This is a genomic window from Saccharopolyspora sp. NPDC045941 (assembly GCF_056431445.1).
This window is the reverse complement of record NZ_JBWKKU010000025.1, coordinates 56,167-113,202: the sequence shown is the minus strand read 5'-3', so window position 1 is coordinate 113,202 and position 57,036 is coordinate 56,167. Positions and strand designations below refer to the sequence as shown.

The 57,036-nt window shown below is 71.5% G+C and carries 50 protein-coding genes, 2 pseudogenes and 2 riboswitches (2 of these 54 cut by a window edge); of the genes and pseudogenes, 23 read left to right on the top strand and 29 right to left on the bottom strand.

What is annotated here, in order from left to right; genetic code table 11:
- Together AC07FN_RS21630 and AC07FN_RS21625 are read left to right on the top strand one after the other, a co-directional pair.
- Positions 1–160, top strand: the final stretch of a protein-coding gene (locus AC07FN_RS21630) for a suppressor of fused domain protein (protein ID WP_452616920.1). 398 nt of this gene lie to the left of the window's left edge; 160 of the gene's 558 nt are visible here — the last part of the coding sequence; its start codon lies beyond the left edge, outside the window; its stop codon occupies positions 158–160.
- 88 nt (positions 161–248) lie between these two features.
- Complete coding sequence (locus tag AC07FN_RS21625; RefSeq protein WP_452616919.1) at positions 249–485, top strand: PspC domain-containing protein; 237 nt, start codon at positions 249–251, stop codon at positions 483–485.
- Positions 486–629: 144 nt separating this feature from the next.
- Here AC07FN_RS21625 and AC07FN_RS21620 read toward each other — a convergent pair whose 3' ends face one another.
- The 6 genes from AC07FN_RS21620 to AC07FN_RS21595 form a co-directional block, all read right to left on the bottom strand.
- Positions 630–2,630, bottom strand: a complete 2,001-nt coding sequence (locus AC07FN_RS21620) for a beta-N-acetylglucosaminidase domain-containing protein (RefSeq protein ID WP_478397205.1) — start codon at positions 2,628–2,630, stop codon at positions 630–632.
- 158 nt (positions 2,631–2,788) lie between these two features.
- Positions 2,789–3,448 (bottom strand): copper homeostasis protein CutC, encoded by a 660-nt coding sequence (locus AC07FN_RS21615; RefSeq protein WP_478397204.1) that lies wholly within the window; start codon positions 3,446–3,448, stop codon positions 2,789–2,791.
- A 157-nt stretch (positions 3,449–3,605) separates the two neighbouring features.
- On the bottom strand, positions 3,606–5,234 hold the full coding sequence (gene groL, locus AC07FN_RS21610) for a chaperonin GroEL (RefSeq protein WP_093268687.1): 1,629 nt from the start codon (positions 5,232–5,234) through the stop codon (positions 3,606–3,608).
- A gap of 221 nt (positions 5,235–5,455) precedes the next feature.
- On the bottom strand, positions 5,456–6,682 hold the full coding sequence (locus AC07FN_RS21605; protein WP_478397203.1) for a serine/threonine-protein kinase: 1,227 nt from the start codon (positions 6,680–6,682) through the stop codon (positions 5,456–5,458).
- Between the two features lie 265 nt (positions 6,683–6,947).
- The gene (locus AC07FN_RS21600; RefSeq protein WP_270952855.1) at positions 6,948–7,151 is read right to left on the bottom strand and encodes a cold-shock protein; all 204 of its coding nucleotides are present in this window, start codon (positions 7,149–7,151) and stop codon (positions 6,948–6,950) included.
- Between the two features lie 270 nt (positions 7,152–7,421).
- On the bottom strand, positions 7,422–8,105 hold the full coding sequence (locus AC07FN_RS21595) for a TIGR00266 family protein (RefSeq protein WP_358580603.1): 684 nt from the start codon (positions 8,103–8,105) through the stop codon (positions 7,422–7,424).
- A gap of 87 nt (positions 8,106–8,192) precedes the next feature.
- On the opposite strand from AC07FN_RS21595, the gene moeA reads away from it, so the two are divergent.
- The 5 genes from moeA to AC07FN_RS21570 all read left to right on the top strand — a co-directional run bounded on the left by moeA (position 8,193) and on the right by AC07FN_RS21570 (position 16,370).
- Positions 8,193–9,437, top strand: coding sequence for a molybdopterin molybdotransferase MoeA (gene moeA / locus AC07FN_RS21590; protein WP_478397202.1), 1,245 nt, complete (start codon positions 8,193–8,195; stop codon positions 9,435–9,437).
- 100 nt (positions 9,438–9,537) lie between these two features.
- Entirely contained in the window at positions 9,538–11,505 is a 1,968-nt protein-coding gene (locus AC07FN_RS21585; protein WP_478397201.1) for a M48 family metallopeptidase, read from the top strand.
- A gap of 501 nt (positions 11,506–12,006) precedes the next feature.
- Complete coding sequence (locus AC07FN_RS21580; protein WP_478397200.1) at positions 12,007–12,729, top strand: phosphatidylserine decarboxylase; 723 nt, start codon at positions 12,007–12,009, stop codon at positions 12,727–12,729.
- Entirely contained in the window at positions 12,726–13,667 is a 942-nt protein-coding gene (pssA, locus tag AC07FN_RS21575) for a CDP-diacylglycerol--serine O-phosphatidyltransferase (protein ID WP_358580612.1), read from the top strand. Before AC07FN_RS21580 ends, pssA begins: the two co-directional genes overlap by 4 nt.
- A gap of 504 nt (positions 13,668–14,171) precedes the next feature.
- On the top strand, positions 14,172–16,370 hold the full coding sequence (locus tag AC07FN_RS21570) for an AAA family ATPase (protein WP_478397199.1): 2,199 nt from the start codon (positions 14,172–14,174) through the stop codon (positions 16,368–16,370).
- Positions 16,371–16,431: 61 nt separating this feature from the next.
- Here the strand turns inward: AC07FN_RS21570 and AC07FN_RS21565 are convergent, their stop codons facing one another.
- Positions 16,432–17,073 carry a LytR C-terminal domain-containing protein gene (locus AC07FN_RS21565; RefSeq protein ID WP_478397198.1) on the bottom strand — a complete coding sequence of 214 codons (642 nt, stop codon included), beginning with the start codon at positions 17,071–17,073 and terminating at the stop codon, positions 16,432–16,434.
- Positions 17,073–17,522 carry a DUF3263 domain-containing protein gene (locus tag AC07FN_RS21560; protein WP_452616910.1) on the bottom strand — a complete coding sequence of 150 codons (450 nt, stop codon included), beginning with the start codon at positions 17,520–17,522 and terminating at the stop codon, positions 17,073–17,075. Before AC07FN_RS21560 ends, AC07FN_RS21565 begins: the two co-directional genes overlap by 1 nt.
- Before the next feature lie 164 nt (positions 17,523–17,686).
- Here AC07FN_RS21560 and AC07FN_RS21555 point away from each other — a divergent pair, with 164 nt between their 5' ends.
- Positions 17,687–18,268, top strand: a complete 582-nt coding sequence (locus tag AC07FN_RS21555) for a peptide deformylase (protein WP_478397197.1) — start codon at positions 17,687–17,689, stop codon at positions 18,266–18,268.
- Here AC07FN_RS21555 and AC07FN_RS21550 read toward each other — a convergent pair whose 3' ends face one another.
- Complete coding sequence (locus AC07FN_RS21550) at positions 18,269–18,877, bottom strand: Uma2 family endonuclease (RefSeq protein WP_478397196.1); 609 nt, start codon at positions 18,875–18,877, stop codon at positions 18,269–18,271.
- A gap of 128 nt (positions 18,878–19,005) precedes the next feature.
- A riboswitch (TPP riboswitch) is annotated at positions 19,006–19,127 on the top strand.
- On the opposite strand from AC07FN_RS21550, the gene thiC reads away from it, so the two are divergent.
- The 5 genes from thiC to AC07FN_RS21525 all read left to right on the top strand — a co-directional run bounded on the left by thiC (position 19,121) and on the right by AC07FN_RS21525 (position 25,111).
- Positions 19,121–20,764: a phosphomethylpyrimidine synthase ThiC gene (gene thiC / locus AC07FN_RS21545; RefSeq protein WP_478397195.1), complete on the top strand. Its 1,644-nt coding sequence runs from the start codon at positions 19,121–19,123 to the stop codon at positions 20,762–20,764. (Overlaps the previous riboswitch by 7 nt.)
- A 160-nt stretch (positions 20,765–20,924) precedes the next feature.
- Complete coding sequence (thiD, locus tag AC07FN_RS21540; RefSeq protein ID WP_478397194.1) at positions 20,925–21,791, top strand: bifunctional hydroxymethylpyrimidine kinase/phosphomethylpyrimidine kinase; 867 nt, start codon at positions 20,925–20,927, stop codon at positions 21,789–21,791.
- A 173-nt stretch (positions 21,792–21,964) separates the two neighbouring features.
- The gene (locus AC07FN_RS21535; protein WP_478397193.1) at positions 21,965–23,950 is read left to right on the top strand and encodes an FUSC family protein; all 1,986 of its coding nucleotides are present in this window, start codon (positions 21,965–21,967) and stop codon (positions 23,948–23,950) included.
- Positions 23,951–24,150: 200 nt separating this feature from the next.
- Positions 24,151–24,603 (top strand): hypothetical protein, encoded by a 453-nt coding sequence (locus tag AC07FN_RS21530; protein ID WP_478397192.1) that lies wholly within the window; start codon positions 24,151–24,153, stop codon positions 24,601–24,603.
- Positions 24,590–25,111, top strand: a complete 522-nt coding sequence (locus AC07FN_RS21525) for a DUF3995 domain-containing protein (RefSeq protein ID WP_478397191.1) — start codon at positions 24,590–24,592, stop codon at positions 25,109–25,111. Before AC07FN_RS21530 ends, AC07FN_RS21525 begins: the two co-directional genes overlap by 14 nt.
- 21 nt (positions 25,112–25,132) lie before the next feature.
- Here AC07FN_RS21525 and thiG read toward each other — a convergent pair whose 3' ends face one another.
- The 3 genes and pseudogenes from thiG to thiO form a co-directional block, all read right to left on the bottom strand.
- Positions 25,133–25,897, bottom strand: coding sequence for a thiazole synthase (gene thiG, locus AC07FN_RS21520; RefSeq protein ID WP_478397190.1), 765 nt, complete (start codon positions 25,895–25,897; stop codon positions 25,133–25,135).
- Between the two features lie 91 nt (positions 25,898–25,988).
- Positions 25,989–26,189 carry a sulfur carrier protein ThiS gene (thiS, locus tag AC07FN_RS21515; RefSeq protein ID WP_358566952.1) on the bottom strand — a complete coding sequence of 67 codons (201 nt, stop codon included), beginning with the start codon at positions 26,187–26,189 and terminating at the stop codon, positions 25,989–25,991.
- Positions 26,177–27,307 (bottom strand): annotated as a pseudogene (gene thiO / locus AC07FN_RS21510) (glycine oxidase ThiO); the annotation flags it as partial. The pseudogene thiO and the gene thiS, both read right to left, overlap by 13 nt.
- Positions 27,295–27,400, bottom strand: a riboswitch (TPP riboswitch). It overlaps the preceding pseudogene by 13 nt.
- A gap of 331 nt (positions 27,401–27,731) precedes the next feature.
- Here thiO and thiE point away from each other — a divergent pair.
- Positions 27,732–28,403 carry a thiamine phosphate synthase gene (thiE, locus tag AC07FN_RS21505; protein WP_478397189.1) on the top strand — a complete coding sequence of 224 codons (672 nt, stop codon included), beginning with the start codon at positions 27,732–27,734 and terminating at the stop codon, positions 28,401–28,403.
- 90 nt (positions 28,404–28,493) lie between these two features.
- Here the strand turns inward: thiE and AC07FN_RS21500 are convergent, their stop codons facing one another.
- The 4 genes from AC07FN_RS21500 to AC07FN_RS21485 all read right to left on the bottom strand — a co-directional run bounded on the left by AC07FN_RS21500 (position 28,494) and on the right by AC07FN_RS21485 (position 32,298).
- A complete protein-coding gene (locus tag AC07FN_RS21500) occupies positions 28,494–29,621 on the bottom strand; it encodes a S1 family peptidase (protein WP_478397188.1) in 1,128 nt (375 codons plus the stop codon).
- A 159-nt stretch (positions 29,622–29,780) separates the two neighbouring features.
- Entirely contained in the window at positions 29,781–30,713 is a 933-nt protein-coding gene (locus tag AC07FN_RS21495; protein ID WP_478397187.1) for a hypothetical protein, read from the bottom strand.
- Between the two features lie 360 nt (positions 30,714–31,073).
- Positions 31,074–31,829 (bottom strand): GntR family transcriptional regulator, encoded by a 756-nt coding sequence (locus AC07FN_RS21490; RefSeq protein WP_093268739.1) that lies wholly within the window; start codon positions 31,827–31,829, stop codon positions 31,074–31,076.
- A 157-nt stretch (positions 31,830–31,986) separates the two neighbouring features.
- Entirely contained in the window at positions 31,987–32,298 is a 312-nt protein-coding gene (locus tag AC07FN_RS21485; protein ID WP_478397216.1) for a hypothetical protein, read from the bottom strand.
- On the opposite strand from AC07FN_RS21485, the pseudogene AC07FN_RS21480 reads away from it, so the two are divergent.
- The 5 genes and pseudogenes from AC07FN_RS21480 to AC07FN_RS21460 form a co-directional block, all read left to right on the top strand.
- A pseudogene (locus tag AC07FN_RS21480) lies at positions 32,258–32,449 on the top strand (extracellular solute-binding protein); the annotation flags it as partial. The gene AC07FN_RS21485 and the pseudogene AC07FN_RS21480 overlap by 41 nt on opposite strands.
- Before the next feature lie 106 nt (positions 32,450–32,555).
- Complete coding sequence (locus AC07FN_RS21475) at positions 32,556–33,419, top strand: extracellular solute-binding protein (RefSeq protein ID WP_478397186.1); 864 nt, start codon at positions 32,556–32,558, stop codon at positions 33,417–33,419.
- A 2-nt stretch (positions 33,420–33,421) separates the two neighbouring features.
- Positions 33,422–34,387, top strand: coding sequence for a carbohydrate ABC transporter permease (locus AC07FN_RS21470; RefSeq protein ID WP_408013607.1), 966 nt, complete (start codon positions 33,422–33,424; stop codon positions 34,385–34,387).
- On the top strand, positions 34,384–35,205 hold the full coding sequence (locus AC07FN_RS21465; protein WP_132487115.1) for a carbohydrate ABC transporter permease: 822 nt from the start codon (positions 34,384–34,386) through the stop codon (positions 35,203–35,205). The genes AC07FN_RS21470 and AC07FN_RS21465 overlap by 4 nt, the downstream gene beginning before the upstream one ends.
- A gap of 31 nt (positions 35,206–35,236) precedes the next feature.
- Positions 35,237–36,286, top strand: coding sequence for an SIS domain-containing protein (locus AC07FN_RS21460; protein ID WP_478397185.1), 1,050 nt, complete (start codon positions 35,237–35,239; stop codon positions 36,284–36,286).
- Positions 36,287–36,505: 219 nt separating this feature from the next.
- Here AC07FN_RS21460 and AC07FN_RS21455 read toward each other — a convergent pair whose 3' ends face one another.
- Positions 36,506–37,348: an amidohydrolase family protein gene (locus AC07FN_RS21455; RefSeq protein ID WP_478397184.1), complete on the bottom strand. Its 843-nt coding sequence runs from the start codon at positions 37,346–37,348 to the stop codon at positions 36,506–36,508.
- Positions 37,349–37,565: 217 nt separating this feature from the next.
- Between AC07FN_RS21455 and AC07FN_RS21450 the strand changes: the two genes are divergently transcribed.
- Positions 37,566–38,546 carry an N-acetylglucosamine kinase gene (locus AC07FN_RS21450; RefSeq protein WP_478397183.1) on the top strand — a complete coding sequence of 327 codons (981 nt, stop codon included), beginning with the start codon at positions 37,566–37,568 and terminating at the stop codon, positions 38,544–38,546.
- 434 nt (positions 38,547–38,980) lie between these two features.
- Here the strand turns inward: AC07FN_RS21450 and dapA are convergent, their stop codons facing one another.
- The 4 genes from dapA to AC07FN_RS21430 all read right to left on the bottom strand — a co-directional run bounded on the left by dapA (position 38,981) and on the right by AC07FN_RS21430 (position 43,436).
- Positions 38,981–39,823, bottom strand: a complete 843-nt coding sequence (dapA, locus tag AC07FN_RS21445) for a 4-hydroxy-tetrahydrodipicolinate synthase (protein ID WP_478397182.1) — start codon at positions 39,821–39,823, stop codon at positions 38,981–38,983.
- Positions 39,824–39,852: 29 nt separating this feature from the next.
- The gene (locus AC07FN_RS21440) at positions 39,853–40,515 is read right to left on the bottom strand and encodes a DUF3159 domain-containing protein (RefSeq protein WP_478397181.1); all 663 of its coding nucleotides are present in this window, start codon (positions 40,513–40,515) and stop codon (positions 39,853–39,855) included.
- Positions 40,516–40,586: 71 nt separating this feature from the next.
- Positions 40,587–41,327, bottom strand: coding sequence for an ESX secretion-associated protein EspG (locus AC07FN_RS21435; protein WP_478397180.1), 741 nt, complete (start codon positions 41,325–41,327; stop codon positions 40,587–40,589).
- A gap of 114 nt (positions 41,328–41,441) precedes the next feature.
- The gene (locus tag AC07FN_RS21430) at positions 41,442–43,436 is read right to left on the bottom strand and encodes a hypothetical protein (RefSeq protein WP_478397179.1); all 1,995 of its coding nucleotides are present in this window, start codon (positions 43,434–43,436) and stop codon (positions 41,442–41,444) included.
- Between the two features lie 492 nt (positions 43,437–43,928).
- Here AC07FN_RS21430 and AC07FN_RS21425 point away from each other — a divergent pair, with 492 nt between their 5' ends.
- Complete coding sequence (locus tag AC07FN_RS21425; RefSeq protein ID WP_478397178.1) at positions 43,929–44,732, top strand: SGNH/GDSL hydrolase family protein; 804 nt, start codon at positions 43,929–43,931, stop codon at positions 44,730–44,732.
- 555 nt (positions 44,733–45,287) lie between these two features.
- Here AC07FN_RS21425 and AC07FN_RS21420 read toward each other — a convergent pair.
- Positions 45,288–48,122: an AfsR/SARP family transcriptional regulator gene (locus AC07FN_RS21420; RefSeq protein ID WP_478397177.1), complete on the bottom strand. Its 2,835-nt coding sequence runs from the start codon at positions 48,120–48,122 to the stop codon at positions 45,288–45,290.
- Between the two features lie 319 nt (positions 48,123–48,441).
- Here AC07FN_RS21420 and AC07FN_RS21415 point away from each other — a divergent pair, with 319 nt between their 5' ends.
- The gene (locus AC07FN_RS21415) at positions 48,442–49,476 is read left to right on the top strand and encodes an ADP-ribosylglycohydrolase family protein (protein WP_478397176.1); all 1,035 of its coding nucleotides are present in this window, start codon (positions 48,442–48,444) and stop codon (positions 49,474–49,476) included.
- Positions 49,477–49,569: 93 nt separating this feature from the next.
- Here AC07FN_RS21415 and AC07FN_RS21410 read toward each other — a convergent pair whose 3' ends face one another.
- From AC07FN_RS21410 to AC07FN_RS21390, 5 genes are all read right to left on the bottom strand, one after another.
- A complete protein-coding gene (locus AC07FN_RS21410; protein WP_478397175.1) occupies positions 49,570–50,079 on the bottom strand; it encodes an ion channel in 510 nt (169 codons plus the stop codon).
- Between the two features lie 203 nt (positions 50,080–50,282).
- Positions 50,283–51,161, bottom strand: coding sequence for a metal ABC transporter permease (locus AC07FN_RS21405; protein ID WP_478397174.1), 879 nt, complete (start codon positions 51,159–51,161; stop codon positions 50,283–50,285).
- Entirely contained in the window at positions 51,158–52,009 is an 852-nt protein-coding gene (locus tag AC07FN_RS21400; protein WP_358306917.1) for a metal ABC transporter ATP-binding protein, read from the bottom strand. The genes AC07FN_RS21405 and AC07FN_RS21400 overlap by 4 nt, the downstream gene beginning before the upstream one ends.
- Positions 52,010–52,012: 3 nt before the next feature.
- The gene (locus tag AC07FN_RS21395; protein WP_478397173.1) at positions 52,013–53,005 is read right to left on the bottom strand and encodes a metal ABC transporter solute-binding protein, Zn/Mn family; all 993 of its coding nucleotides are present in this window, start codon (positions 53,003–53,005) and stop codon (positions 52,013–52,015) included.
- Between the two features lie 229 nt (positions 53,006–53,234).
- Positions 53,235–54,329 (bottom strand): ABC transporter ATP-binding protein, encoded by a 1,095-nt coding sequence (locus AC07FN_RS21390; RefSeq protein WP_132487087.1) that lies wholly within the window; start codon positions 54,327–54,329, stop codon positions 53,235–53,237.
- Between the two features lie 184 nt (positions 54,330–54,513).
- Here AC07FN_RS21390 and AC07FN_RS21385 point away from each other — a divergent pair, with 184 nt between their 5' ends.
- Positions 54,514–55,614: a LacI family DNA-binding transcriptional regulator gene (locus AC07FN_RS21385; protein ID WP_132487085.1), complete on the top strand. Its 1,101-nt coding sequence runs from the start codon at positions 54,514–54,516 to the stop codon at positions 55,612–55,614.
- Here the strand turns inward: AC07FN_RS21385 and AC07FN_RS21380 are convergent, their stop codons facing one another.
- Both AC07FN_RS21380 and AC07FN_RS21375 read right to left on the bottom strand, forming a co-directional pair.
- On the bottom strand, positions 55,615–55,875 hold the full coding sequence (locus AC07FN_RS21380; RefSeq protein ID WP_478397172.1) for an SDR family oxidoreductase: 261 nt from the start codon (positions 55,873–55,875) through the stop codon (positions 55,615–55,617).
- Positions 55,876–56,037: 162 nt separating this feature from the next.
- On the bottom strand, positions 56,038–57,036 hold the 3' portion of the coding sequence (locus AC07FN_RS21375; RefSeq protein ID WP_478397171.1) for a polyamine aminopropyltransferase. The gene runs 804 nt beyond the window's last position; only the last 999 of its 1,803 coding nucleotides appear in the window; the start codon falls outside the window, past its right edge; the stop codon is at positions 56,038–56,040.

Genomic DNA, 57,036 nt, shown 5'->3' with positions numbered 1-57,036 from the left:
CGACGAGGCGGGCGAACCGGTCCTCCAGCTGATCACGCTGGTCCCGATCACCCGCGAGGAGGCCCAGCTGGTGGCCCGCTACGGCCGGGACGCGCTGTACGACTGCTGGGAGCGGGAGAACTCCAACCTGCTCGACATCCACCGCCCCTCGGCCGCCTGACGCCCCAGGGGTCGGTGGCCGGGGAATCCGGGTCGGGTCGGGGTCGTACCCCGAGGTCTCCGGCCCCTCCGGGGCCCAAGCTGGAGGCATGACCGAGAACTTCGCCACCACCGGCAGCACCCAGAGCACCACCGAGTCCCGGGTCCGGAAGTTCCGCCGCAGCCGGGAGGACGCCATGATCGCCGGGGTCTGCGCCGGCGCCGCCAAGGGGCTCAGCGTGGACGCCACGATCCTCCGCGTCCTGCTGGTCGCCGCCACGCTGCTCGGCTTCGGCGCCGGCATCGTCATCTACCTCGTCTGCTGGGTCCTCGTCCCGCAGGAGTGACGGCCAGTTTCAATGAGGTTTTTCCAACCTCGTTCTGCGTAGCGGTGCCGGTGGCGGAACCTCAGAGGCTACCTGGTCTGTGGGTGCCCTGCCTTATGTATGTCCAGGGGCCAGGGGAACGCAGTTTCAATTGAAACTGCACCGTCAGCGGATGCCGGGGGCCTGTTCGATGAACGTGTCGAGCACCCCGTCGGCGACCAGCACCTGACCTTGGGGCCGGACCTCGCCGGGCAGGGTGCGGATCTGCTTGGCCTGGTCGGCGAACTGCCGCGCCGCGGTGAAGTGCTCGAAGGTGCTCGCCTCGTCGCCGTTCGCCCGCGCCTGCAGACCGTCCACAGTGGCCACCAGTGCGTCGCCCCACAGCTCGGTGGCCGTCAGCCACGGCTTCGCGTCGGCGACGAAGTCCGCGGGCGCTCCCCGCCCGATCTGCTCCGGCGCACCCGCGATCGCCTGCGCGTAGCCGCGCAGCGCTTCCACCGCGCCCGCGCGGTCGCCGCGCTCCCAGCCGTCGCGGAACTCCTGGATCCGCCGCGCCAGCTCCGGCGCCGGCGGCAACCACGGCCGCCCGCTGGGCAGCGGCGCCATGTGCTCCAGGTCGAAGAACACCATCAGCGCGTCGACGGTCGCCTGGTCGGCGACCAGCCCCGGCTCGCCGGCCGCGCGCTTGCCCGCCAGGTACTCGGCCGCCGCCCGCCAGGCCCGCTGCGGATCGAAAGCCGCGTCGTTCCAAGCGAAATCGGCCACACCGAGCACCACGACCTTGCTCGCCGCCGCCAGGTTCATCGGGTTCGACACGTTGCCCACGAGCTGCCCGCTCAGCCCGCGCTCGCGCTTCTCGTACGGTCCGAGCAGCAGCCGCCCGACGGAGCCGTCGAAGTCGTTGACCGGGTAGTTGTCCCACAGGAAGAGCTTGCGGCCCCAGACCTTCTCGGCCTGCTGCGCGTCGGAAACGGTGATCTGGCGCGGAATCACGCCGTCGCCGGTCCACATCACCAGCACGCGCGGGTCCAGCGCCGTGCGGATCGCCGTCTTGTAGGCCGAATCCTCCACGTCGGAGTACTCGGTCGGCACGAACTGCAGCGGCGCCACGCCGGGATGGGTGTCGACGAACTCGCGCTGCACGCGGTTCAGCAGCTCCGCCTGCGCCTGCCCGGCCGCGCCCTCGGACGGCTTGCCGTACTTCGCCTGGTCGCCCGCGCAGTTCCAGCGGGTGTAGGAGATGTCGTCCAGCGGCACGGAGAAGTCGCGCACGCCCTCGCCGTACACCGTCTGCAGCTTCGCCAGCAGCGCGCGGACGTCCGCGTCGTCGCTGTAGCAGATCGAGGTGCCCGGGGAGAGCGCGAAGGTGAACTTCACGTGGTGCGCCGCCGCCTGCTGGATCAGCTGCTTCACCCGGGCCAGGTCGTCGGCCGGGTACGCCTCGCGCCACTTCTCCCGGTGGTACGGGTCGTCCTTGGGCGCGTAGATGTAGGTGTTCATCTTGACGTCGCCGTAGAAGGCCAGCTGGTCCATGCGCTCGGCGTGCGTCCAAGGTGGACCGTAGAAGCCTTCGACTGTGCCGCGCAGCGGCATCGCCGGGTAGTCCACGATGCCGACCCCGGCGAGGCGGCCCGGCGAGGCGATCTGCCGCAGCGTCTGCACGCCGTAGTAGGCGCCGGCCGCGTCGGAGGCGCCGATGAAGATGACCGGCGCGCCGCCGCCGCGACCGGCCAGCACGTAGCCCTCGGGCGGCAGCGGTGCGGGCGCGGCGAAGCCCAGCTCCTGCAGGCCCTTCACCACCGTCGGCGCGGTGCGCTCGCCGATGCGGATGCTCAGCGTGGCCCCCTCGGACGGCGGACCGGGTTCGCGAACCACGACGTCACTCGCCCCGGCCAGCCGCAGCACCTGGGCCGCGAGGTCGCGGGTGGGCTGGTCGACGAGCGGATCGACGATCACGTCGACCTTGCCCTGCACCGGGATGTCGTCGCCGAGCCGCTTCATCTCCTGCGGCTGCGGGGTGACCTGCGGCAGCCCGGTCGCGGGCAGCGACTGCGGCGGTGGCGCGGTCGGCGTCGGCTCCTGCGGCGTGGTGTTCGTGCAGGCCGCCAGCACCGCGCACATGAGCGCCGCGACCACGGCGGACCGCCGGACGTTTCGACCGAGCATGACTCCTACCTCACCTGGACTGCCACCGGTCCACAGGACATCACACGCCGCTTCCGGCCGCCGCCGCACCCGGGAGGGCCGTGATCATCCGCACTGCAAGCAACGAACAATATCAACGGGGGCTCGTCGTGCGCGGCCGATCGCGGTGGCGGTGACGCTCAGGATAGGAGCTCGCGCCAGCTCCGGACCCGCTCCACCTGCACCGATCCGCCCTCGCGGGCGCCGGTGCCGATGTGGAAGGCGCGGGCCCCGGCGGCCCGCAGGCCGGCGACGTGCTCCTGGCGCAGGCCGCCGCCGACGAGCAGCGCCACGCCGTCGACGTCCTGCCGTTCGGCGCGTTCTCGCAGGTGGGAAAGGCCCTCGTCGACGCCGCCGGGGTCGCCTGCGGTGAGCACGGTGTCCGGGCCGAGCGACACCGCTTGGTCCCAGGCGAGCCGGTAGTCGGCGGCGTGATCGACCGCGCGGTGGAAGGTCCACGGGCAGCCGTCGAGCTCGGCGACCACCTCGCGAGTGGCGCCCACGTCCACCTGCTCGTACGGGTCGAGGAACCCGAGCACGAACTCCCGCGCCCCGGCCTCGCGCAGCTCGCCCACCCGCCGCCGCAGCGCCTCGGCATCGGCGGCGAAGTCGGGTTGGTCGCGCACCATGACCCGCACCGGCAGATCGGTGGCCGCGAGCACGCTGCGCACGGTCGACTGCTCCGGCGTGAGCCCGTCGGCGGCCAGGTCCCGCACCAGCTCCAGCCGGTCGGCACCACCGGCCTGGGCGGCCTCGGCCTCGGCGGCGTCCAGCACGATCACTTCCAGCAGCGCTCCCACACCCGCACCGTAACCGGACGGCGGGAGCCCAGCGAGGCCCGCCCGGAGTCACCGCCCGAGTGCTCGTGCTGCGCCGGCGGCGGTTCACCGACCCGGGAACGACCGAAGGGCCGCCCCCGAGCGGGGACGGCCCTTCGAAAAGCGACAGCAGCGTGGATCAGAAGTCCATGCCGCCCATGCCACCGGTCGGGTCCGGAGCGCCGGCCTTCTCCTTCTCCGGCTTGTCCGCGACCACGGCTTCGGTGGTCAGGAACAGCGCGGCGATGGAGGCGGCGTTCTGCAGCGCCGAACGGGTGACCTTGGCCGGGTCGAGGACGCCGGCCTGGACCAGGTCCTCGTACTCGCCGGTCGCGGCGTTGAGGCCGTGGCCGGACGTGAGGCCCTTCACCTTCTCCGCGACGACGCCGCCCTCGAGGCCGGCGTTGATGGCGATCTGCTTCAGCGGCGCCTCGACAGCGATCTTCACGCTGTTGGCACCGGTCGCCTCGTCACCGGTCAGGTTGAGACCGTCGAAGGCAGCCTGCGCGGCCTGCAGCAGCGCGACGCCGCCACCGGCGACGATGCCCTCCTCGACCGCGGCCTTGGCGTTGCGGACCGCGTCCTCGATGCGGTGCTTGCGCTCCTTGAGCTCGACCTCGGTCGCCGCACCGGCCTTGATGACGGCCACGCCGCCGGCCAGCTTGGCCAGCCGCTCCTGCAGCTTCTCGCGGTCGTAGTCGGAGTCCGAGCGCTCGATCTCGGCGCGGATCTCGTTGACCCGACCGGCGATCTGCTCGTCGTCGCCGGCACCTTCGACGATGGTGGTCTCGTCCTTGGTGACCACGATCTTGCGGGCGCGGCCCAGCAGGTTCAGGTCAGCGTTCTCCAGCTTGAGGCCGACCTCTTCGCTGATGACCTGACCGCCGGTCAGGATCGCCATGTCCTGCAGCATCGCCTTGCGGCGGTCGCCGAAGCCGGGGGCCTTGACGGCGACCGACTTGAAGGTGCCGCGGATCTTGTTGACGACCAGCGTGGCCAGGGCCTCGCCCTCGACGTCCTCGGAGATGATCAGCAGCGGCTTGTTGGCCTGCATGACCTTCTCGAGCAGCGGGAGCATGTCCTTGACGTTCGAGACCTTGGAGCTCAGCAGCAGGATGTACGGGTCCTCCAGGACCGCCTCCATCCGCTCCGAGTCGGTGACGAAGTAGGGCGAGATGTAGCCCTTGTCGAAGCGCATGCCCTCGGTGAGCTCCAGCTCCAGGCCGAAGGTGTTGCTCTCCTCGACGGTGATGACGCCTTCCTTGCCGACCTTGTCCATCGCCTCGGCGATGAGCTCGCCGATCTGACGGTCGCCGGCCGAGATCGCGGCCGTGGCGGCGATCTGGTCCTTGGTCTCGATCTCCTTGGCGTTCTTGAGCAGCTGCTCGGCGATCGCCTCGGTGGCCTTCTCGATGCCGCGCTTCAGGGCGATCGGGTTGGCGCCGGCCGCGACGTTGCGCAGGCCCTCGCGCACCAGCGCCTGGGCCAGGACGGTGGCGGTGGTGGTGCCGTCACCCGCGACGTCGTCGGTCTTCTTGGCGACCTCCTTGACCAGCTCGGCCCCGATCTTCTCCCACGGGTCTTCGAGCTCGATCTCCTTGGCGATGGAGACACCATCATTGGTGATCGTCGGCGCGCCCCACTTCTTCTCGAGCACGACGTTGCGGCCCTTCGGCCCGAGCGTCACCTTGACGGCGTCAGCGAGGGTGTTCATGCCGCGCTCAAGACCGCGGCGGGCGTCCTCGTCGAACGCGATCATCTTGGCCATTGCGGTGTGGTCCTCCACCTGTCTGGACGCCGCGGTGGTGGGTGCACCCCACGGCAGGACTCGTGCTCGGCCAGGCTCGGTGCCCGCGACGGACGACCGTGCGGCGGCGCCGTCGGGTGGCACCGCCGGAGACGGCCTCACCGTCCCGACCTGGCACTCAACCTTGCTGAGTGCCAATACCGTGTTTAGCACTCTCACCAGTCGAGTGCAAGCGAGGCGCGTCAGCGGGTGGGCACCGACGTGGGCAGATGGCTGTTGTTGTACGAGGAAGTTTCCGTCGCCGTCGGGTCGGTGTCGCCGCCGCCGGAACCACCGAGCGAGTTGGCCATCACAACGAAGATGACCACGATCACCACCAGCGCGACGCCGGCCAGCACCGGCACGATCCACTTCGCCGAGCTGCCGGACTTGGTCGCGAACGCCGCCGAGCCGGCCGGGATCGGCGGCCGCAGCCGCACGGGGTCGTTGCCGGGCGGCGGCAGCGGGCGCGGCGGCTGCTGCTGGTAGGGCGGGTATCCGGGCGGCGCGGGCGGCGCGTACTGGACCGGCATCGGCCCGGACATCGGAGCCACGGGCGGGGCCACCTGGCGGGGCGGCGGCGGGGTCTCGCCGCCGGCCGCCGGGCCGAGCGCGGCGCGAGCCGCCGCGATCAGCTCCTTGCAGTTCGTGAAGCGCTGGTCGGCCTTCTTCGCCATGCCGCGGCGCAGCACCTCGTCGATGCTGCCGGGTAGCACCACCAGCGACGTCGCCGGCGGCGGCTCCGCGCCCAGGTGGCCCTGGATGACCTCCTGGACCTGCCCCTGGAACGGCGGCCGCCCGGTCAGGCAGGCGAACAGCATGCAGGTCAGCGCGTACTGGTCGGTGCGGCCGTCCACCGGCTCGCCGCGCAAGTGCTCGGGCGCCGCGTAGGTCGGCGAGCCCAGGAAGTCGCCGCTGGCGGTGCGGTGCCCGGTCGCGCCGCGCCGGGTGAGGCCGAAGTCGGCGAGGTAGACGTGCTCGTTCACGGACTCGCGCGAGGTCACCAGCACGTTGGCCGGCTTCAGGTCGAGGTGCACCAGGCCGCGCTCGTGCAGCATGTCCAGCGCCTCGGAGACCTGGGAGAGCAGCTCCAGGGCTCGCTTGGGCGAGATCGGCCCGTCCTTGATCAGGCTGGCCAGGTCTGACCCGTCGACCAGCCGCATCGCGATGTAGAGCATGCCGTCGACCTCGCCGAAGTCGTACAGCGGCACGATGTTGGCGTGGTCGATGGCCGAGGTGTTGCGGGCCTCGTCGACGAACCGCTCGCGGAACTCCGCGTCACCGGTGATGTGCTCGCCCATGATCTTGAGCGCGACCTTGCGCCCGAGCCGGGTATCGGTGGCGCGGTACATCACGCTCATCCCGCCGCGGCCGAGCACTCCGTCGATCTTGTAGTGGCCGAGGCGCTGCCCGGTGAGGTCTGCCGACACGCGGAGCAGCCTAACGTTCCGGGATCACGCACGTCCCCGGGTTCGGCAACACCGTGATGACATCGATTCCGCATGCGCCGCGGCCCGGCTCCCGCGGACGGGAACCGGGCCGCGCTGACGTTCTCGACGCCGTGACATGCAATGTTTTTCGCGAAGCGGCGGCAGCCACTTGCGGAGTGGGACTCGGCTCGCATCGCCGAGGGTTCTCGGGTGTCTTCTCACGAGAGACCCAGCGCCGCCGAGCAAGCCGGGTTCAGCTGCTTCTTCAGACCTTGCGGACACCGTCTGCTTGAGTGCGGCCGTCGCGTCCCGCTTTCACTTCGAATTCGACCCGATCCCCTTCGGAAAGGGTTCGGAAACCAGACATGTTGATCGCGGAGTAATGGACGAAAACATCAGATCCACCGTCTGCCGCGATGAATCCGTAGCCCTTCTCCGAGTTGAACCATTTGACCGTGCCGACCGCCACGGCGTCCTCCTCTAAAAAGTGATGCACGGCACCGAAAGCGCCGCTGGAGCAACGGCAACGCTACCCCAGAAAGCAGGTCTCGTCGCGGGTTCGGCAATGCAACTTTTCCGTTAAACGCTGGGCCGAACGGGTGTCGTCGATGGCCACGTTCAGTTATCGGAGTGGAGTTGACTCGGGAATTCGTCCGAATGCATGAGCCCATTTGCGCTCTCGGCGAAATCCGCGCCACCAGTTTGAAGCGACGGCTATGCGCACCCGCGCAACTCGCGCTCAGGAACGAGCGCCGAGCCCATTTGCCTGCAACCAGGTGACGAGCCCTCGCGGATTTCGGGTTTGGGTCAGCACCTGGCCGGGACCGGCGAAATCGAACACCAGGCCCTCACCGCTCTTGAGCGACTGGGCGACGCCCTGGTTCATCTGCCGCAGCCGGCTCTGCACCGTGTCGGCGTAGGCCACCACGTGCCCGGTGTCGATCGTGACGTATTCGCCGGGCTGCAGGGTCACCACGTCCAGCGCGCCGTAGCAGGAGACCACCACCGGGCCCTGGCCGCCGACGTGGGTCATGAAACCGCCCTCGCCGCCGAAGAGGTTCTGGAAGCCGCCCCACTGCGTCTCGACCTGCACGGTGCTCGCGGACGCGAGCCAGCAGCCCTTCGTCACGCACCAGCCGACCCGGCCGTCGAGCTCCAGCACGTTCAGGTCGCCCGGCAGGTTCGGCGCCACGTCCACCCAGCCGCCCTGCTGCGGGGCCGTGTAGGTGGACACGAAGAAGGACTCGCCGCCGAGCGCGGCGCGGGCCAGCGACTTCAGGAAGCCGCCCTGGGCGCGCGCCTCGACGGTCACGCCGAAGCTGGTGGCGAGCATCGCACCGGACTCGACCTGCACCGGCTCGCCCGGGGCGAGCATCAGCCGGGCCACCCCGAACGACGGCGTGTGACGGGTGCGAACCTGCACGGCTACCTCCTAGACGAGCCCGGGGACGAGTCTGCCACGTTGATCGGTGCGACTATTCGCACGCCGGTGGGGACAACGGGGGTGTCGATGACCGATGATCTGGGCGTGTCGCACGGAACCGGAACACCCGCTCTGACCGCGGTCGCAGATCACCAGTCGAAGATCGCCGCCCTGCTCGCCCCGACGTCGGTGCTGGTCAAGCCGCTGGCGGACTGCCTCGGGCTGGCCCTCGCCGCGGACCTGACCGCGCCGATCTCGCTGCCGCCGTTCGACAACTCCGCGATGGACGGCTACGCCGTCCGCTCCGTCGACCTGGCCGGCGCGACGCCGGAGCAGCCGGTGCTGCTGCCGGTGCACGAGGACATCCCGGCCGGCCGGGTGGACGTGCCGCCGCTGCAGCCGGGCACCGCGCACCGCATCATGACCGGCGCCCAGATGCCGCCAGGCGCGGACGCGGTGATCCCGGTGGAACGCACCGACGGCGGCACCGAGCAGGTGCGGATGTTCGCCGCCGTGCAGCCGGGTGCGCACGTGCGGCGCGCGGGCGAGGACGTCACGGCGGGCGCCACCGTGCTGACGACGGGCACCGCGCTGGCGCCGTCGCAGCTGGGCGTCGCGGCCGCCATCGGGGCCGCGGAACTGCCCGTGCACCGGCCGGTCCGGGTGCTGGTCCTGTCCACCGGGTCGGAGCTGGTCGCGCCCGGCACCGCACTGCAGCCCGGGCAGATCTACGAGTCCAACGGCCTGATGCTGGCCGCCGCGGTGCGCGAAGCCGGCGGCGAGGCGACGCTGCTGCGGTTCGTGCCGGACGACGTCGAGGCCTTCCACGCCGCGCTCGCCCCGCACCTGGCCGACACGGATCTGCTGATCACCTCCGGCGGCGTCAGCGCCGGGGCCTACGAGGTCGTCAAGGACGCGCTCACCGGCACCGGCGTCGAGTTCACCAAGGTCGCGATGCAGCCCGGGATGCCGCAGGGCTGCGGCCGGTACCGGGACGGCGTCGCCGTGGTGACGCTGCCGGGCAACCCGGTCAGCGCGATGGTGTCGTTCGAGGTGTTCGTGCGGCCCGCGCTGCGCGCCGCGGCCGGGCACCAGGCCACCCACCGCCCGGTGCGGCAGGCGACGCTGGCCGAGCCGCTGTCCGCGCCCGCGGGCAAGCGCCAGTACCGCCGGGGCCGGTTCGACCCGGCCACCGGCAGCGTGACGCTGCAGGGCGCGCCCGGCTCGCACCTGCTGGCGGGCCTGGCCAAGGCGAACTGCCTGCTGGAGATCCCCGAGGACGTGACCGAACTCGCTGCAGGGTCCACAGTGGACGTCATGCTGCTCGACTAGCACCGCCCCGGGGGCTCGGAAGATCATCTGGTTGACGGATGGCACCGGCGTCCCCAAGACTGCACCACCATTACCGACCACCCCTCCGGAGTTCTGCACCGTGCGTGGCCCCTGGCGCGCCGCCCTGGCGCTGGCGTTGCACATCGGCTTCTTCCTCGCGCCGATCGCGCTGGTCCTCGGGCTGCTCGCGATCTCGGCGTTCACCTTCCGATACGACCAGTCCAGCGGGGTGAAGGCCGCGCTCGCGGCGGTCGCCGTCGGCGCGCTCTTCGCGATCGGGCTGCGCGCCGTGCTGCGGAGCCGGGTGCGGCCGCGCGGCGTGCGGCTGGACCGAGCGGAGCAGCCGCAGGTCTGGCGGATGGTGGAGTCGATCTCCGCCGACGCGGCCGCACCGCTGCCCGACGAAATCCGCGTCACCTCCGACCCGGCCGCGAACATCCGCGAGGACACCGCGCTGCTGGGCCTGCGCATCCGAACCCGCTACCTGGAGCTCGGGTTACCGCTGCTGGCCGCGCTCAACGTCAGCGAGCTGCGGGCCGTGGTGGCGCACGAACTCGGCAGGCTGACCGGGCGCAACAAGCTGACGGTCACCGCCTACCGGGCGTCGGCGAGCGTCGAGCGCACCGTCGACGGGCTCACCGGCGGCCCGGTCAAGTGGCTGTTCACCGGCTACGCCCGGCTGTTCACCGCGATCGCGGCCACCACCGGCCACGACCTGGAGCTCGCCGCCGACGCCATCGCGGTCCGGGAGGCGGGCACCCGAGCGGCGGCCACCGCGCTGCGGAAGCGGATCGCCATCGAGCTCGGCTGGCAGGAGTACGCCGACGAGTACCTCAGCATGGCCAAGGCCGTCGGCCACACGCCGGACGTGCTGCTGGGCTTCCGCAACTTCATGGAGCACCCGACCCGCAAACCGGAGCTCGCCGAGCGGGTCAAGAAGGCCATCGCCGAGGGCAAGGACGGCAGCCGCACCCACCTGCCCGCGCGCCGGCGCATCGAAGCGATGAAGCGGGTCAAGGTCACCGGCCGCGACATCGACGACCGGCCCGCGTTCGCGTTGCTGCGCAACCCGCGCAAAAGCGTGCCTGACCTCGAAGACCGCCTGATGGTCGACGGCCTCAAGCGCCGGCTGGGCTGGCCGGAGCTGGCCCGGCTGGCCGGCGCCGCGCACGTCGCCGAGCGAGCCGCGCTGCTGAGTTCCGCGGCGGCGCAGAGCGGGCTGCCGGTGGAGCCGACGATCGCGGGCATCCTGCCCGCCATCCACCGCGGCCAGGGCCACGACCTGGTCAACCCGGTGCTCAACCCCGGCCTGTGCCCGGAACGCATCGACGAGGCCGCCGTCGACACGCTGACCGACCTGCTCGGCTGCGCCGTGGTGGACGCGCTGATCTGCGCCCGGCGGGCGCACCACGAGCTGGACTGGGGCGGCCCGTCGACGGTGCGGCTGGCCAACGGGCAGCCGCTGGACCCGGACCGGCTGGTCCGCCCGGCGGTGGCCGATCCCCGGCTGATCCCGGGCCTGCACCGGGCGCTGGTCGACCTCGGGGTGCCGATGACCCACGCGCGCCGCCCCGCCGCCGAGCCCGAGCCCGCGCTGGCCGGGATCGTCAGCCCGGTGCAGTGCCCCGGCGGCAACTACGACCTGCTGGTCACCGATCGCGGCCTGGTGCTGCTGCCCAGCTCCGCCAGCACCACGAAGCGCCTGCTGGCCGGCACGCTCGCCCGGTTCCGCAAGGCGGAGCAGGAGCAGCTCGCCGAGCTGGCCGCCACGCCGATCGGCGAGCTCCGGGAGCGGCCCGGCGCGCAGTGGGTGGACAGCCGGGACGTGGCCCGCGCGCAGCTGGACCAGGACCGCGTGGGCTGGTCGCTGTCGCTGGAGCTGTACCTGGACGAGTACGCGGTGTCCGAGCTGGACGCCATCGGCGTGCGCGACGGCGAGGACGGCGTGTCCGAGCTGGTGCTGCGCAGCACGGCCGACGGCGTGGAGCACGGCGACCCGTACCGGGGCCTCGGCGAGCTGATGGGAGCGCGGATGAACCTCGACGAACCCGTCGACACGAATGAGTGAGAGCGAGCGGGGTTCTGATGACTCTTCGTCATGTAACGGCGCCGTGAGGTCCTCCAAAAGCGGCTACGGACATTTTGTGAACTCAATTACACTGGAAACCGCGTAACGAACCGTCGCCCATATACATCTCTATAGACGTCCGCACGAACCCACTACCGCTTGCCAGTGGGAGCGGACACACCGAGGACCGTGCGCCGTCGGGGGGTGCACGGACCACACCGGGGAGGCCGTCCGACGTCTACGGGGAGACGTCGAACGGCCTCCTCGCTTTCCCTCACCCGACCGGGTTACCTGGGCGGCGCGTTGGCGGTAGCATCCCGGAATCGGATAGACGCAGGTCAGCAGGGTAGTTCTTGATCAACTACGCCCCCTGGCGTCGGTTGACGTGAGGCGTCCGCGATGCTGTACCGACGACGGCACCGGTCGGCGCTCGGCGTTCGCGCCGGGAACCCGGCCGAACCGCCGCACCATAGACCGCCGACGCAGGGGCGTAGCACCTCGATGAGCACCGCCGAAGAACCGAAGAAGAACCTGCTGGCGCACCTCGCCGCGCTGGCCCGCGACACCATCCCGCCGATGCACCCGGCAGGCCGCCCGTTCGTGCTCGGCGCCGCCATCGCGACCCTTCTGCTGCGCCGCCGCTGGCGCCCGGCGGGCGTGCTCGGCGGCATCGTCACCGCCTGGTGCGCGTGGTTCTTCCGCGAGCCCGCCCGCACCACGCCCAGCCGCGAGGGGCTCGCCGTCGCGCCCGCCGACGGCACGATCTCGCACATCGAGCCCGCGGCGCCGCCGGCCGAGCTCGGCCTCGGCGACGAGCCGATGACCCGCATCAGCGCCTTCCTGACGATCTTCGACGTGCACGTCCAGCGGATCCCGCTGAGCGGCAAGGTCGAGACCATCGCCTACCGGCCGGGCAAGTTCCTCTCCGCCGACCTGGACAAGGCCAGCGAGGACAACGAGCGCAACTCGATGGTCATCCGCACCGACGACGGCACCCAGGTCGCCGTGGTGCAGATCGCCGGCCTCGTGGCCCGCCGCATCGTCTGCTCCGTCTCCGAGGGCGACGTGCTGCAGGCCGGCAGCACCTACGGCCTGATCCGGTTCGGCTCCCGGGTGGACCTCTACGTGCCCACCGGCAGCCGGATCCTGGTCGAGCCCGGCCAGCGCACCATCGGCGGGGAGACCGCCCTCGCCGAGCTGCCTCGGGGGACGCATTCCTCATGAGCATGCACAGCGCCCCCGGCATCCGGCTGCTGCCCAACGCGATCACCGTGCTGGCGATGTGCGCCGGGCTGTCGGCGGTCCAGTTCGCGCTCAACGGCCAGCTCACCGGCGCGATCGCGGCCGTCGCCGTCGCGGCGGTGCTCGACGGCCTGGACGGGCGGATCGCGCGGCTGCTCGACGCCACCTCCAAGATGGGCGCCGAACTGGACTCGCTGTCGGACGCGATGTCCTTCGGCGTCGCCCCGGCGCTGACGCTGTACGCCTGGCAGCTGCAGGACAACCGCGTCGGCTGGGTGGTGTCGCTGATCTTCGCGGTGTGCATGGTGCTCCGGCTGGCGCGGTTCAACACGCTGCTCGACGACGCCGAGCAGCCGCCGTACGCCAAGGAGTTCTTCGTCGGGGTGCCCGCCCCGGCGGCTGGGCTGCTCGGGCTGCTCCCGATCGTCCTGACGGCGCACTTCGGCTACCTGGGCTGGTGGGCGAACCAGAACGTGGTGATGGTCTGGATGGTGCTGGTCGCGGCGCTGATGGTCAGCCGGGTGCCGACGCTGTCGCTGAAGACCGTGAAGGTGCCGCCGAGGGCGGCGGCACCGCTGCTGGTGCTGGTGGCGCTGCTGGCGGCGGGAATAATCATGTTCCCGCTGATCTCGCTGGCGATCGCCATGGTGATCTACCTCCTGCACATCCCGTACGCGGTCTACCGGCACAACTGGCTGGCCAAGCACCCGGAGGCGTGGAGCGCACCGCCGCGAGAGCGGCGCGCGATCCGCCGGCGCACCCAACGCCGGCTCGGCCTGCGGCCGCCGCTGCGCCGCAGCGTGGCGGGCGCCGCCAGGCGCGTCCGCCTACCGCGCCGCCACAGCCACCCGGACGGACCCCGCCGCAGCTGGCGACGCCTGGAGTTGCGGCGCAGCCGCAACGACGGCCCCCGCCGCTAACGCCCCACCCCCGAAAACCCGACCCACCCCCGAAAACCCGACCCACCCCCGAAGACCCAGCCCGCTCCCGAAGACCTGTCCCGCTCCCGGAGGCCCGGCCACTCCCGAAGGCCCGACCACTCCCGAAGGCCCGCTCCGGGATAGGAGGCCCGGCTCTGGGCGCGGCCCGGCCAGGGCGTGGCCAGGGCCCGGCGCGCGGGGTTCCTCCCGGCGGTGTTCCGCAATTTCAATGGAAATCGAAGGTCCGATTTCCATTGAAATTGCGGAAGTTGTCCACAGGCACCCCGGGTTGTCCACATCCTTCGGCATGTCCGGGGCACGACACACCGGTGGATCCGCAGTTTCAATTGAAACTGCGGATCCACGTTCCGCAGAGCGTTCCTCCGGGCCCCGCGCCGGGCGTTGCGCCGGGGGTTCCTCCGGGCCCTGCGTCGGGTGTTGCGCCGCGTGATTCGGCGGGCGTTGGGGGTCTCGGTGCCGGTTCTGCGTGGTTAAGCTCGCGGCGTGCCGTCGATAACGCTGACCGCTCGACTCTCCCCGTCCGCCAAGGACACCCGGCGCGGCGTCGTTCGCCTGCATCCCGAGGTGCTCGACGCCCTGGGGTTGCGGCCGTGGAACGCCGTGCAGCTGACCGGTGCTCGGGTCACCGTGGCGCTGGCCGCCGCGGCCGCCCCCGGCAGCCCGACCGGGGTGCTGCTGCTCGACGACGTGGCGTTGATGAACCTCGGCCTCACCGAGGGCGCCGAGGTGGGCGTCGCGCCCGTGCAGGTCGCCGCCGCGAAGCGGGTGAACATCGCGGGTTCGCAGCTCGCCCGCGCCACCGTCGCTCCCGAGACCGTGCGGATGGCGTTGACCGGCAAGGTCTTCGGGACCGGCGACACCGTGTCGCTGCTGCCCCAGGACGTCGCGCCGGCGACCACCGCGAACGCCGGCGAGGTGCGCCGGAAGCTCTCCACCGCCATCGGCATGACCTGGACCAACGAGCTGATCACCATCGCCTCCACCGAACCGCCCGGCGCGGTGGCCGTGCAACCGTCCACAGTGGTCGAATGGCGGGACGGCGCCGCACCGGCGGACTCCCCCACCGCGCCGGCCGCGCCGCAGCCGGCGCCGGTCGAACCGGCCGAGCACGCGGTCCCGGTCGCCGATCTGGTCGGTTCCCGCGACACGGCGAAGCGGCTCACCGAATGGCTGCGGCTGGCGTTCGAGCAGCCCGAGCTGCTGCGCCGCCTCGGCGCCGAACCGCACCTCGGCGTGCTGCTCAGCGGCCCGGCCGGCGTCGGCAAGGCCACCCTCGCCCGCGCCGTGACGAGCGCGATCGGCTCGGAGCTCGTCGAGGTCGCGGCGCCCAGCGTCGCGGCGCTCGAACCGCGCACCGCCGCCCAACGCCTCCAGGACGCGATCAACCGCGCCACCAGCACAACCGGCGACTGCGTACTGCTGCTGACCGACGTCGAGAGCCTCCTGCCGGGCACCGAACCGCCGCCGCTGGCGACCGTGGCGCTCGACGCGATCCGCGGCGCGATCGGCACCGACCGGCTCGCCGTGGTAGTCACCAGCTCGCAGCCGCAGGCGATCGACCCCAGGCTGCGGGAGCCGGGCCTGGTGGGCCGGGAGCTCACCCTCGGCCTGCCCGACGACGCCACCCGTGCGGATCTGCTGCGCGTGCTGCTGCGCAACGCGCCGCTGGCCGAGGACGTGCAGCTCGCCGAGGTCGCCGAGCGCGCTCCGGGGTTCGTCGTCGCCGACCTGGTGGCGCTGTGCCGGGAAGCGGCGGTCGGCGCGGCGTTGCGGCACCAGGACGACACCGCCGATCCCCGCATCCGGCAGCAGGACCTCCTCGACGCGCTGTCCTCGGTCCGCCCGATCTCGATGTCCACATCGGACAACCTGCAGACCGGCGGGCTGACGCTGGACGACGTCGGCGACATGACCGAGGTGAAGCAGGCCCTCACCGAAACGGTGCTCTGGCCGCTGCAGTACCCGGATTCGTTCACCCGGCTCGGCGTCGAGCCGCCGCGCGGCGTGCTGCTGTACGGGCCGCCGGGCTGCGGCAAAACGTTCCTGGTGCGCGCCCTGGCCGGCAGCGGGCGGCTGAACGTCCTCGTGGTCAAGGGCGCGGAGCTGATGGACAAGTGGGTCGGCGAATCCGAGCGGGCGGTCCGCGAGCTGTTCCTGCGGGCCGCCAACGCGGCCCCGACGCTGGTGTTCCTCGACGAGGTGGACGCGCTGGCGCCGCGCCGCGGCCAGTCCTCGGACTCCGGCGTGGCGGACCGGGTGGTCGCGGCGCTGCTGACCGAACTCGACGGCGTGGAGCCGATGCGCGACGTGGTCGTCCTCGGCGCGACGAACCGCCCCGAGCTGGTCGATCCGGCCCTGCTCCGCCCCGGACGCCTGGAGCGCCTCGTCTACGTCCCGCCGCCGGACGCGGAGGCCCGCGAGGCGATCCTGCGCGCGGCGGCGAAGAACACCCCCTTGGCGTCCGATGTGGACCTTGCCGCCCTGGCCGCCGAGCTGGACGGCTACTCCGCCGCCGACTGCGCGGGCCTGATCCGCGAGGCGGCCCTGACGGCGATGCGCGAATCCCTTTCGGCGGCGGAGGTTTCGGCCACGCACCTCGCGACGGCCCGGAAGGCGGTCCGGCCCTCCCTCGACCCGGCCCAGCTCGCGTCCCTGGAGGCCTACGCCACCAACCGCTCCTGACCGCGCGACTTCACGTCACCCAGGGCGGCGCGATTCCTCGCGAAACCGCGCCGTCCCCGGGTCACTTGGCGGCTACCGCGCCCTTGTAGTCGTTGGTGATGATGGCGATCAGGCCCGGCGTCGCGTCCTGGATGCCGTCGAAGCGGGCCTCGGCGCGCGCCCCGAAGTGGGCCGCCATGTCCTTCGCCTGCTGCTCCTCGACCGTGCCCGGCCGGAAGTAGATCGTCGTGGTGGGGATGCGCCCCGCCGAGTAGTTGCCGACCTCCGGAACCTCGTAACCGGCGCCCCGGAAGTCCTCCGCGGCGCGGTGCGCCAGCCCGCCGATGGTGCTGTTGTTGTAGACGCGCACCAGGATCTTGCCCGTCGCGTTGCCGGAACCGACCGGCACGTCCTGGTTCTGGTTGCCCTGCGGCGGCGCAGGAGGCGGAGTGTCCTGTGTGGCCGGTGGCGGCGCCACCGGCGGTGCGACCGGCGTCGTGCCGGCGGGCGGCACCGCGGAGGGCTCAGCTGGCGGGTTCTGCGCCAGCGAGGTGACCGGCGGGTTGTTGCCCGGTTCCGGGGGCAACGGTTGGGCCGTGTTCGACGTGCTACCGCCGGAAACCAGCGTGGTGATGCCGATGACGCCCGCGATCGCACCGACGCCGATCAGGCCGAAGCCGATGATCTTGGCCTTGGCCGGTCCGGTGGGTTCCCCTGAAGCCATCAGTGCAACTCGATTCCCAGTCGTTGGGCGGCCCGTGCGCGCTGCCGTCCCGCCCGTGCCTTGCGCAGCCGCTTGATCAGCATAGGGTCTGCCCGTTCGGCGACCGGACTGTCCAGCAACGCGTTCAGCAGTTGGTAGTACCGCGAGGGCGACATGTCGAACAGCTCGCGGACCGCGAGCTCCTTCTTCACGCCTTCCCGCTTCCACCACTGTGACTCGAAGGCCAGGATGCCCCGCTCCCGGACGGTGAGCTCGCCGTCCGGCGGTAAGGGCTGGGGCGGCACCGGCGGCGGTTCGACGATCCGCTCGATCGGCTGGGTGATCGGCTCGGCGAGGCGCAACCGCCGGCCGGGTGCCGGATCGGAATTCGGCTTCCGCTGTTGCAGGCGCGCCAGCTGCTCGCACTGACGAGCGATCTCCTGCGCGGTCAGCATTTGGGCGGCGTCCATCTGGCTCCTCGCCTCGCGATTCGGGACTTCCCGCGTTCGCTGGAATCACACAGCTGTGATTCCACCCCAATTACACCATGCCCGGAATCCCGGCGGGAGCGGATCACACCGGTGAGTACCGGCTCCAGAACACCCCGACTGCCCAAACCGCTAAAGTCCCGCTCATGGCTGTTCACCCGATCTGCGTCGTCGGCGACCCGGTGCTGCACAACCCCACGCGCCCGGTGGAGCACTTCGACGACGATCTGCGCACCCTCGTCGAGGACATGTTCGAGACGATGGCCGCCGCCAACGGTGTCGGGCTCGCGGCCAACCAGATCGGCGTCGACCTGCGGGTGTTCGTCTACGACTGCCCCGACGACGAGGGTGTCCAGCACCGCGGCGTGGTGGTCAACCCCGAGCTGACCACGTCCGAGATCCCGCAGAGCATGCCGGACCCGGACGACGACTGGGAGGGCTGCCTGTCGGTGCCCGGCGAGTCGTACCCGACCGGCCGGGCGAGCCGGGCGAAGGTCACCGGGTCCGATGTGGACGGAAAGCCGATCGAGGTCGAGGGGACCGGTTTCTTCGCCCGCTGCCTGCAGCACGAGACCGACCACCTGGACGGCCACCTCTACCTGGACCGCCTGATGGGCCGCCACGCCCGGGCGGCGAAGAAGATGGTCCGCCGCAACGGCTGGGGAATCCCGGGCCTGACTTGGGACCCGGCGGAATCCGGCGACCCCTTCGCCGAAGACGACGACTGATCAGAATTCCTTGGTTTCCAAGACCAGGCCGAACGGCTCGGGAATATCGATCGGGTCTCCGAAGGGAACGCTTTGGTGAGTCAGGTATCGCCCGCCGCACGGTTTTGAATGCAGGGACACGGCAGGCCCCTCCTCGCCGAACCGATCGATCAGCAAGTACAAGGGCACTTCGGCGTGGGCATATGCCCACAGCTTCTTCTTACGATCGTCATCCGCGTTGCCGATTGACGTAATCTCAGCGACCAACGCCGCCTTGCTCGCTGAAACCGAGCCCTCCTCATCAGGAACAGCATCTCGCGGAACGATCGCAATGTCCGGAACGCACAAGGTACGACGCATCGGAATCGCGATACCGAGCGTCTGGAAGATTCCCCATTCGTCCGAGACAGCGCGCAAAAATGCCCGGTGCACGAAGTGAGCGATCAGACTATGAGCAGTACCTGGCGGCGGCGTCATCTGAACCCTTCCTTCGATGATCTCCGCGCGCCACGCCTTGTTGGGAAGATCCAGCTTTTGCCAACTCTGGACAGCCTCCTCCCACGTGGCCGTCTCGATCGCCAAGGCAGCAGTCATAGCGCGATCACCTCTTGTATCGATGTCGTCACGCACCGTACTCACCGCCCCTGACAACGTTGTGATCGCCCTGGTCATGAGCCTAATGGCAAACCAGCCTGCCGTCATCGGGGTGAACCGGGGTTGGCAGCCCGCGGTCTCCCGGCTAGCCTCGGGCAGCGACAAATCAACACCGCGGGAGCTCGCACCAAGAGCGGGCTGAGAGGGCGGCTGGAGAACTCCGGGGCCGCCGACCGCATGAACCTGACCGGGTAATGCCGGCGTAGGGAGTGGATGGCAGTGGCCGACGTGCGTCCGAACGCGTCCGAAAGCGGAACCCAGATCACCACCGGGCCGATCAGCGGCTCGCGAAAGGTGTTCCGGAACACCGAATCCGGCCTGCAAGTGCCATTCCGCCGCATCGAGTTGACCAACGGCGAGCACCTCGACGTGTACGACACCTCCGGGCCGTACACCGACGAGAACGCCACCGTCGACGTCCACAGTGGACTTCATCGGATGCGGGCGGGGTGGACCGACGGGCGGGAGCACCGGACCCAGCTCGGCTGGGCCAGGGCCGGCGTGATCACGCGGGAGATGGAGTACATCGCCGTCCGCGAGGGCGTGTCGCCCGAGCTGGTCCGCGACGAGGTGGCCGCGGGCCGGGCCGTGATCCCGGCCAACCGCTGCCACCCGGAGAGCGAGCCGATGATCATCGGCAAGAAGTTCCTGGTGAAGGTCAACGCCAACATCGGCAACTCCGCGGTGACCTCCTCGGTCGAGGAGGAGGTGGAGAAGATGGTGTGGGCGACCCGCTGGGGCGGCGACACCGTCATGGACCTGTCCACCGGCAAGCGGATCCACGAGACCCGCGAGCGGATCCTGCGCAACTCGCCGGTGCCGATCGGCACCGTGCCGATCTACCAGGCGCTGGAGAAGGTCAACGGCGATCCGGCCGCGCTGACCTGGGAGATCTACCGCGACACCGTCATCGAGCAGTGCGAGCAGGGCGTGGACTACATGACCGTGCACGCCGGCGTGCTGCTGCGCTACGTGCCGCTGACCGCGAACCGGGTCACCGGCATCGTGTCCCGCGGCGGCTCGATCATGGCCGCGTGGTGCCTGGCGCACCACCGCGAGAGCTTCCTCTACACGCACTTCAGCGAGCTCTGCGAGATCCTGCGCGACTACGACGTCACGTTCTCCCTCGGCGACGGCCTGCGGCCGGGCTCCATCGCGGACGCCAACGACCGCGCGCAGTTCGCCGAGCTGGAGACCCTCGGCGAGCTCACGCACATCGCCCGCGAGCACGACGTGCAGGTGATGATCGAGGGCCCGGGCCACGTCCCGATGCACAAGATCGCCGAGAACGTGCGCCTGGAGGAGGAGCTCTGCGGCGAGGCGCCGTTCTACACGCTCGGGCCGCTGACCACCGACATCGCCCCCGCCTACGACCACATCACGTCCGGCATCGGCGCGGCGATGATCGCGCAGGCGGGCACCGCGATGCTCTGCTACGTCACGCCCAAGGAGCACCTGGGGCTGCCGAACCGGGACGACGTCAAGACCGGCGTGATCACCTACAAGATCGCCGCGCACGCCGCCGACCTGGCCAAGGGGCACCCGCGGGCGCAGGAACGGGACGACGCGCTGTCCAAGGCGCGGTTCGAGTTCCGCTGGACCGACCAGTTCAACCTGTCGCTGGACCCGGACACCGCGCGCGCCTTCCACGACGAGACGCTGCCCGCCGAACCGGCCAAGACGGCGCACTTCTGCTCCATGTGCGGGCCGAAGTTCTGCTCGATGAAGATCACCCAGGACGTCCGGAAGTTCGCCGCGGAACGCGGCCTGACCAGCGTCGAGGCGATCGAGGCCGGGATGCGGGAGAAGTCCGGCGAGTTCGCCGGGGCCGGCGGCAAGGTCTACCTCCCGCTGGCCGACTGACCCCGGGCAGGTTGTCCACATCCTCCGGCGTGTCGTGGCCCGACACGCCGGAGGACCGCAATTTCCATTGAAATCGAAGGTCCAATTTCCATTGAAATCGCGTTCCCGGCCGGTCCGCGCCTGGGAAGATCGGGCGGAGCGGGGCCGTAACATGAAGTGGATGCACGAGATCTCGGCCGGGCACGAACGTCGGCCCGCGAACAACACCGCTCCCCCGACCGCGCTGACCATCGCCGGGTCGGACTCCGGCGGCAGCGCCGGGATGCACGCGGACCTGCGCACCTTCTTCGCCTGCGGCGTGCACGGCATGACCGCGGTCACCGCCGTGACGGTGCAGAACACCGTCGGCGTCACCGGGCTGGTCGAGATCCCGCCGGAGACCGTCGCCGCGCAGGTCGACGCGGTCGCCTCGGACATCGGCGTGGACGCGGCCAAGACCGGGGTGCTCGCCTCGGCCGCCACCATCGAGGCCGTGCTGGACGTCTGCGACGAGCACGGCATCGGCCGCGGCGGTCGCACGCCGTTCGTCGTGGACCCGGTCGCCGCCTCCCGCAGCGGCGAGCCGCTGCTGCGCCCGGACGCGCTGGACGCCCTGCGCCACAAGGCCTTCCCGCGCGCGACGCTGGTCACGCCGAACCTCGACGAGGTGCGGCTGCTGACCGGCATCGACGCGCGCACCCGCGCGGACCTGCTGGACGCCGCGAAGGCCGTCTTCGACTTCGGCCCGCAGTGGGTGCTGATCAAGAGCGGCCACCTGGCCGACGACCCGGAGTGCATCGACCTGCTCTTCGACGGCAACGAGGCGATCCCGCTGCCCGGCCCCCGCTACGCGACGGTGCACACCCACGGCGCCGGCGACGTGTTCGCCTCGGCGATCACGGCCGCCCTGGCGAAGGGCGCTTCGATGCCGGACGCGGTGCGCAGCGGCAAGCGGTTCGTCACGCGCAGCGTGTCGGACGCCTACCCGCTCGGCGCCGGGGTCGGGCCGGTGTCGACGTTCTGGCGCATCAGCCCCCGGTCCATCTGAACCCCCCAACCGAGCCCCTAATAGAGTGATTTTCGTCCCGGATCTGTAACCCGAATGGCGTGCCCGATCGACACAGGGGTTGAGAAGCGCGTAATTCCCGAGATCGTGGGCCAGCGGCGGCCCGCGGTCCGCTGCGCGCTGCGCGCACGACGACGACAGGGGTTTGCAACAGCGTGGCTAAATCGGTGTGGACGCGAGTGCGGGGACTGCTGGCCACCGAGGCCGGGGCGCCGGATCCCCGGCAGCGCCAGTACGCGGTGCTGGTGCTCGTCGCCGTGGTGGCCGGCACCGCCATCGGCTGGATCTTCGGCCTGCAGACCCCGGCGCTGATCGCCGGCCTGACCGCGGTGCTCGCGCTGATCGCCACCGGCGGCCAGTCGCTGCGCTCTGACCTGCAGCGGTTCGTCTGGTTCACCCCGGCGCTGGTGCTCGTGATGACCGTCGGCCCGCTGCTGAGCAACATCCCGGTGCTGGCCGGGCTCGCCGTGGCGGTGGTGGTCTTCGGCGCCGGCATGCTGCCCGCGCTGGGCGAGCACTACCGCATCGGCGGGCAAACCTTCGCCGCGGCGACGCTGGTGTCCACCACCACCGGCATCGGTTCCGACCAGCCGGTGCTGGTGCTGCTGGCGGCGAGCGCCGCGGGCGCGGCGTTCGCGCTGGTGCTGCGGGTGATCATCGGCCTCGGCGATCCGACCAGGGCCACCCGCGTGGCGGTCGCCCGCACGCTGCTCGAACCCGGGCCGGGCGTGGTCGAATCCGCCGCCGCCGCGTGGCGAGCCGACGGGTCCAGCACCTGGCTCGGTCAGGTGCTCGCCGGGGCGGCCCGCTTCCGCGCGGCTCGGGAGACCCTGCTCGTGCAGGCCCAGCAGAGCGACCGGGCCGAAGCCGCGCGCCTGGAGCAGATCGTCGCGGAGGCCGACCAGGTCGCCGCCGAGCTCGCCCGGGCGGTGCGCTCCCGCGCCTGCACCGGACTGCCCGCGGCGGCCCGCCGCGACCCGGCGCTGGCGGTCGTGGCGCGCGGCGGACGGCAAGACCTGCCGGACGCGGTGCAGGGCCTCAACCAGGGGCTGGACCGGATCCGCGGTGCCGTGGTGCGGCGCGTCGAGACGCCGCTGCCGCCGCCGGCTCCCGGAGCGCGCCGCGAACGCGTGCTGGGCGCGATCCGCGCACACCTCTCGTTCCGCTCGTCGCTGTTCCGGCACGCGCTGCGCTGCACCCTCGCCGTCGCCTTCGGCATGGTGATCGTCCTGCTGCTGCGCGACCCTTCGGCGTCGAGCTTGCTGCTCGCGCTCTACGTGGTGCTGCAGCCTGCGGCCCGCGACAGCATGACCGGCGCGCTGGAGCGCACCGGCGGCGCGGTGCTGGGCGTGACCGCGCTGGCCGTGCTGATCACCCTGCTGCCCGGGGCGTTCTTGCTGGTGCCGCTGGTGATCGGCGGCATGCTGCTGAGCATGCCGCGGCTGCGCACCGACTACCAGGCTCTGCTCGGTTGCCTGATCGTCGTGACCGTCGTCGACCAGGCGATGCGGCTGGACCGGCCGCTGGTGAACGTGGGGATCAGCTTCGCGGCGAACACGGCGGTCGGCGCGGCGATCGCGCTGAGCGTCGGCTACGTCAGCTACCTGGTGCTGCCCAGCAGCATCCTGCCCGATGTGCGCGGCGCGGTGCGGTCGACGGTGTGGGCGGTGTCCGAGCTGCTGCGCAGCGTGCGGGCGGCCGGGCAGGGCGTCGATCTGCCCGCGGCGCTGCAGGCCGCGAACGTGCTCGCGCTGCGGCGCACCCAGGACCTGCTGGGCATGCCCGCGCTGCTCGACGGGACCGGCGAGGAGACCGACGACGACCGGGCGACGCGCGCGGCGGCGATCGCGCTCGACGCGTTGCGCCAGGACGTCGCGACGCTCGCGTTCCGGCCGGAGTCCGAGCAGGCGATCGCGGTGCCGGCGCTGCGCGCGGTGGACGACCTGCTGGGCGGCAAGCCGACCGCGAAGATCCCGGACGTGCCCGAGGGCAGTGCCCCGGCGACGGAGCTGCTGGCGAGCTCTCTGGTGGAGAACGCCCTGCACGCCCGCCAGGCGATCGACCGGACCTTCGGTTACGACAACCCGTGGAAGAGCTACACGATCAGCTTCGTCCGCCCCGAACGCCTCCACATCCGCTGACCTCTCCGGCGAGCACCGAAGCCGGAAAGGTTCGCGGTGCGGCGTTTTCGCGCGAGAACGGCGCACGGAACGAGTTCCCGAACGGCCTGCAGAGGCGTTGCTCAGGGCCGTCAGCGTTGCCGGCGGTTCCCTCCTGCGGGGGAGGAATCTCCAGCCGCAGCGGGAGTTCTTCGCAGCGGGACGTGCTTATCGTCGCTCGCATGGTTGATTCTGATGTGCCGCGGCGCTGGCCTGCTTCAGCGGTGGCGGTGCTGCTCTTCGGTTATGCCGCGGGGAAGGCCGTTTTCGCGTCGCAGGGCCGACTCGGATTCCCGGGCGGGCCGACCGTGCCGGAGGCCGTCCAAGAGGGCTACTTCATGGATGCCGCCGGTGCGCAGTGGCTGGCCAGCGCGACCGGGATCGTGGGCGCCTGCGTGGCCCTCGCGACGGTGACTCCGCTGGGGCGTCGCGTGCCCAGGTCGTTGATGCTGCTGGTGCTGGCCGGGATGCTGCTGGCCGTCGGCGCCGGCGCGGCGATCATGATCGTGGACGGCTTCATCGGCATCGGCGTGGGCTGGCAGTGGTACCACGGGGTCCTCGGGATCGTCCTCATCGGACTGCTCGTGGCGATGATCCGGTCCTACGCGGAGGCGACGAAGCATGTCGTGGGCTGACCGGGCACGTGTCGGCGCCTACGGGGCGGCGACCTGCGCCGCGGCCTACGGGTCGATGAAGCTGGCGCAGGCGCTGGGGGCCAATGCGCTGGCCGACAAGGACCCGCTGCGGCCGGACCTGCGCGAACGGTTGCTCGCCCGCGATCCATTGTTCGTGGCGAGCCACTGGGTGCTGGCCGCTGCCGCGGTGGTCGGCATCATCGTCGCGCTGGCCACCACCCGGCCCTGGCGCGCGCCCCTCCCGCGCCGGCTGCTGCTGACGATCGCCTGGACGCTCGGGATCCTCATGATCGTCCGGTCGATCGGGCCGCTGGGCATCGGCTTCGTCTCGGACGCGTTGGTGCTCACCGGGATCGACGTGCCGCCGCCCGAGCACGCCGCTCTGGCCCGCGACCTGGCGCTCTGGGACCTGCTGTTGTGGTCGCCGTTCTTCCTGCTCTGGGGCGCGTGCTGGACGCTGGCCGGCCGGCGGCTGGGCCGGGACCGCCCGGCCCCGACGGTCCACTGAGGACTCGTCGGGGCGGTCGGCTCACTCCAGGGGACGGCCGGGGCTGGATGCCTGCGCCCAGAAGCGCTTGGGGATCCGGCCCGCCAGGGCCGCGAGGCGGCCTCCCTCGACCGCCGCCCGCATCGCGGCCGCCATGCGCTCCGGGTCCTGGGCCCGGGTGACCGCCGTGGCCAGCAGCACCGCCGAGCAGCCGAGCTCCATCGCCAGCGCCGCGTCCGAGGCCGTGCCGATGCCCGCGTCCAGCACGATCGGCACCGACGCGCGGGAGACGATCATCTCGATGTTGTGCGGGTTCCGGATGCCCAGGCCGGTGCCGATCGGCGAGCCGAGCGGCATCACCGCGGCGCAGCCGGTCTCCTCCAGCTTCAGCGCCAGCACCGGGTCGTCGTTGGTGTAGGCCAGCACCACGAAGCCCTGGTCGACCAGCTGTTCCGCGGCGTCGAGCAGCTCCACCGGGTCGGGCAGCAGGGTGTCCTCGTCGGCGACGACCTCCAGCTTGACCCAGTTCGTCTCCAGCGCCTCCCGCGCCAGCTGCGCGGTCAGCACGGCCTCCGCCGCGGTCCGGCAGCCCGCCGTGTTCGGCAGCGCTTCGATGCCGAGCTTGCGCAGCAGGTCGAGCACCCCGGTGCCGCCGCCGGCGTCGGCGCGGCGCATCGCCACGGTCGTCAGCTCGGTTCCGGACACGATCAGCGCGCGCTCCAGGACCGCGAGGTTCGTCGCCCCTCCGGTCCCGGTGATCAGCCGCGAACCGAACTCGCGGCCGGCGATCACCAACGGGTCGTCCATGACTCTCCTAACAACGGGTCCACCGAATCCGGGTAGCGCGGGATCCGGCGTGCTTCTGTTGCCCTGCAAGGGGATTCGGGCCAGAGGGGCGTCAGCCGCCCTGCACTGCGGTGAGGACCTCGATCGCGGCATCGGGGCGCAGCGCGGTCCCCGGCCACAGGGCGCGCGGCACCACGGCGCCGTCCAGCGCCACGGCCACGCCCCGCTCGGGCACCCCGAACTCCCGCAGCACCGCCGCGAGCGTTGCGTCGGCGGCGACCTGCCGGGTCTCCCCGTTGATCACGACGTGCACTGGTGTCCTCCCCATCGGCTCGGATCGGCGGCCTTGATCTCGACGGCGGGTTCCTCGTCGCGCAGCAGCGCGAGCACCGCCTCGACCGTCACCGGGGCGAGCAGGAAGCCGCCGCGGTGGTGCCCGGTGGCCGCCAGGACACCGGGTTCCAGCCAGCCGAGCACCGGCAGGTTGTCGTCGGTGCTCGGGCGCAGCCCGGCCGCGGCCTCGACCAGCTGGTATTCGGCGATGCCCGGCATCAGCCGCTCGGCGTCGGCGATCAGGTCCCGCACCCCGCCCACGGTGACCTCGGTGTCGAACCCCACCTCGTACTGGGTGGCGCCGAGCACCAAGCCGCCGTCGTCGCGCGGCACCAGGTAGGTCTGCCGACCGCGCACCGGGCCGCGGATCGTCCGGCTCGGCGGCGGCAACGCCGTGCTCCGCGCGCGCAGGCGGAGGATTTCGCCCTTCACCGGCCGGATCCGGTCCCGCAGCGCAGGATGCAGCGCGCCCGAATGCACGCCCGCCGAGATCACCGCGACATCGCAGTCCACAGTGGAATCTTCGAGCTCCACCGCGCCGGGCCGGACGCGCTTCGCGTTCGCCGCGACGAACTCGACGCCCGCCGCGGTCGCGGCCGCGCGCAACGCGGCCAGCGCGAGGCGGTTGTCGACCGCGAGATCGCCCGGCACTTCGAGCCCGCCGCGCACCGCCGGGCCCAGCGACGGTTCGAGCCGCCGCACCTCCCGGCCGGTCAGGCGGGTGACGGCGCGGCCGAGCCGCGCGAGGTACTCAACCAGGTTGTCGAGCTCCGCGCGGTCCGCGCTGTCGACGCCGACGACCAGGGTTCCCTCGCGGCGCAGCCCCGACGGCAGGCCCGAGGCCCGGGCGAGTTCGTCGGCGAACTCCGGCCAGAGCCGCAGCGACGCCGCGCCCAGCTCCAGCAGTTCCTCCTCGCCGGGCCACGCCTCGGCGAGCGGCGCCAGCATTCCGCCGGCCACGTTCGAAGCCCCGGACGCCGGTTCGGCGTCGACGAGTTGCACATGATGCCCGGCGGCGGCTGCGCGCCACGCCACGGACATGCCGATCACGCCGCCGCCTACGACGACGACGCGTTTGTTCCGTTCTTCAGACACTCCACGCTCCCTGCGCCGGCATGACCCGGATCAGGTTCGACGGTCGGGGCCAACGCCCCCTCTCAGCCCGGCAACCGGGCTCCCGTGCTCACCGCCAACCACCGTACCCGGCGAGGATCGCCACGTCGTTACCTGTCTTGAACTCACTTTGCGTAACGGTGCAGGTAGCGGAACCTCAGACGCCGCCTGGACTGTGGGAGCCCCGACTTACGTATGACCAATACGCGGCATCGGGGCTGTCCTCGCCAGACGACGCCTGAGAACCCGCGGCGGTGCGGGTTGCGAGGGTGGGCTAAGCGGCTCCGTCGCTTCAAAGACAGTGCGGATGAGCAACTTTCACAAATTTCGGGCACCGGGTGGGAACGCACGCCCGTGCTCGCGTTCACGCGGTCCGGCGGCGGCGTCGCGGGAGGCTACCCTGTGGGGCATGCCTGGATTTGACGGCTTCGGCATCCGCGCTCGCCTCGACGAGGCGCGGCTGTACCTGTGCACCGACGCGCGCGCCGAGCGCGGTGATCTCGCGGAGTTCGCGGACGCCGCCTTGGCCGGCGGGGTCGACATCATCCAGCTGCGGGACAAGAACCCGAACGGCGCCCCGCTGGAGGCCCGCCACGAGCTGGCGGCGCTGGAGGTGCTTGCCGAGGCGTGCCTGCGGCACGGCGCGCTGCTCGCGGTCAACGACCGCGCCGATGTCGCGATGGCCGCCGAGGCCGACATCCTGCACCTCGGGCAGGACGACCTGCCGGTGGAGATCGCCCGGCGCATCGTCGGCGAGCACGTCGCGATCGGCCGGTCGACGCACGACGTGGTGCAGGCGGACGCCGCCGCGATCGAGGCCGGCGTGGACTACTTCTGCACCGGCCCGGTGTGGACGACGCCGACCAAGCCGGGCCGCTCGGCGGCCGGGCTTGAGCTGGTGGAGCACGCCGCGGAGCACCGCGGCCACGGTCGGCCGTGGTTCGCGATCGGCGGCATCGGCCCGGACAACCTGGACCAAGCCCTCAAGGCCGGCGCGGAGCGGGTCGTCGTGGTCCGCGCGATCACGGAGGCCGAGGACCCGCGCGCCGCGGCCCGCGAGCTCCGTGACCGCCTGCCGTAACGCTCGGCGGCTGAGCGATTTCGCACGAAATCGCCCTCCCCGGACGCGACGCGGCCCCCGGCCGGGTGCCGGGGGCCGGTCTGGTGGCGCTTACTGGGTGAGCAGGGTCAAGCCGTAGGCCTGCAGGATCTCGTTCACCGGCTGGAAGTAGGTCGTGCCGCCGGAGCTGCAGTTGCCCGAACCGCCGGAGGTCACGCCCTGGGCCTGGCTACCGGACAGCCAGGAGCCGCCCGAGTCGCCGGGCTCGGCGCAGACGTCGGTGCGGGTCAGGCCGGTCACCGTGCCCTGCGGGTACTGCACGGTCTGGTTCTTGGCCTGCACCGAACCGCAGTGCCAGCCAGTGGTGGAGCCGGAGCGGCAGATGGACGCGCCCACGGCGGACTCGGTGGAGCCCGCGACGCCGACGGTGGTGCCGTTGTACCGGTTCACCAGCGGGCGCGGGGTGTCGGCGGAGCCGACCCGGACCCAGCCGTAGTCGTTGCCCGGGAACGACGAGCCCTCGAACTGGCCGGTGGGCTGCGAGGTGGAGTCGCCGACGCTGCCGCAGTGCCCGGCGGTCACGAATCCGCCCTGCACCGAGAATCCGACGGAGCAGCGGGAGCCACTGCCGATGTAGTAGGCGTTGCCGCCGATGACATCGGCGTAGGTGCGGGGGTTCTCCAGCGATTCGGTTACGCGCACCGCTTCCGTGATGACCCCGGAGGTGTGCACGAACCGCGCCGCGTCGGGGGCGGTGCCCGGCCTGGTGGTGACGACGACGGAGTTCACCTTGCCGTCGACGTACCAGCCGGAGACGCCCTTCGGGGCGATCGAGCTGCGCAGATTGAGGCCTTCGACGACCCCGTTGAGCTGCTCGATGCTGTAGATGACGAGCTTCGGCTCGGCGCCGGCCGCGCGCACCTCGTCGAAGCGGGCCTGGTCGGTGACGCCGACGACGAGCTTGCCGAGCGCCGGGTCGAAGTAGGACCCGCCGTAGGTGCTGCCCAGCGCGCCGCTCAGCCGCTCGTCGGCCTGGGCCGCAGCGGCTTCCTGGTCGAGGCGCTGGAGGGCCTGGTCCCGGTCCAGGCCGAAGTCGCGCTGCATCGCGTCGAGCAGGGTCGCCCCTTCTGCCGCGGGCGGCGCGGTTTCGGTCGCGGTGGCGGGCATGGTCAACGCGGCCACCGTTCCCGCCGCCAACATCACGGTCCCGGCCACCCGGGCCGCGAGTCTGCGCTTCATCTGATGTCTCCCTCTTCGTGAGCTGGATCTCATCGCCCCGTCGCCGATCCAGTATCAGAGGAGAACATCAGTCCCACATCCGCCTTTCGCCCCATTCGCCCAAAACGCCTCCTGCGCAACTCGATTGAGCTAGCGCAGGAGGCGTTCGGCCTGGATTTCCTATCCCCCAGAAGAAGACTGACGCGGCTCGCCGGTTTCGAGGGGCACCTCGAAGCGGCCCGACTCCGGCGCCTGGCTGGGCCGTTCGGCCGTGGTCGGCGCCTGCGTCGGCTGCTCCCGGGTGGGCGTCGGGGTTTCCGCGGTCGGCTGCACCGTCGGCTGCTGCGTCGGCGTCACCTCGGTCGTCGGCTGCGGCTGCTGGGTCGGGGTCTCCTGCGGCTTCGTCGGCTCGGCCGGGACGCTGGGCGCGCGCTGCTCGTCGCGCTGCAGCACCTGACCGAGCGTGGTGCCGCTGTCACCGCCGGAGAGCGGTTTTCCCGTCACTCCTTCGAATCCGGTGACGATCAGCATGCTCAGCGTGAACACCGCGGCGCAGCTCGCGGCCACCATCGCCCACCGGACGTGGCGCTTGCGCCGGTCGGCGGCCGGCTTCGCGGGCGCGACGACCTCGGTCGCCTCCCCCGCCTCGGCCACGTTCAGCATGCGGGTCGCCGCGTCGGTGTCGATCTTCGCCGTGCGGTCCTCGTCCACGACGGTTTCCCCGCCCGGCCAATGCATTCCGGGCGTCAGGCGGATCCGCCGCGTCATCCCGACGGTATCGTCCTTTGTGGACACATAGCGCGCGACGGTGGTCCGCCGGAGCTTCAGCACCGAGGCCTTCGCGGCGGCGTGCACCGCCTTCTCCTTCGCGCTGTCGAACGACCGCTGGTAGAGCGCCCCGCCCACGGTGATCACCACGCTCGTCAGCGCGGCACCGATCAAGGTGCCCGCCACGCCGAGCCGGGACCCCAGGAAGGCCGCCGTCACCGAGGCCAGCGCCGCGCCCGCAACCTGGGTCGGTGCCACGTCGATCTTCTTGGACTTCTTGGCCTCCTCGCCCGGCTCCTGCTCGTCCGACTCCTCTTGCCGCTTGACCTCTTCCTGCCTGCCCATCGCTCCCACGCTCTTGAACGCACTCTCCCTGAACGGTCCAACGGGCGAACACGAGCGTTTTCTCCAGATCGTTGCCGAACCGTGAGGACTCCCACTTCGCGTAACGCGGCCGGCAACGACGAAGGGCACCCCGATCCGGGATGCTCTTCCTCATGTCTTTGCTCTTTGAAGCGGCGCAGCCGCTTAGCCCACCCTCGCAACTCGCACCGCCGCGGGTTCTCAGACGTCGCCTGGCGAGGACAGCCCCGGTGCCGCGTATTTGGTCATACGCAAGTCGGGGCTCCCACAGTCCAGGCGGCGTTTGAGGTTCCGCCACCCGCACCGGTACGCAAGGCGAGTCTGGAAACAGGTTTCTCGGGCTCAGTTGGGTGGGTTGAGGCGGGCGACGAACTTGTAGCGGTCGCCCCGGTAGATCGAGCGGACCCACTCGACCGGGCGTCCCTCGGTGTCGAAGGAGTGCCGGGACAGCAGCAGCATCGGGAGGCCGACGTCGGAGCCGAGGAGTTCCGCCTCCTCCGGGCTGGCCAGCGCGGTCTCGATGGTCTCCTCCGCGTGCCCCAGCTCGACCTCGAAGCTCTCGCGGAGCACCTGGTAGAGCGAGCCGCCGGACTCCAGCCGGGTGGTCAGCCCGCGGAACCGGGTCAGCGGCAGGTGGGTGGTCTCGATGGCCATCGGCTCGCCGTCGGCCAGCCGCAGCCGGCGCAGGCGCAGCACGGTCGAACTCGGCTTGGTCCCGAGCAGCTCGGCCAGCTCCTCCGCGGCCGGTTCCTCGACGACCTCCAGCAGCCGGGAGGTGGGCTGGCGGCCCTGGGCGCGCATGTCCTCGGTGTAGCTGCTCAGCTGCAGCCGCTGGGCGACCTTCGGCTTCGCCGCGAAGGTGCCCTTGCCCTGCACCCGCAGCAGCCGGCCCTCCACGGTCAGCTCGGCCAGCGCTTGGCGCACGGTGGTGCGCGAGACGTCGAACTCGGCGGCCAGCGAGCGTTCGGTAGGAATCGGCGCACCGGGCGGCAGGGACCGGAGCATGTCCAACAGGTGCTGCTTGAGCCCCCAGTACTTCGGTTCGCGTTGTGCGCGTCCGGGCGAGTCCGCCCCACCGGACACGGACGTTTCGAGCATCGTTCCTCCTACCACCGCAACCTTGCCGCCGTTGTTCCGCTCCCCGAGGCGTCGAGTCGCCGGCCTGCCGAGTCCTGATACCTCAGCATGCCCGAAAGTCGGCCGCCCGAACGCCGGCGGCGGCGACGTGCTGCCGCGACGAGCCGGCGCCCGAAGATCAAGCCAGCCTTATGCGTGCCTGAACAGTAGCGCCGAAAAGTCTTGACATCGCGTGCCCCGCACCACAATCTTCATCGCATTGGTCTACACCAAAGATATGCGGGTGCCCGGCCCCGATGGCGAGCACCCGCGGCTCCGCGCCGGCGCGGAGGAAGGGGCGAATGTTGAAGACCTGGAAGGCGTTCGCGGCGGCCGCCGCGCTGTCGTTGACCCTCGCTGGTTGCGGCGGCGGAACCAGCGCGAGCGACAACAAGCTGACCGTCTGGCTGATGGACGGCTCGGCGCCCGACGTACTGATCGAAGAGCTCAACAAGGAATTCGAGCAGAGCCACCCGGGCATGAAGGTGGACTACCAGATCCAGCAGTGGAACGGCATCCAGGATCGCCTGACCACCGCTCTGACCAGCAACGACCCGCCGGACGTGATCGAGCTCGGGAACAGCCAGACCGCGCAGTTCTCCTCCGAGGGCACGCTGCTGGACCTCACCGCCGACGCCGACGGCATGGGCAAGTCGCAGTGGGTACCCGCGCTGGCCGAGTCGCGCGTGGGAGGGCAAGCAGTACGCCGTGCCGTTCTACGCCGCCAACCGCGTCGTCGTCTACAACAAGGAACTGTTCCAGCAGGCGGGCATCACACAGCTGCCGACCAACCGCGACGAGCTGCTCGCCACGATCACCAAGCTGGAGCAGACCCACGGCGCGGACCCCGACTTCCAGTCGCTCTACCTGCCGGGCCAGTCCTGGTACGCGCTGCTGTCCTTCATCTGGGACTCCGGCGGTGACATCGCGACCGGCCAGGGCTCGGAGTACAAGGGCGCGCTGGACACCGCGCAGACCCGCGAGGGCGTCGAGTACTACCAGCAGCTGGTCAAGACGTCGGCCACGTCCGCCCCGGCCGACACCGACGAGGCCGAGCCGCAGCAGGCCGAGGTGTACGCCAAGGGCAAGGTCGCGATGATGATCGCGCTGCCGTGGGAGGTGCAGACCGCCGCGAAGACCAACCCGGCGATCGCCGGGCTGTCCGGCGCCTTCCCGATCCCGTCGAAGTTCCCGGGCAAGACCGCGCCGGTGTTCCTCGGCGGCTCCAACCTGGCGATCCCGGGCGGGAGCGCCGACGCCGCCGCCGCCAAGGACTGGCTGAAGCTGCTGACCAGCCAGAAGTACCAGACCAAGCTCGCCGACAGCGGCGTCGTGCCGGGCGCCTCGCAGGACACCAGCGCGCTGGAGAAGAACCCGGTCAGCGCCGCGATGGCCATCGCATCGAAGGACGGCAAGGTGCCGCCGCCGGTGCCGCAGTGGGCGGCCATCGAGTCCGGGCAGAACCCGCTCAAGGACATGATGACGGCCGTGCTGACCGGCCAGAAGTCGGTCGTCGACGCCACCTTGGAGGCGAACGACAAGATCACCCGATTGCTGGCGGCGAACAACTGATCATGACCGCTACGCACACCCGCCCGGCGCCGGGCACCGCGGGTTCGCCCGTGGTGCCCGGCGCTCGGCGCCGCCCGCGAGTCCGGGAAGCGATGCCGTACCTGCTGCTCGCTCCCGCGGTGCTCGCGCTGATCGCACTGCTCGGCTGGCCCGCGGTGAACGTGGTCGTGACCAGCTTCCGCAAGCTCGACCTCGGCGAGCTCACGCGTGGCGAGTTCACCTGGATCGGCTTCGACAACTACGCGCAGATCCTCGGCAACCCCGAGTTCTGGACCGTCACGCTCCGGACCGTGGTGTTCACATCGTCCATCGTGGCGGCCACCGTGCTGACGGCACTGCTGCTGGCGCTGCTGATGAAGCACGTGCCGGTGGTTCCGCGAGTGGTGCTGCAGGTCAGCCTGCTGCTCGCGTGGGCAATGCCGCAGCTGGCCGCGACCACGGTGTTCCAGTGGATCTTCGACCAGCAGTACGGGATCCTGAACAAGACGCTGGTGCTGCTCGGCTTCGACTCCTTCGCCGGGCACTCCTGGTTCGCCACCGGCGCGAGCACGCTGACCGTGGTCGGCATCCTGATCACCTGGCAGGCCGTGCCGTTCGTGGCGATGACGCTGTACGCCGCGCTGCTCGGGGTGCCCAAGGACCTCTACGAATCGGCCGGGATCGACGGCGCCAGCGGCTGGCAGACGTTCACCGCGATCACCTGGCCGCAGCTCAAGCCGGTGCTGATGATCGTGACGTTCCTGTCGGTGCTGTGGGACTTCAAGGTGTTCTCGCAGGTGTGGGCGATGCGCGAGGGCGGCCCGAGCGGCGGGAGCACGACGCTGCCGGTCATGCAGTACCTCGAAGGCATCGCGGGCAAGCACTTCGGCGCCGCCGCCGCGGTCAGCGTGCTGATGGTCCTCGTGCTCGTCGTGGTCTGCGCCCAGTACCTGCGCCTGTTGCTGCGTTCTCAGGAGGTGGAGCTGTGAGGATCCGCCGGATCGGGCTGTCCGCGCTGGCGCTGGCCATCGCGGTGATCTTCGTGTTCCCGACGTACTGGATGTTCGCCAGCTCGTTCAAGCCGCGCGGCGAAGTGCTGTCGACGTCCTACGACCTGGTGCCGAGCGCGGTCACGCTGCAGAACTACGCGACCGCGCTGTTCGGCTCGGACTTCCTGCGCTACCTGGGCAACAGCCTGCTGGTCACGCTCACCGCGGTGGCGTGCTCGCTGGTCGCGGGCACCCTGGCGGCGCTGGCGATGAGCCGGTTCCGGTTCCGCGGCCGCAAGGGCTTCCTGATGCTGGTGCTGGTCGCGCAGATGGTGCCGTTCGAGGCGCTGATGGTGCCGATGTTCCTGTTCATGCGGGATCTCGGGCTGCTGAACAAGCTGCCGTCGCTGATCCTGGTCTACTGGGTCACGACGCTGCCGTTCACCATCTGGTCGCTGCGCGGCTTCATCGACGGGATCCCGATGGACCTGGAGGAGGCCGCCATGGTGGACGGCTGCGGGCGGGCCGAGGCGTTCCGCCGCGTCACGCTGCCGCTGCTGGGACCGGGCCTGGTGGCCACCTCGGTGTTCGCGTTCATCACCGCGTGGAACGAGTTCCTGTACGCGCTGATCTTCATGCGTTCCCAGGACCTCCAGACGCTGCCGGTGTTCCTGCAGAGCTTCCAGAACGCGTTCGGCACCGACTGGGGCGCCACGATGGCCTCCGCGACCCTGTTCACGCTGCCCGTCCTGGTGTTCTTCCTGGCGGTTCAGCGGAAGATGGTGTCGGGCGTCACTGCGGGCGCCGTCAAGGGCTGAGTAAGATTGGTCTAGACCTAAATCTGAAGGGATGGGCCCGATGACCGCCACCCCCGGTCGCCACATGACCGACGAGATCAGCCAGCAGCCCGCGATCTTCGCCGACCTGCTGGCCGGCCGGGACGCGATCGCCGAGGTGGCCGCGAAGATCGCGGAACGCCGGCCGCGCTTCGCGCTGCTGGCCGCCCGCGGCTCCAGCGACCACGCCGCGCTCTACGCGAAGTACCTGCTGGAAGTCCTGCTCGAAATGCCCGTCGGGCTGACGTCGCCGTCAACGACCACGCTCTACGGCGCGCAGCCGGACCTGACCGACGTGCTGCTGGTGTCGGTCAGCCAGAGCGGCGGGTCCCCGGACCTGCTGGAGGTCACCGAGTCCGGCCGCAAGCGCGGCGCGCTGACGGTCGCGGTCACCAACACCGCCGACTCGCCGCTGAACTCCGCCGCCGAGCTGTCGGTGGACATCCGGGCGGGCCGCGAGCAGGCGGTGGCCGCGACCAAGACCTACAGCGCGACGCTGCTCGCCCTGTACCTGCTCGTCGACGCGGTGCGCGGCGGGACCGGCGCGGACGCCGAGCCGATCCCCGAGCTGGCCGCGACCGCCCTGGACGCCGGCCAGAAGGTGGTGGACGACGCGGTGCGCCGGTACCGCTTCGCGGAGCGGATGGTCACCACGGGGCGCGGCTACTCGCTGGCCACCGCCTCCGAGGCGGCGCTGAAGCTCGCCGAGACCAGCTACCTCTCGGCCCGCGCCTACAGCGGCGCCGACCTGCTGCACGGCCCGGTCGCGGCGGTCGACACCGACACCGCGGTGCTCGCGCTGTGCAGCAACGGGCGCGGCGGTGACGCGATGCGCGAGGTGCTCGACGTGGTCCACGAGCGCGGCGCGGACATCTGCGCGATCGGCTCGGCGGCCTCGGACGTGCAAGCGTCGCACCGCATCCCGGTGCCCGCCTGCGCCGAGGAGCTGGCGCCGGTGCTGGAGGTCCTGCCGGTCCAGCAGCTGGCCCTCGGGCTGGCGCTGGCCCGGGGCTTCGACCCGGACAGCCCGCGCGGCCTGAAGAAGGTCACCCGCACCCGGTGACCGACGGTTTTCGAAGCGAACGGCCCGTTCACCCCGCCTACCGGAGCGAACGGGCCGTTCGCTCCTCCGGCCCGGTTGCGCTGAGCGACGACATCCCCCTGCCGCGCAAGTAAAAGCCCGCCTCACCGAGGGGGCGGGGTGAGACGGGCACCGTCAGGTTACGCCGAACGGAGCATGCCGCAAGCCTCGGGGCGAGCCGAACGGCAGAGTCCAAAGACCCTAAAAGCCGTACACCTCGCGCGCCGTCGCCCCGAACACCGCCGCGCGCTGCCGATCGTCGAGCCCGGCGGTCAGCTGCCGGGCCACGTCCATGACCTGCCCGTAGTCGGCGGCGAGCAGGCACACCGGCCAGTCCGAACCGAACATCAGCCGGCCCGGCCCGAACGCCTCCAGCACCACGTCCACGTAAGGTGCAAGCCTCACCGGATCAGGTTGCCGGGCCCAGTCGTCCTCGGTGACCAGACCGGACAACTTGCACACCACGTTCGGGTGGGCGGCCAGCGCCCGGATGCGACTCGCCCACGGCTCCAGCTCACCGGTGGCCACGGGCGGTTTCGCGCAGTGGTCGAGCACGAAGGTCAGCTGCGGGAACTGCCCGACGGCCTTGATCGCGGCCGGCAGCTGGTGCGGCCGGACCAGCAGCTCGTACACCAGCCCGGCGGCCTCGACCGCGGCCAGCCCGTTGAGCACCTCCGGGCGGATCAGCCAGTCCGGGTCCGGCTCGTCATCGACCTGGTGCCGGATGCCCTTCAGCCAGCCGCCGGACGGGTGCGCCTGCAGGCGGCCGATCCGCTCGCGGGCGTCCCGCGCGGTCAGGTCGACCCAGCCGACCACCGCCGCGATGCGGTCCACGGTGTCGGCCAGCACCAGCATCTCCGGCGTCTCGTCCGGGTCGGCGGCGGTCTGCACCAGCACCGTGGCGGTCACGCCGGAACCCTTCAGCGCGGCCTGCAGGTCGGCGGGCCGGAAGTCGCGGCGCAGCGGCTCCATCGCCTCGCCGACGATCCACGGCTGGTCCCGGACGTCGAGGTCCCACAGGTGGTGGTGGGTGTCGACGGTCATCGAGCCGCCCCGCTCGCGCCGCAACGGCCCGCACCGTCCAAATCGGACATTCGACGTGACCCGGCAAGGTCGTCCATGCTCCAGCTCCCCGACTGATCAAGCAACGCCTCGATGTATAGCCGCTCGCCACGCCGGATGCCAGGGGTTGGCGAGAAGGTCCCGGCCGGTTTTGGTCGCACCGGCCACGGTGCGCGGCCGCGAGGGGTAGAAAGGGCGGATGCACGGCGACGAAGCGGCGCTCGTACTCGGCCTGGACATCGGCGGAACCAGCAGCCGGGCGCTCGTCAGCGACCTGTCCGGCCGGGTGCTGGGCCGCGGCGAAGCGGCCGGCGGCAACCCGAATTCGCACCCGCCCGGGCAGGCGGCGCGGCAGATCGCCGATGCCGCGCGGGCGGCCCTCGCCGGGATCGATCCGGCGGCGGTGCGCAACTGCGTGATCGGCATGGCCGGGGTCAGCAAGATGGCCGATCCCGGGTTCGGCGCGCTGTTCGACCGCACGTGGTCCGGGCTGGGCCTGCGGAGCCCGTGGAGCGCGATCAGCGACTGCGAGGTGGCCTTCGCGGCGGGTACGCCGGATCCCGACGGCACGGTGCTGATCGCGGGCACGGGCGCCATCGCGGCCCGCATCGAGCAGCACCGGATGGTCGCGACCATCGGCGGTCACGGCTGGCTGCTCGGCGACGAGGGCTCGGCGTTCTGGCTGGGCCGCGAAGCGGTGCGAGCCGCGCTGCGCGCGCTGGACCGCGGCGAGCCGCTGCACGGCCTCACGGCGGCAGTGCGCGACCGGCTCCTGCCGGACGCGCCGGGCGCGCAGCGCAGGGAGCTGATCAGCGCGGTGAACGCGGCCCCACCGATCCGCCTCGCGGAGCTGGCGCCGCTGGTGACCGCGGCCACCGACGAAACGGCAGCCGACATCGTCCGGCGCGCCGCCCAAGTCCTGGCCGACACCGCGGCGGCGACCCGCTGCCACGGCGAATCCAGGACGATCGTGCTGGCAGGCGGCCTGGTGGCGCCGGGCAACCCGGTCCGCGAGGCGCTGCGCGGCACGCTGTCGGCCCGGGGCTTCCAAACCCAGCGCACGGCGGGCCCGGGCGAAGCCGGAGCGGCCTGGCTAGCGGCCCTAGACCTCGCGGAGGACCCGAAGACCCTCCACGAACGCCTGCTCAGCCGGACTACCAACGCCTCCCCCGAGCCGTGAGGTCCGCAATTTCAATGGAAATCAGAGGTCCGATTTCCATTGAAATTGCGGAAGTTATCCACAGGACCCGGCGTGTCGGGGTGCGACACGCCGATGATCCCCGGTTTCCGTTGGAGCTGGGGATCCGGTTGCGGGCGGAAACCTGGGGTGCAGTTTCAATGAGCGTTTTCCATCCTGGTCGGCCCGCAACCGCGGGTCGCAAAGCTGCACATCGATGAGGTGCCGCATGCGCCGCAGGCGCATAACCCACCTACGAAACCCGCACCGCCGCGGGTTCTCAGAGGCTCCCTGGCGAGGACGGCCCTGACGCCGTGTATCGGACATACATAAGTCAGGGCACCCACAGTCCAGGGAGCCTCTGAGGTTCCGCTACCCGCACCGCCACGCAAAACGAGGTTGGAAAAACCTCATTGAAATCGAAGTCCGGTCCGTCCTCAGGCGAGGCCGACCTCTTGGAGGCCCTTGCGGATCGCCGCCAGCTCCGCCTCGTCCGCGTCCACCAGCGGCAGCCGGACCCCGCCGACCCGGTGGCCGACCAGGTTCAGGGCCGCCTTGACCGGGATCGGGTTCGTGGTCGTCGACAGCGCGGCGTACAGCGGCTTCAGTGAGGCGTCGATCTCCGCCCGGCGCTCCGGCTCGTCGACCATCCGCCGCATCTGCGGGCCCACCAGGTGGCTGGCCACCAGGATGCCGCCGAGACCACCGAGGTCCAGGGCTGCGGCGAAGCCGTCGTCGTTGCCCGCGTACAGGCCGAGGCCGTCGATCTGGGCGAGCGCGGCGTTGTCCGCCTGCTTGACGTAGTCGATGTTCTCGACCTGGGCGAGCTCGGCGAGCAGGTCGGGCGTCAGCGACAGGCCGATCCGCGACGGCACGTTGTAGAGCACCACCGGCTTGTCCGTCGCCCGCGCGATCTCGGTGAAGTGCCGGACGAGGCCGCGGCGGTTGGGCCGGTTGTAGTACGGCGTCACCGAAAGCACCGCGTCGGCGCCGAGCTCGGTCGCCCGCTCCGTCATCTCGCAGGCGTGCGCGGTGTTGTTCGACCCGGTCGAAGCGATCACCGTGGCGCCAGCCGGGCGCTCGGCGCAGGCGAGCTCGATGAGCCGCAGGTGCTCCTCGTCGGTGAGCGTGGGCGCCTCGCCGGTCGTCCCGCAGACCACGATGCCGTCCGAGCCGTGGTCGATCAGGTGGCGGAACAGGTCCATGAAGGCGGCTTCGTCGACGCGCAGCTCGTCGTCGAACGGGGTGACTATCGCGGTGATCACGCTGCCGAGAGACATGAGCGCATTCTGCTCCTCCGGCCGAGCGGTCACGACTGCGGATGCCGCAGTCCCGGGTGTTCCGGCGGCAGGGACCGCCGCATCACCCACCAGCTCGCCGCCACGCACACCGCCACCAGCGGCCAGGTCAGCACGACCTGCGCGATGGTCAGCGCGCCGGTGAAGCCCAGCAGCCACAGCGGGATGAACACCACCAGCCGCACCACGTACTGGCCGACCCAGACCCAGCTCGCCCGGCTGTACGCCCGCAGCAGCACCGGGTCGCGGCGCCACCGCCGGGCCTGGCCGAGGGCCGTGCCGACCACCACGCCCAGCAGCGGCCAGCGGATCGCGATGCTGGTCATCCAGGCGAGCGCGCTGAGCGCGTTGGTCACCAGCCTGGGCAGGAAGAAGTCCGCGGCATCCCCGGTGTACAGCGCGATCAGCGCGCCGAGCAGGACCGCGAGCAGGCTGATCAGCACCGCCAGCGGCCGGGCTCCCCCGCGCAGCCGCCAGCCGGCGATCAGCGCGCCCACCACCACCGCCGCGCCGCCGCCGATGGCGATCGACTCGCCGCCGAAGAACCACCCGGCGCCGAACGCGATGGGCGGCAGGCTCGCGTCGATCGCGCTGGTGCGGCCGCCGAGCAGCCGCATGAACGAATCGCGGTCGTCGCGGTCCGCCGCGATCTCCGCCTGCCGGTCCTGCGTCACGGAACCCAGCCTGCCCTAACCAACGCCTGGTCCGCACCCACCAGTGGCAAGCAACTCCCCGACGAGGCGTTTCAGCCGAGCCCCCGGCGGGCCCGGTCGAGGAGGGCGGCGAGCTGGCCGGCGATGCGGGGCTTGTCCGCCGGGCGGCAGGTGACGACGTCCTGGCCGTCGGCGCGCTCGCCCTGCAGCGAGTAGCGGCCCCGGTCGTTGTCGAACCAGATCAGGTTCGGGATCCGGCCGCGCGGCCCGCCGCGCCGGGCTCCGCCGACGACGAAGTGCCCGAGCCGGAACTTCTGCCCCGAGGTGATCGAGCGCAGTTCGGCCAGCCCGTCGATGTCGGCGTCGGTCGGGCGGCCGTGGCTGCGGTCGGCCACCGCGCGCACCTCGCCGCCGCTGCCGGGCGGGGCGTCGGGCAGCAGCTCGGCGCACACCCGGGGCAGGGTGTCCGGCGCCAGGAAGCTCATCCGCAGCCCCCGGCCGTCGAGCACGCCGACCACGCCGACCTCGCCGGTCGCCACGACCCGCGCGGCCAGCCGCTGCCCGGCGCGCACGTCCAGCAGCCCGGCGGCGGCGATCGACACCTCGGAGCTGCACAGCAGGTACAGCGCGTCCTCGACCTCGGGCTCCGGGCGGCCGTTGCGGGCCAGGCCGGTCGACTCCAGCTCCTGCCACACCTGGGCGGCCAGCCGGTTGCGGTCCTCCGCGGCCTCGCCGACGCGCGGGAGCTCGAACGGGTACTGCCGCACGGTGAGGTTCAGCTGCTCACCGAGCAGGTCGACCGCGGGGATCGACAGGGTGATCGTCTCGACCATCACAGCTCATTTCGAGTCGGGGTGCGCCGGCCGGCGCTGAGATCAGCGGCGCGGGACTCGGCCCGCACCGCAGGCGTTGGTTGCACCCGCGGCACGAGCCACATCGAACAATCCCTAGAAGTCCCGGTAGCTGGCGGGGGCTTCGCCCAGCACCGGCGGGGCGACGAGGCGGCTCTCGCCGTCGTCCTCCTCGAAGAGTTCGTCGGCTTCGACCAGGAACTGCGGCACCGCGCCGCGACCGCTCTCGCCCGGCTTGTAGCCGGCGCCGGCGCGCAGGTCGTCGTCCTCCCGGCGCTCCTCCTTGAAGTCGTCGGCCGACCACGTCATGTTCCGGCCGTAACCGGCGCGGGCCGACGAGGTCCCGTTCCAGGTGCCGGACGATCCCATCGGCCCGAACCCGCCGTCGGCGCGCTGCGTGAGCTTCGGCGCCCGCGCGGGCACGGGACGCTGCTGCTCGGGCGGGCGAGGCGGCTCCGGCTGCGGCTCCGGCGGGCGCGGTGGCGCCGGCGGCGGGCCGGCGTTGACCGGCATCGGACCGCTCGGCTGGCCGTCCGGCCGCGCGGGCGGCGGCCCGACCGGGCGCCCGGCCTGCGGCATCGGACCGCTCGGCGGCCCCTCGGGCGGCGGCCCGGGAGCGACCGGAGGTCGCGGCGGCGGACCACCCAGCGACGGGTTGCCGACCGGAGGCGACGGCGGACCCTGCGGAGCAGGAGGACGCGGTTCGGCCATCGGCGGACCGTCGACGGGCGGCGGCCCGGAGGGCGGCGGCCCGGCGAGCCGGGGACCGGGAGCCTCGTGCCGCGGCGCGCCGTCAGGCGCGAGCGGTGGGGCGTCGGGCCGCGGCGGAGCCTGCGGCGGCGGACCGCTGAGCGGAGCGGCCTGCGGCAGCGGGCCGGGCTGCGGAGGCGGGCCGTCCAGCGGCAGCGGCGAAGGGCCGTCCTGCCGGGGCGGACCGGCCTGCGGCAGCGGACCGCTGCCCGGACCGGAGTCGTGGCGCGGCGGCGGACCGTCCAGCGGAGCGTCGTGACGCAGCGGAGCCTGCGGCGGCGGACCGCTCAGCGGACCGGCCTGCGGCAGTGGGCCGCTTGGCGGTCCCACCTGCGGCGGCGCACCCATCGGAGCGGCGTCCGGTCGCGGCGGCAATCCGTCGATCGGCCCATCGTGGGGCGGCGGCCCGTCCGGACCTGCCGGCGGCAGGTCGTGGCGCGGCGGTCCGGCCTGCGGCAGCTGGCCGCTCGGCGGGCCGGCGTCGTGCCGCGGCGGCAACCCGTCCGGCCCGGACATCGGCCCATCGTGGGGCGGCAGACCATCCCGGCCTGGCGGCGGGGCGTCGTGACGGCGCCCGCCGACCTGCGGCGGCAGTCCGCTCGGCGGCCCGTCGAACGGCGGGGCGCCGGACCTCAGGGCATCCGGCTCGGGCGCCAGCAGCCCGTCTTGCGGTAGCGGGCCGCTCGGCGGTCCCTGCTGCGGCAGCGGGCCGGAGTCGTGTCGGCGCGGTGGGCCGTCCGGCCCGGTCGGCGGGAGGTCGTGGCGCGGCGGTCCCGCCTGCGGCGGCGGGCCGCCCACCAGGCCGTCGTGGATCGATGGCAGCGGGCCGCTCAGCGGGTCGTCCTGCAGCGAGCCGCTGAGGCCGCCGCTGAACCCGGCCGGGCGCTGCGGTTCTTCGAGCGGCTCGGGGCCGAGTGAGCCGGACAGCTCGGCCGGCGGTTCCGGCCGTCCCGGCGGCACGTCGAGCCCGCCGAGGTCGCCGGAGAGCGCCAATCCGCCGCCCGGCGTCTTCGGCGCTTCCGGCCGGTCCGGCGCCGGCCTGGCGTCTTGGGGCTGCCGGCGCTGGTCGTGCTCGAAGCGATCGGCCAGCTGCTCGGCGCGCTGCCACAGCGCGAACGGGTGCGGTTCGGCGGCCAGTGCGGCGAGCTCGCCGCGCAGATCGAGGCGCATCGGACGCGGGGCGGGCGGCCGGGGCCCGCTCGGTGCCGGCGGCACCTCACCGCCGAGCGAGCCGCGCATCGGCGCGTCCGCGCGGCGTCGTCCTCCCGGGCCTGCTGCCCGCTGTTGCGCGTCGAAGCCCGCGGGCCCCGGCGCGGACGCCGGATTCTGCGGTGACGTCACGATTCCCCCAGATATTCGGGACGGTTGCAGCGCCGCGCGACGTCCGGGTGGACCCGAACCGCGGGCGCACTGGAATCGACGCAACGGAGCACGCTGTCGTTCCCCAACTCAACCGACCGCGATGACGCGAAACGGCGGACGGCGCGACGTCTCCCCGAACGCACGCCGAGCTGCCACCTGCATCGATCGCAACATCGCGGGCCCCCTCATTGCATCTGTTACCGCCGAAGAACAGTAGCAGCTGAGGTTCACCCGTATCGGTGTTTCGAGGAATAGCCACTCAGTTGCTGCCGCGACGCCGGAAAAGTGCAGTGCGGCAACGAAATTCGCAAAGCACGAGCAGTTTCCGGGCGAATCGGACAGAAATACTAGACCGTTCAGTGCCGTTAGTCACTAGTGCGGAACCGACGGTGGCGTAGGTAGCCGTTCGAGCGCCAATCTGGTTCCCGGTCACCGCGCGTGCGGGAGAAAAGACCAGGAGGGAAAGAGTCAATGGAATCGCAGCGCAACGCCGACTCGGCGCGCTGGGGCAGCTTCGTCGCGCTGGGGGACAGCTTCACCGAGGGGCTCGCCGACGCGGATCCGAACGGGAGCTTCCGCGGCTGGGCGGACCGGCTGGCCGAGCACCTGACCGCCCACGACCCCGAGCTGCGGTACGCCAACCTCGCGGTGCGCGGCAAGCTGATCCGCCAGATCGTCGACGAGCAGGTGCCCCAGGCGGTGGCGCTGCGGCCCGGGCTGGTCGCCCTGACCGCCGGCGGCAACGACATCATCCGCCCCGGCAGCAACCCGGACGCGGTCGCGGAGCTCTTCGAATCCGCGGTCGGCGAGCTGCGGGCCACCGGCGCCGACGTGCTGATCGGCACCGGCTTCGACACCCGCGACACCCCGGTGCTGCGGCACGTGCGCGGCAAGGTCGGGACCTACAACTCGCACCTGCGGGCGATCGCCGACAAGCACGGCTGCTACGTGATGGACCTGTGGTCGATGCGGGTACTGCGGGACAACCGGGCCTGGAGCGAGGACCGGCTGCACCTGTCCGCGGCGGGTCATCGGCGAGTCGCCCTGCGCGCGTGCGAGGCGCTGGGCGTTCCGGTCGCCGCCGACTGGCGCGAGCCCTGGCCCGTGGTCCCCGGAATGCCCTGGCGGGAGCAGCGCGCCCAGGACATCCGCTGGGCCCGCGAGTACCTGGCGCCGTGGATCAGCCGCCGCCTGCGGGGCGTGTCCAGCGGCGACGGCCGCACCGCGAAGCGCCCCCAGCTGGAGAAGCTCACCGCCGGGCACCCCTCGGCCTGAGCTCTGTGTGGTGCCGTTTCACCTGGTAGTAACGCCTGTGCTGACGAAGCGAAGACCAACCGACCCACGGTCCTCGTCTTTGAAGCGGCGCAGCCGCTCAGCCCAGCACCGCCGCGGGTTCTCGGTGCCCACCCCTCCGGGGTTCTCCCGGCGAGGACAGCCCCGACGTCGTGAATTGGTCATCCATGATGTCGGGGATCCCGCAGCGAGAAGACCGCAGCAACTCCCGCAGAGGGCCGCCACCCGCACCGATGAGCAAGGCGACCACAACTACACGTACAAGACGAAGTGCGGGCCTCCGGCAGGATCACCCACTCCTGGCGCCGAAAGCCCGCACTCACCCCCACGTCCATCCGGGATGAACCCGTCCCGAATGCCAAGCCCCCCTTGCGGCCGCCCCGGCCGGCCACGTGTGCCGACCGGGACGACCGGGCGACAATCCCCCCTGGACTCCCCCCAGAGCCGCCCGTGTGCGAACCATGCACGGCTTGATCCGCACATGATGAAAGTTCCCAGCGGGCGCTACACGGCCGCTAAACGTCGGCTAAACGCCCCTCAGCAGGCGGCCGCGGAGAGGTCTTCCAGCCGCGCGCGGACCTCGGTCGAGCGCGGCGAGCCCTCCGATTCGAAGATCGCCAGCGCGGTGTCCCAGCGGGTTCGGGCCACCGCCAGGTCGCCGCGGGACCGGGCGGCGTCGCCGAGGCCCAGGTACGCGGACGCCTGCCGCATCGCGGAACCGCACTTCAGCGCCATGTCCAGCGCCTCGTGGTGGAACCGCTCGCCGTCGGCGATCCGGCCCAGCTCGATGCTCACCTCGCCGCAGTTGTTCAGCACCATCGCCAGCGTCTCCAGGTCGTCGGCGTCCCGGTACAGCGCCTCGGCCTCGCGCAGGTGCGCCAGCGCCTCCTCCAGCTCGCCGTTGACCTGCTCGACCATGGCGAGGTTGTTCAGCGCCCCCGCCACGAAGTACCGGTCGCCCAGCGAACGGTAGACCCTCAACGCGTCCTGGCAGTGCACTTTCGCCTCTTCGTAGCGCTTCAGGCGGAACAGCACGCTGCCCATGTTGACCTGGGTCATCGCCAATCGCGCGGAATCGCCGGTCCGCACCGCGGCCTGGTACGACTCGTCGTAGTGCGCCAGCGCGGCGTCCAGCCGGCCCGACCGCGAGTACGCGACCCCGAGCCCGGCCGGCATCAGCACCTTGCCCGCCGGGTCGTCCACCGCCCTGGCCGAGTCGAGCCCGTCGCGGTAGATCCGGATCCAGTCCTCCCACGGGCAGCGCACCATCAGGTAGTTGAACTGCAGGCGGGCCAGCGGCCAGGCCAGCTCGTGCATGCCCTCGGCGTTGGCCGCCCGGACGGCGGCGACCAGGTTCGTCCACTCCGCGTCGAACCACTCCAGCGCCTGCGAACGGTCGGTGATCTCCGGCCGGGGCACCTCGGGCCCGCTGGAGAAGTCCAGGTCGTCCCGGGCCGGGCGGAGGAAGCGGCGCGCGTGGTCGGCCGTGACGAGGTAGTGGTTCAGCAGCCTGCGCAGGGCCTCGGTGTCGACCGGGGCCGGCTCGGCCAGCAGGTCGCGGGCGTAGACGCGCAGCAGGTCGTGCATGCCGAACCGGTCCGGCTCGGTCTCGGTGACCAGGTGCGCGAGCGCCAAGGCCCGCAGCCTGCGCTGCGCGTTGGGCGCGTCGGTGCCGCACAGCGCGGCGACGGCGTGCGAGGTGAAGGTGTGGCCGGGCACCAGCCCCAACAGCCGGAACGTGTCGGCGTGCACCGGGTGCAGGCTGCGGTAGGAGATGTCGAACGCGCGGCGGACGCTGGTGTCGACGTCGTCGATGTCCAGCGCGTGCAGCCGGTTGCGCTCGTCGGTCAGCTCGTGCACCAGGTCGGACACGCCGCGCGCCGGGTTCGCCGCGAGCCGCGCAGCGGCGATCCGCAGCGCCAGCGGCAGCCCGCCGCACAGCTCCGCCAGCGCGGCCGCGGCCGCCGGCTCGGAGGCCGACTTGCCGGGCACGCCCGCCCGGTCGAGCAGCTCGATCGCGGTCTCGGTCGGCAGCGTTTCCAGCGGCAGCACCCGCGCCCCGCTGCGCACCACCAGCCCGTCCAGCCGCCGCCTGCTGGTGACCAGCACCAGCGACTCGGCGCTGCCAGGCAGCAGCGGCCGTACCTGCTCGGAGTCCCGCGCGTTGTCCAGCAGCACCAGCACCCGGCGCTTGGCCAGCAGCGACCGGTACAGCGCGGTGCGGTCGTCCAGCTCGACGGGGATCGCATTCGCCGCGACGCCGAGCGCTTTGAGCATGCTGGTCAGCACCTCGCCGGGCGTCAGCGGCTCGCGCTCCGAGTCGTAACCGCGCAGCGACGCGTACAGCTGCCCGTCGGGGAACTCGTGCTCGACGCGGTGCGCCCAGGTCAGCGCGAGGGCGCTCTTGCCGACGCCCGCGGTGCCGGTGAGCACGGCGAGCAGGGTGGAGCCGTGTTCGCGTTCGGCCAGCAGGTCGTCGAGCGCGGCGAGTTCGCCCTGGCGACCCACGAATCCGGCCGGGGCCGGCGGCAGCTCCGCCGGGATCGGGCGCTTGAGCTCGGGCCCCGGTTCCGGTCGGCGCTGCGGGCTGCGCAGCGCCGGGTCGTCGCGGAGCAGCTTCTCGTAGAGTTCGCGCAGCTCGGGGCCGGGATCGAGGCCGAGTTCGTGGGACAGCCGGTGGCGCAGGGCGTGGTAGCGGGCCTGCGCCTCGGCGCGGTGCCCCGCGCGGTAGTGGGCCAGCATCAGCTGGCTGGTGAGCCGTTCCCGCAGCGGATTCCGGTCGACCAGGGTGGACAGTTCCAGCACCAGCTGGTGGTGCCTGCCGAGATCCAGGTCGGCGGCGACGCGCTCCTCCAGCGCCAGCAACCGCAGCTCGTCCAGGTTCGGCGCGACCATCCGGTACAGCCGGCTGCTGGCGAGGTCGGAGAGCACCGGGCCGCGCCACAAGGTCAGCGCCTCGGCCAGCATCCGCGACCGCGCCGCCGGTTCCATGCCGTGCGCGCGGTTGATCAGCGCCCGCGCGCGGTGCGCGTCGATCCGGTCGCTGTCGACCCGCAGCAGGTAGCCGGGCGGGCGGGTGACGATCTCGGCAGATTCCGAGCCGGCGCCGAAGAGCTTGCGCAGCCGGGAGACGTAGCCGTGGATGATGGTCCGGGCGCTGGCCGGCGGCTCGTGCTCCCACAGCGTGTCGATCAGCCGGTCCATCGAGACGACCTGGTTCGGTTCCAGCAGCAGGCAGGCCAGCAGCGCGCGGACCGGGGCGCTGCCCAGCGGTTGCGAGCTGCCGTCGACGCGCACCTCGAGAGGACCGAGCAGGCGGAACTCGAACCCCGCGCCCGGTGCCTCGGTCGAGCTGCCCTGCCCCGCCATCATCTCCAATTCCGACTCTCACTCATGTTTGTTGAGCCTTCAGACAGTCTCGGGTACCGCGCACGGCGAGTCCACACCCCCGGAAAGCCCACGCGGCAGCCGGTCCGCCGCCCAAAACCCGACACACCGTAACGAGGCGCACCCGAACGCATGTCGATCACCGGCCGACGATTCACTCCAATGGAGCCATGTCCGATTCCTCCCTCGGCGTCCGGCCCACGCCGCTGTTGCGGTGAACATCTCCCGGCGACCGGATACGCCAAGTAAAGTCTGGACACGGCGATCACTCGTACGAGGACACTGTGGAAGGAGAGCCGCACCCGTGCCGACCCCGTCCACAGTGGTCGATCGCGCGGTGGCCTGCCTGCTCGGCGGGGCGCTCGGCGATGCGCTCGGCAGTCCGGTCGAGTACGCGCAGCTGGACGGCATCCGCGCCGAGTTCGGCCAGGCAGGCGTGGCCGAACCGCCGCCGCAGGCGCTGCTCGGCGACGCGACGCAGCTGGCGCTGTTCACCGGCGAGGGTTACCTGCACGCCTGGACCACCGGTAACAACGGCGGCAATTGGCGGCCGGTCGAGTCCACCGCCGCCGCCTACCGACGGTGGTTGACCACCCAGCAGGAAGACAAGCCGCAGCCCGGCGCGACCGGCCTGCTCGCCGAGCCCGAGCTGTACGCCAGCCGGGCGCCCGGCCTGACCAGCCTGCGCGCGCTGCAGGAACCCGAGCTCGGCACGCCGGACCGGCCGCGGAACACCTCCAAGGGCTGCGGCGGAGTGGATCGCAGCGCGCCGCTCGGCTTCGCGCCCACCGCCGAGATGGCCTACCAGCTGGCCTGCCAATGCGCGGCGCTCACCCACGGCGGCGTCGGCGGCTGGGCCTCGGCCGGGGCGCTGTCGCTCATCGTGCACCTGGTGGCCGTGCAGGAGCGGAAGCTGCCCGCCGCGGTGGACCAGGCGGCGGGCCGCGTGCTGCGCGAGGACGGCGAGGCCGCCACGGCCCTCGCGGAGGCTTCGACGCTGGCGCGGCTGGGCGCGAGCGTCGGGCACATCGAGCGGCTCGGTCAGGGCTGGATCGGCCCGGAGGCGCTGGCCATCGGCGTCTACTGCGCGCTCGCGATGCCCAAGCCCGACCAGTTCGCCGACGCCCTGCGGCTGGCGGTGAACCACTCCGGGAACAGCGACACCACCGCCGCCGTGACCGGCAGCATCCTCGGCGCCCGGCACGGCACGGCGGTGCTGCCCCGCTCGTGGCTGGCGCGGCTGGAACTGGCGGACGTGATCGAGCGCATCGGCCACGACCTCGGGGCCTCCTGCGTCGGCGAGCAGTTCAACGAACGCCGCTACCTCGGCCTCGCCTGACGCACGGTTTCCGCTGGTGCACACCCGTGCGCATGTTGTGCTGCCATCGCGACGCGAAACACGCACGGCACCTGACCAGCGGAGACTGATCGCTCAGGCGTCGTCCGGCCGGGCGGCCTTGGCCCGGACGACGGCGACGGCCACGGCGAGGAACCCGATGTTGAAGGCCAGCTGCACCGAAACGACCGCGCGGGCGAGCTGGGACACCGCGTACACGTCGCCGAAGCCGACGGTGCTGGTGATCGTCAGCGAGAAGTAGAGCGCGTCGGTCTTGGTGCGCAACGACGCGACCGAGCCCGGATCGTGCCGGACCAGTCCGAAGTAGACAGCCGCGAAGAACAGCACTGCCAGGTACAACGCCGCGGCCACCCCGGCCATGGAGCTGCCGTGGCGCGCGCCGCCGATCCGGAACCGGCGCACCTGGAACAGGATCAGCGAGGAGACCGCGGCCAGCCCGACCGCGAAGACCACGACCGCGTTCACGGTGCCGACGAGGCCGAACCGGTCGACCGGCAGGAGGTAGTAGACGACGGTGCACGCCACCACCGCGCCCAGCGAAGTCGCCAGGTTGATCAGGACCCGCTTCCGGCCGCTCCCAGGCACGACCGCCAGCTTCGGCCAACCCCGGACCCACCGCCATTCGAGCCCCGTGCTCGACCCGCGGTTTCACTGAGGTTTTTCCAACCGCGTTTTGGGTGGCGGTGCGGGTGGCGGAACCTCAGAGGCTCCCTGGACTGTGGGGCCCCTCCTGATGTATGTCCATTGGAACTGCCACCACGTGACCGCAGTTTCAATTGAAACTGTCGTCAGGCGGTGACCGGGGTCCGGGACAGGCGGCGGAGCCGGCGGTTGCCGACCACGCGGCACACCAGGTAGATCACGAACGAGATGATCGTGACGAAGGCGCTCACCGGCGCCCCCGGCGCCAGCGACAGCAGGATGCCGCCCAGCACCGCCACCTCGGCGAACACGACGGCCAGCACCGTCGCCTTGACCGGGCTCGCGGTCACCCGCGCCGCCGCGGCTCCCGGCGTCACCATCAGCGCCAGCACCAGCAACGCGCCGACGGTGTAGACGCCGAGCGCGGTCGCCACGCCAACCAGCACCGCGAACAGCGGCGTCAGCAGTCGCGCCGGAACACCGCGGGCCGCCGCGACGTCCGGGTCGACGCTGGCGAACAGCAGCGGCCGGTACACGAAGGCCAGCACGACCAGGACCGCCGCCGCGCATCCGGCCAGCAGCAGCACGTCCGCGGAATCGACGCCGACGATCTGCCCCACCAGCAGGCTGAACTTGTTCGAGGTCCGCTCCGGGTTGAGCCACAGCAGCAGCACGCCGACGCCGAGCCCGAAGGACAGGATCGCGCCGATCACCGAATCGCGTTCGGTCCCGCGCTGCCCCAGCAGCCCGAGCAGCAGCGCGGCGACCACGGCCCCGGCCAGCGCCCCGACGCCGACGCCCACGCCGATCAGCAGCGCCGCGGCGGCACCGGTGAACGCGAGCTCGGCCGTGCCGTGCACGGCGAAGGACATCTTCCGCGCGACGACCAGCGGCGCCAGGCAGCCGGAGACCAGCCCCAGCGCCGCCGCGGCCAGCAGCGCCTGCTGGACGAACGGGTAGCCGAGCAGGTCGATCGTGGTCGAGAAGTCCAGGATCTTGCCCAGCCCGTCGATGATCGCGTTCACGCTTCTTCCGCCTCTTGCACGTGGTGGTCGTGCTCGTGCTCGTCGGTGCCGGCGACCACCAGCCGCCCGCCGACGCGGGCGACCTCGACGTCGGTGCGGTACAGCTCGGACAGCGTCGCGGAGGTCATCACCTCGTCCGGCGGGCCGATCCGGAACCGGCCGTCGACCAGGTAGAGGACCCGGTCGACCAGCGGCAGCACCGGGTTGATCTCGTGGGTGACGAACAGGACCGCGGCCCCGGCCTCCCGCGCCTGGTTCGCGATCAGCCGGCTGACCTTGCGCTGGTGCGCGATGTCCAGCGACAGCAGCGGCTCGTCGCACAGCAGCACCGCCGGATCGCTGACCAGCGCCTGCGCCACCCGGAGCCGCTGCTGCTCGCCACCGGAGAGCAGGCCCAGCGGCATCCGGGCGTACTCGGTCGCCTCGACCGCGCGAAGCGCCGCGGCGACCCGCTGCTTGCGCTCGCGGCGGCCGCGCAGGCCCGTGCCCCAGTGGTGACCGTCCAACCCGAGACCGACGAGATCGCTACCGCGCACCATCACGGTCGCGTCCAGCGCCCGCTGCTGCGGGATGTAGCCGATCCGGTTGCTGCCCCGGCGGGCCGGCCCGCCGGCGATCTCGACGCTGCCCGCGGAAAGCTGCTGCAAGCCCAGCAGCACGCGCAGGAGGCTCGTCTTGCCGGAGCCGTTCGGCCCGAGCACGGCCAGGAACTCCCCCGGCGCGACGTCCAGGTCCAGGCCGGACCACAGGACTCGGGGGCCGTAGGAGAGCTCCGCGCCGCGCAGCCGCACGGCGGGGGCCGTGGCGGTGGGCGCGAGGACGGTCTCGGTCTCGGGTTTGGCGGTCATATCTCAGCGATTCTGGGTCAGGGCGGCCTGCAGGGCCGTGATCTGGGCGTCCATCCACTGCACGTAGGTCTTGCCCTGCGGCAGGGTCTCGGTCATCTCCACGACCGGGATCTGATTCTGCTCGGCGGCGCTGCGCACGTTGCGGGTGACCGGCGATTCGGTCTGCGGGTTGTAGATGACCGCCGCGGCCTGCTTGGAGTTCACGGCGTTCTGGATCGCGGCGACCGCGGCCGCCGACGGGTCGCTCTCGGCCTCGACGGCCTTGACGAACTCCGGCGGCGTGATGTCCTGCAGGCTCGCCGCTTCCACCAGGTAGTGCGCGACCGGCTCGGTGACGATCACCGGCTTGCCCCGGTTCTGGTCGCCCAGCTCGCCGACCCGCCCCTGCAGCTTGCCGATGTCCTCCGCGAAGAGGCCCGCGGCCTTGCCGAACTGCTCGGCCTTGGCCGGCTGCAGCTTGCTCAGCTCGGCGTTGACCTGGGCCGCCACCTCCTGCACGACGTGCAGGTCGTACCAGACGTGCTCGTTCACCGAATGGTCGTGGCCCTCGTGCCCAGGCTCCTCGTGCCCGCCGTGTTCCTCGTGCCCGCCGTGCTCACCTGCGGGTTCACCCGCGGGCTCGCCCTCGTGCTCGTCCTTGACGGCCTCGATGGTGGGCTTGCCCTGGCCGCTGCTGCCGAGGATCTTCTCCATGAACTCGTCGTATCCGCCGCCGTTGAACACGACCAGGTCCGCGTCGGTGACCTTCGCGGCGTCCTGCGGGGTGCTCTCGTAGGAGTGCGGATCGGCGCTGGGGTCACTGATGATCGCCTCGACGTCGACGGCGTCGCCGCCGACCGCCTGCACGACGCTGGCCCACGCGCTGGTGGAGGCGACGACCTTGATCTTGTCGCCGCCGCCGGCTGCCTGCTCGCCGGTGCCGCAGGCGGTCAGGGCGATGGCGGTGGCGGCGAGGCCGGCTAAGGCGGTGGCAGCAGAGCGGCTGCGGACGGTCATCGGTTGCACTCCTCGGCGATAGGCCGCTTGCGCAGCAGACTGACGGCTAACTGCGAACGGTAACGGAAACCGTTGTCAACTACAGTCTAAGCACGTCTCCGCACAACACTCCACCGACCGGGTTATTCCTGTTGCGCGCGCAACGACGCCCCCGCCAGGACCAGCGGGGGCGTCGGCATGGGGGCCGCGACCGGCGGTGGCCGCCTGAGCAGCCACGATCGGTTCGCGATCAGGCGACCAGGCGATCTCCGGTCTCGGGGTGGAAGAGGTGGATCTCACTGTGGTCGCGCAGGGCGACCTTGACCTGCTGGCCGAGCGCGGGCGGGGTGCGGCCGTCGGCGCGGACGACGAAGCGCTCCTGCGAACCGTTGACGTCGATGGCGCCGTGGATCAGCGCGTCCGCGCCCAGCTCCTCGACCAGCTCGACGGTCATGGCCATGCCGTCGTCCTCGCTGGAGGTCAGCGACAGCGCTTCGGGGCGCACGCCGAAGGTGATCTCCTTGAGGTCGCCCGCGGCGGCCACGGCCTCGCGCGGCAGCGGGATCGTGGCACCGTCGAGTACCGCGCCGTCGCTGGTCAGCGGCACCGTCTTGAGGTTCATCGCGGGCGATCCGATGAAGCCGGCGACGAAGGCGTTGGCCGGGTTCTCGTACAGCTCCCGCGGACTGGCGCACTGCTGCAGCAGCCCGTCCTTGAGCACCGCGACGCGGTGCCCCATCGTCATCGCCTCGACCTGGTCGTGGGTGACGTAGATCGTGGTGGTGCCCAGCCGCTTCTGCAGCGCCGCGATGTTCGCGCGGGTCTCCACCCGCAGCTTGGCGTCGAGGTTGGACAGCGGCTCGTCCATCAGGAACACACTGGGCTCGCGGACGATCGCGCGACCCATCGCGACCCGCTGCCGCTGACCGCCGGAGAGCGCCTTGGGCTTGCGGTCCAGGTACTTCTCGAGGTCCAGCATCCGCGCGGCCTCGGTGACCTTCTCCTTGATGACGCCCTTGGGCGTCTTGCGCAGCTTCAGCGCGAAGCCCATGTTCTCCGCGACCGTCATGTGCGGGTACAGGGCGTAGGACTGGAACACCATCGCGATGTCCCGCGACTTCGGCGGCGTGTTGGTGACATCGTTGCCACCGATGGTGATGCCGCCCTCGTCGACGTCCTCCAGCCCGGCCAGCATCCGCAACGCCGTCGACTTGCCGGACCCCGACGGCCCCACCAGCACCAGGAACTCACCATCGGCGATGTCCAAGGCGAGCTTGTCCACCGCCCGTACCGGTGGACTCCCCTGGTAAACGCGCGAGGCGTTGACGTACGCAACCTCAGCCATCTGTGACACCTTTCACGGAATCGGTCATGAAAACGTAACCGCAAAATCGCTTCGGGTCAGCCCCTCGAATGAACCAACTCGGAGAGTGATCACTCTACGTCGCTCCGTGTTCATGATTCGAACGTGAGTGGGATCTGCATCATGCTCACTTCACCGAGGGGTACTGAACCGTTACGGTTCCTCCATGGCGCGGTCAACGAATGCCCGGCGGCCTGCGACGCTCGCATCGCTCGCTGCAGAACTCGGGGTCTCCCGGACTACGGTTTCCAACGCGTACAACCGTCCGGACCAGCTCTCCCCGGAGCTGCGCAAGCGAGTCCTGGAGACCGCTCGCCGGCTTGGCTACCCGGGTCCGGATCCGGTCGCGAGGTCGTTGCGGACCAGGAAGGCGGGCGCGGTCGGCCTGCTGCTCACCGAGAACCTCTCCTACGCGTTCCGCGACCCGGGCGCCGTCGGCTTCCTCGAAGGACTCGCGCTGGCCTGCGAAGACGCCGGCCAGGGCCTGCTGCTGATCCCGGCGAGCCCGGAGCGCGAAGATGTCGCCTCGGTGCACCGCGCCGGCGTCGACGGCTTCGTCGTGTACTCCGTGCCCGAGGACGACCCGCACCTGGCCGCGGTGCTCGAACGACCCGTCCCGGTGGTGGTCTGCGACCAGCCGCGCCTGGACAACCTGGACTGGGTCGGCCCGGACGACGGGAAGGCCATCAAGAGCGTCGCCGACCACCTGATCGGGCTAGGCCACCGCCGCATCGGCGTGCTGTGCATGCGCCTGGCCCGGGGCCGCAACGACGGGCCCGCGTCGGTGCAGCGGCAGGCCAACGCCAGCTTCCACGTGCAGAAGGCCAGGCTGACCGCGCTGGCCGAGGTGTTCAGCGAGGCGGGCGTGGACTGGACGAAGGTGCCGGTGGTGGAGCGCTTCGACCACACCACGGCCTCCGGGGCGTCGGCGGCGGCGCAGCTGCTGGAGATCGACCCCGAGATCACCGCCATCGTGTGCACCTCGGACATCCTCGCCCTCGGCGCGCTGAGCGAGGCCCGCAACCGCGGCCTGCGGGTGCCGGAGGACCTGACCATCACGGGCTTCGACGGCATCCCGGACGCGGAGCGGGCGGGCCTGACGACGGTGCGCCAGCCGTGGCTGGAGAAGGGCCGTGCGGCCGGGCGCCTGCTGCTGGAGGCCAGCGAGCCGGGCCGCCCCCGCCACATCCAGCTGGAAACCCAGCTGATCACCGGTGCCACCTCGGCCCCGCCCCGCTCGGCGGAGGAGCGCTGGTTCGGCCCGTGATCACGTTCCGGGCAGGCCGCCGTCCACGGCGGTGCAGCCGCCGGTGACGTGCCTGGTGAGGTCGCCGGCGTAGGCGACGATCGCGGCGGCCACGTCCTCGACCCCGGCGACCCGGCCCAGCGGCGTGCGCGCCCCGGTCCCGTCGATCATCGCCCGCTGCTGCGCACCGGCGTTGGCGTCGGTGGGCACGAATCCGCGCGCCACGATGTTCACCCGGATGCCGCGCTGCCCGAGTTCGACGGCGAGCATCCTGGCCAACATGTCGTTGGCCGCACCGACTGTCTGGGACGCAAGGGTCGGTTTCGGGCGAAGCCGGCGCACGGTGTGAAGGCGAGGTGGCGATTTCGCGCGAAACCGCCGTCGGCGTCGGGCACGGGGCTTCCCGACTCCGCCTGAAATCGGAAGTCTCCTCGGCCTGGTGGGTCAGTAGTTCGCCCACTCGCCCTGGGCGTACTGGAGGATCGTCGGGTGCATCAGGGTCGACGGTTCCAGGCCCGGGATCCTGGTGCGGTCCGGCGAAAACGTCGCCGCCGCTTGCAACGTCGCCGCATCCAGGGACCGCAGCGGCGGAGCGTCGGCCGCGAGCCGCAGCGGCGGCGCCCCGGGCGAGGCGAGCGGTGTCGGGCCGGACGCGACGAGCGGTGTCGGGCCGGACGCGACGAGCGGTGTCGGGCCGGACGCGACTATCGAGGGTCCGCCCGTCGTGTGATCGTCCGCAATTTCCATTGAAATCGAAGGTCCAATTTCCATTGAAATTGCGGACCCCGGGGCGGAACCCGGGGTGGGCGAGGCGGAACCCGGGGTGGTTGGGGGTGGTTGGGTGGGGGTTGCGTTGGCCAGGTGGAAGCCCCATTCGCCGAAGCTGGGCATCGCGATCTGGTACGGGACCGTGTTCAGGCCCGCCGACCTCATCGTCGACTCGATGCACCAGAATGCCTTCGGCGCGAAGAACGGCGAACCCGCCTGCACCACCACTCGCGCGTTGTCCGACATCGCCTGCCGGACCAGGCCGTAGAACTCCGTCGAGTACAGCTTCGCCGTCGCCGTGGAGTCCGCGTCGGGCATGTCCACGAGCACCACGTCGTAGCGTTCGCGGTTGTCCCGCAGCCAGCTGAAGGCATCCGCCGCGATCGCCCGCACCCGCGGATCCGCGAAGGCGTCTTTGTTCAAAGCGGACACTCGGGGGTCGGTGCGCGCCAGCTCCAGCACCGCCGGGTCGAGGTCCACCAGCGTGGCCTCGCGGACATCCGGGTACCGCAGCACCTCGCGCAGCGCCAGGCCGTCGCCGCCGCCCAGCACGAGCACCCGCTCCCGCGGCCCTGCCATCGCCGGGTGCACCAGCGCCTCGTGGTACCGGTACTCGTCCATCGAGCTGAACTGCAGGTCTCCGTTGAGGTACAGCCGGGTGTCGCTGTTCCCGTT

Coding starts and splice junctions, on each gene's coding strand:
- AC07FN_RS21425 (WP_478397178.1), top strand. CDS start 43,929: ATGGAATCGCAGCGCAACGCCGACTCGGCGCGCTGGGGCAGCTTCGTC.
- AC07FN_RS21470 (WP_408013607.1), top strand. CDS start 33,422: ATGACCGCTACGCACACCCGCCCGGCGCCGGGCACCGCGGGTTCGCCC.
- AC07FN_RS21455 (WP_478397184.1), bottom strand. CDS start 37,348: ATGACCGTCGACACCCACCACCACCTGTGGGACCTCGACGTCCGGGAC.
- AC07FN_RS21565 (WP_478397198.1), bottom strand. CDS start 17,073: ATGGCTTCAGGGGAACCCACCGGACCGGCCAAGGCCAAGATCATCGGC.
- AC07FN_RS21395 (WP_478397173.1), bottom strand. CDS start 53,005: ATGACCGTCCGCAGCCGCTCTGCTGCCACCGCCTTAGCCGGCCTCGCC.
- AC07FN_RS21500 (WP_478397188.1), bottom strand. CDS start 29,621: ATGAAGCGCAGACTCGCGGCCCGGGTGGCCGGGACCGTGATGTTGGCG.
- AC07FN_RS21560 (WP_452616910.1), bottom strand. CDS start 17,522: ATGGACGCCGCCCAAATGCTGACCGCGCAGGAGATCGCTCGTCAGTGC.
- pssA (WP_358580612.1), top strand. CDS start 12,726: ATGAGCATGCACAGCGCCCCCGGCATCCGGCTGCTGCCCAACGCGATC.
- moeA (WP_478397202.1), top strand. CDS start 8,193: ATGACCGATGATCTGGGCGTGTCGCACGGAACCGGAACACCCGCTCTG.
- AC07FN_RS21420 (WP_478397177.1), bottom strand. CDS start 48,122: ATGATGGCGGGGCAGGGCAGCTCGACCGAGGCACCGGGCGCGGGGTTC.
- AC07FN_RS21530 (WP_478397192.1), top strand. CDS start 24,151: ATGGTTGATTCTGATGTGCCGCGGCGCTGGCCTGCTTCAGCGGTGGCG.
- AC07FN_RS21620 (WP_478397205.1), bottom strand. CDS start 2,630: ATGCTCGGTCGAAACGTCCGGCGGTCCGCCGTGGTCGCGGCGCTCATG.
- AC07FN_RS21390 (WP_132487087.1), bottom strand. CDS start 54,329: ATGGCTGAGGTTGCGTACGTCAACGCCTCGCGCGTTTACCAGGGGAGT.
- AC07FN_RS21495 (WP_478397187.1), bottom strand. CDS start 30,713: ATGGGCAGGCAGGAAGAGGTCAAGCGGCAAGAGGAGTCGGACGAGCAG.
- AC07FN_RS21525 (WP_478397191.1), top strand. CDS start 24,590: ATGTCGTGGGCTGACCGGGCACGTGTCGGCGCCTACGGGGCGGCGACC.
- AC07FN_RS21450 (WP_478397183.1), top strand. CDS start 37,566: ATGCACGGCGACGAAGCGGCGCTCGTACTCGGCCTGGACATCGGCGGA.
- AC07FN_RS21385 (WP_132487085.1), top strand. CDS start 54,514: ATGGCGCGGTCAACGAATGCCCGGCGGCCTGCGACGCTCGCATCGCTC.
- thiE (WP_478397189.1), top strand. CDS start 27,732: ATGCCTGGATTTGACGGCTTCGGCATCCGCGCTCGCCTCGACGAGGCG.
- AC07FN_RS21625 (WP_452616919.1), top strand. CDS start 249: ATGACCGAGAACTTCGCCACCACCGGCAGCACCCAGAGCACCACCGAG.
- groL (WP_093268687.1), bottom strand. CDS start 5,234: ATGGCCAAGATGATCGCGTTCGACGAGGACGCCCGCCGCGGTCTTGAG.
- AC07FN_RS21380 (WP_478397172.1), bottom strand. CDS start 55,875: ATGTTGGCCAGGATGCTCGCCGTCGAACTCGGGCAGCGCGGCATCCGG.
- AC07FN_RS21555 (WP_478397197.1), top strand. CDS start 17,687: ATGGCTGTTCACCCGATCTGCGTCGTCGGCGACCCGGTGCTGCACAAC.
- dapA (WP_478397182.1), bottom strand. CDS start 39,823: ATGTCTCTCGGCAGCGTGATCACCGCGATAGTCACCCCGTTCGACGAC.
- thiG (WP_478397190.1), bottom strand. CDS start 25,897: ATGGACGACCCGTTGGTGATCGCCGGCCGCGAGTTCGGTTCGCGGCTG.
- AC07FN_RS21580 (WP_478397200.1), top strand. CDS start 12,007: ATGAGCACCGCCGAAGAACCGAAGAAGAACCTGCTGGCGCACCTCGCC.
- AC07FN_RS21435 (WP_478397180.1), bottom strand. CDS start 41,327: ATGGTCGAGACGATCACCCTGTCGATCCCCGCGGTCGACCTGCTCGGT.
- thiD (WP_478397194.1), top strand. CDS start 20,925: ATGCACGAGATCTCGGCCGGGCACGAACGTCGGCCCGCGAACAACACC.
- AC07FN_RS21490 (WP_093268739.1), bottom strand. CDS start 31,829: ATGCTCGAAACGTCCGTGTCCGGTGGGGCGGACTCGCCCGGACGCGCA.
- AC07FN_RS21460 (WP_478397185.1), top strand. CDS start 35,237: ATGGGCCCGATGACCGCCACCCCCGGTCGCCACATGACCGACGAGATC.
- AC07FN_RS21400 (WP_358306917.1), bottom strand. CDS start 52,009: ATGACCGCCAAACCCGAGACCGAGACCGTCCTCGCGCCCACCGCCACG.